Raw genomic sequence first — 57,671 nt, forward strand, 5'->3', positions numbered from 1 at the left:
GTCGGCCTGATACACATTGGGCATGATATGGAACATTTGCTGGCCCTTCTTTACATGCTGGCCCTCATCCACATATATCTGTTGTAAATAACCTTTTTCCAAAGCCCTGAGTTCGATATGCCTGACTGAATGTATCTGGCACACATAGTCTTTGGTAATCGATGTATCCATTTGAATGGGACTGGACACTAGGTATTTAGTTTCTTCCTTGTTTTCGTGTTTTTTGGATTCGCAGCTTGCATAGCACATCACTACAAGCAAGCCGATGAAGATGGAAAATCTCCTCATAGTTTTACTGGTTTAAAAAATGTTTAGAAATGGTCAAGGGAAGTCCGAATCCACATAAGGGACCTACCCTCGGTTATTGATTGTTACCCAAAGGGTTGCGGATTGTGGCAAATACTACACTTAGCGCTCTGCCGTAAAGAAAATTCTAAATTCGGAAAACCTGAAACCTAACGTGCTTCTTTATGGGAGAAGACAGTTTGGGCTGTTCCAACCCAAAATTGGAGTTAGATTCCAAAAACAGTTGCCCCCAAGAGGCGGCAAATAAACTGGCAGTGTAGATTCCGCCCTGTTCTATCGAAAAACTATGTGATGCTACTTCTTCCTCGCGTTCTTCTTGTTCTTCAACGTCTATTTCGGCACAGTGCCTTTTCTCCAATCCCAATTGGAGCGCATTGAAAGTTGCAGAGGAGTGTTGATGTTCTAAATTTTGAAAATAACAGGCATTGTCCGCAACTGTAGTTTCTTGCGAATCTGCATATAAATTAATGAATCCACCCATCAAAAGGATAACCAGTGGAAACAGATATTTTACAAATGCCTTTTTCATTTCGGGGAACAAATCTATGTTACTCAAACTTCTCCAACAAATGCTTGTTGTTAATTATGGTTAAAATCGATTTATGGGCTATTTTTCTTGATGAAAATTTTGTAAAGACAGCAAAAATTTGCTTTTACCTAAAAAGGGAAATTTGAAAATGATGGATTTTAACTTGGAAAAGCAGCATTAAATAGAAAATTGAATGGTCAAATACACCAAACTCCTTGTTTAGTTTATCTTCGTTTATCCTGAAAAACAATTACTTCGCTATGAAAATTCGTTTTTTCGTTGTTGTATTGACAATCCTTGTTCCTTTTTCTTCCTGCAAGGAAAAGAAGAAAGAAAATAATGTATTGGAACGGGAGACATTCCAAACAGTTACCATTGATGGAAATTATAAAATCGAGGTTCCAAAATTTATGACCGGTACAACTGGTTTGAACGAAGAAGCCTCATTACAGTTCCAAAGTCTCATTAAAGAAGCTTATTTATTGGTTATTGATGAACCCAAAGCTGGTTTTGAAGAAGTGTATCGCGACTTAGGTCAGTTTGATGACAATCTTTCCATTATCCAAAACTATAGGGTGGCACGGATGAAATTACTTTCACGTAGTGCCGAATTTATTAACAAACCCAAAGCGACACATACTATAATCAACGGTTTAGATGCTGAAACACTGGAATTGGATGCGCAAGTGGATGGTGTCCCTGAAGAAATCTCATATTTCTTGACCTTTGTTGAAGGTGACGATCGTGTTTACATGATCATGGCTTGGACGTTGAAAAACAAAAAGATAGCGCATAAAAAAACCTTTAAAACGATTGCCGAATCTTTTCAATTGATTAATTAGGAAACCGCTTTAAAGGTCTATATATTCTTGAGCCGGATTACTTGCTCAAGTACATCTTTCTTCTTGCGTACAAGTTGTAAAACTCATCATCTTTTAAGCTATCGATGAACAGGATACTCTCCCCTGTACTCTTCATTTCTGGTCCCAAGTTTTTATTTACGTTAGGGAACTTATTAAAAGAGAACACAGGCTGTTTGATGGCATATCCATCCAAGTGCGGCTTAAATTCAAAATCCTTGATTTTCTTTTCACCCAACATTACCTTGGTTGCATAGTTTACATAAGGTTCTTTATATGCTTTTGCAATAAATGGAACCGTACGGGACGCTCTAGGGTTGGCCTCGATGATGTAAACTATATCATCTTTAACCGCAAACTGAATATTGATCAATCCTACGGTGTTCAATGCCAATGCAATCTTTTTGGTGTGATCTTTTATCTGCTGCAACACAAACTCACCCAAGTTAAATGGTGGCAAAGTGGCGTTGGAGTCACCAGAGTGAATTCCACAAGGTTCAATATGTTCCATTATTCCAATAATGTAAACATCCTCCCCATCGCAAATAGCATCAGCCTCTGCCTCAATAGCGCCATCCAAATAATGGTCCAACAACAATTTATTGTTTGGTATCTTTCTCAACAAATCCACCACGTGGGCTTCCAGCTCCTCTTTGTTGATCACGATTTTCATTCCCTGGCCACCCAATACATAAGATGGTCTTACCAATAATGGGAACTTCAATTCCTCGGCCAAATCCAAAGCTTCGTCAGCTGTTTCGGCGACTCCAAATTTTGGGTAAGGAATATCGTTATCTTTTAGCAATGTGGAGAAACTTCCCCTATCCTCTGCCAAATCAAGTGATTGGAAACTGGTTCCTATGATATTGATTCCATATTTGTCCAATTTCTCTGCCAACTTTAATGCTGTCTGGCCTCCCAACTGAACAATTACACCTTCTGGTTTTTCATGAAGGATGATATCGTAAATATGCTCCCAGAATACAGGCTCAAAATAAAGCTTGTCCGCAGTATCAAAATCCGTGGAAACCGTTTCTGGATTACAGTTGATCATAATGGTCTCATAACCACACTCAGCAGCAGCCAATACACCGTGCACACAGCAGTAATCGAACTCAATTCCCTGCCCAATTCGGTTTGGACCGGAACCTAGAACCACTACTTTTTTCTTATCCGTTACCACACTATCGTTGGCAACGTAACGCTCACCTGTTGGTGTCTCTATTTCTTCCTCAAAAGTGGAATAGTAGTATGGAGTCACCGCTCTGAACTCGGCAGCACAGGTATCAACCAACTTATAAACACGGTTAATGTTCATATCCATACGCTTGCTGTGCACTTCGCTTTCCCAGCAATCCAACATATGGGCAATCTGTCTGTCAGCGAAACCTTTTTGTTTTGCCTCCAACAATAGTGCCTTTGGTAAGCTTTCTATGGTATATTTAGATATTTCCTGCTCCAAGTAGTGCAATTCCTCGTACTGTTTAAGGAACCACATATCTATCTTGGTGATTTCGTGGATGCGCTTTAATGGGATACCAAGCTGAATGGCATCATAGATCACAAAAACCCTGTCCCAACTTGGTACGCGCAGTTTTTCAATAATGGTTTCGTAATCTTTGTATCCCTTGCCATCGGCACCCAATCCATTTCTTTTAATCTCTAAGGATTGTGTAGCCTTGTGCAATGCTTCTTGGAAAGAGCGTCCGATACCCATCACTTCCCCTACAGACTTCATCTGAAGCCCTAAAGTTCTATCCGAACCTTCAAATTTATCAAAGTTCCAACGTGGTATTTTCACAATCACGTAGTCCAAGGTCGGCTCAAACAAAGCTGATGTGGATTTCGTAATTTGGTTATCCAACTCATCCAAGGTATACCCTATCGCTAATTTAGCAGCGATTTTCGCAATCGGATACCCTGTGGCTTTGGAAGCCAATGCAGATGATCGGGAAACCCTTGGGTTGATCTCGATTGCTATAATATCTTCTTTTTCGTCCGGGCTTACGGCAAACTGTACGTTACATCCACCTGCGAAGTCCCCTATACTGCGCATCATATGGATGGCCATATCCCTCATTCTTTGGAATGTTTTGTCGGATAATGTCATTGCAGGAGCAACCGTAATGGAATCTCCGGTGTGGATACCCATTGGGTCCATATTCTCGATGGTACAGATGATGACTACGTTATCATTTTTGTCACGTAGCAGCTCCAACTCATACTCCTTCCAGCCCATCAAGGCTTTATCGATCATTACCTCATGAATTGGCGAAACTTCCAATCCATGGCTCAACATATCGTCAAAGTGTTCTGGCTCGTAAACAATACCTGCCCCTGCTCCACCCAAGGTAAAAGAAGCACGGATTACCAATGGAAAACCGAATTCCTGTGCTATTTCCTTTCCTTTAAGGAAAGAGGTAGCGGAAGCTTGCGGTGGCATACCAACACCAATTTTAAGCATCAGTTCCCTAAACTTCTCACGATCCTCGGTGATATTGATGGCGTCTATATCCACCCCTATGATCTCTACTCCAAAATCTTCCCAAATGCCTTTTTCATCGGCCTCTATACAAAGGTTCAGTGCCGTTTGCCCGCCCATTGTTGGTAAAACCGCATCAATATTCGGGTGGTTTTCAAGTATCTCTATTATGGACTTGGTGGTCAAAGGTTTAAGATAAACATGGTCTGCCATGGCAGGGTCCGTCATAATTGTGGCGGGGTTACTGTTTATCAAAATGGTTTCGATACCGTCTTCCCGTAGGGAGCGAAGCGCTTGGGAACCGGAATAATCGAACTCACATGCCTGACCGATAATGATCGGACCAGAACCAATAATCAGAATGGAATTTAAATCTTTTCTTTTAGGCATTTTCTATAGGGGTTTCTCGGTTATCTGCTTATATGTCAAAAAAAAGGTGTTACCTAGAAAAGTAACACCTTTAATTTAAATAATAAATACTATCATTATTTTTTATGTCTTGGCTCAGAGGAAACAGTTAGTCTTTTTCTTCCTTTGGCTCTTCTTCTCGCAAGAACTTTTCTACCATTGGCAGTCGCCATGCGCTCCCTAAAACCATGCTTGTTTCTTCTCTTCCTTTTGGATGGTTGATACGTTCTTTTCATTTCCGAACTGTTTTATGGATTTTGTTGATGGGAAATTAAACTTCCCTAAAAAATTCTGGGCGCAAATATACAAAGACTTTTTACTTTGGCAAGCCCAAACTTAAAATATTTAATTAACTTTTTAGTACTTTTGCCAGCGCTTAACTTAAGGTAAAAATCACTAGACAACATGTTTAATAAAAATATCAAGCTCGTTATTGCCGTTCTTATCATTGCTTATGCCGTTTACCAATTTGTGGAAGGCAACATTGGCAACGGAATTGCATTGATCTTGCTCTCCCTTGTTTTCATCTTTCTTTATTTCAGAAATGAGTTTATCCTTTTGGCTTTCCTTAAAATGAGAAAGCAGGATTTGGAAGGAGTACAAGCTTGGCTTGATAAAATAAAGAACCCAGAATCTGCTTTGATCAAAAAACAAGTGGGTTACTACAACTACTTGCACGGTATCATCTATTCACAAAAGAACCTGACACAGGCTGAGAAGTACTTTAAAAAGGCGCTGAAATTTGGTTTAACCATGGATTACGATGTGGCCATGGCCAAATTGAGCTTGGCGGGCATAGCCATGCAAAAGCGCAGAAAGTGTGAGGCCACCCAATTGTTGAACGAAGCCAAGAAGTTGGACAAGAACAACATGCTTACCGACCAGATTAAGATGATGCAACAGCAGATGAAGAAAATCTAACTTCATCACTCGATTTTACTCCAATATTTTAAGAGATTAATCGCTTCAAATCATTATGATGATCGGTATAATGGCCCAGTCTAATAGTTGATAATACTTTTTTTTGATTTATTTTTCGGCTATGTACTACCCTCTCAATCTTAATGGTGTCAACATCCATCCTTTATTTGGTGACTATTTAAAAGGAGCACCTTACATCTTTGATTTTTCATCCAACAATCCCAAAACCCTGGAGTACACCCTGTTTGATTTTGAACAGTTCAATACCATGATTTTTGATGAGCTGGAGGCTTCTAACCGCCAATGGGGCATTGGCCGGTATTTGGAAGAACGAAAAACACTCCTACGGGCCTACCCTAACATTATTGAAGAAAAACGGTATTATCACCTTGGACTGGATATTGTTGTCCCTTACGACACCCCTATGTACTCACCTTTGGATGCCGAGGTGTATGAAACTGGCAAAGAAACCGTAGTTGGCAATTATGGAGGATACATCATCCTAAAGCATGATATTAATGGTGTCGTTTTTTATTCGCTGTACGGACACTTGAAAACGCCGCACTTGGTCAATGTTGGTGAAAAAATCAAGGCTGGCCAAAATTTCGCACACATAGGACAAGAAAGTGATAGTGGCGGTTGGTTTTGCCATGTTCACTTACAAATTTTAACCCAAGAAGCCATGGATGCTGGTTATTCCGATTGGGGATACATCTCCCCGGAATTACTGCCAAAGGTGGAAAGATATTTTCCTTCTCCCTACTTTCTATTTAAATATTAAAAGAAGAACACTCTACTTCCCAGTACTTCCCACTCGGTAATACCCTTTGTTCGGGATTTCGATAGTGTATTTTTTACGGGAGGAATTGTTCAAGTGTGCTTCGCGCAACCATGGGTTGTGGCGTTTCAACACCTTATAGTTGATTTCGTAAAGCTCGGCAAAATCGGCCCAATTGGTTACTGCCGTATCTATTTCAACTGTGAAGGTAGGCACCTTTTCGTACATATCGTCCTCATCCAACTGAAAACCATATTTGTCACGGTTGGATAGAATTTCCTTTATGGCCAGAATACGGAACACGTAGCGGCCTGTCTCCTGCCCCAACAATAGATCGTAATAATCATCCACTTGTTGAATATCCATATATTTTTGGATACCAGCAGGTCCTGCATTGTAGGCAGCAGCTGTTAATGTCCAGCTTCCAAAACGTTCTTTCCATTTATTTAAATAATCGCAGGCTACTTGGGTGGCTTTTTCCACATGGTAACGTTCGTCCACATTATCGTTCACCTCCAAACCATACTCTCTACCTGTAGCTCTCATAATCTGCCAAAAACCGGTAGCTCCGGCAGGCGACACCACATTTTGAAGACCACTTTCGGCAACGGCCAGATATTTAAAATCATCAGGAATACCGTTCTTTTTAAGAATGGGCTCAATAATCGGAAAGTATTTGTTGGCCCTTTTCATCAATAACAATGCATTGGATTGCCAATAGGTGTTTACCAAAAACTCACGGTCTACACGCTCCATGATTTCCGGGTCTTCTTGGGGTACAGCTTCACCCGCAAAATTGAGGTCCTCTGGAATTTCAATGGCGCTAATCTGATAGGTGTCGGCCACATTTTTATCGGTCGTCTCCGTTTCCTTTACGACCGGTTTTTCCTCTTCTTCATTCGACTGCACAGCAAAAATCAATGTGCTCACAACGGCTATCAATCCTATAAAAGCCAATATGTTTTTTAAGTGTTTCATGTCTTCCCTATTAATATTCCAATGTAAAGATAGTATTATATAGACGAAATTATTCCAAAATAATTGTGGGCAAGTGCTCATTAAACCATCGCGCCCGGTGAATGATCATGGTATGGGTGCCATTCTTTACAGGGATACAATCGGTTATGTTCGCTATGGGAAAAACAGCATCGCGATCGCCTTGAATATGCACCACCTCATCAGAAGGGGTGTCCTGGTCCCAATTCACGATCTGGTCTATGGACCAATCAATGTAATATTTGTCCCGTATAGACAAGTACTTTTCATACAGGTGCAACCGTTTGGTCACGGTTTCACCAAATGCATACTTGGCCAACAATTCCACATTGTTCACCAGCCCGGTGGGCAAGAGTTTATGGACTTTGGTGTACTTGGCAAAAATCATTCTTTTGGGCAATTCGTGCTTACTTTTCACCGAAGAGACCACAATAACTTTTCGGACTTGCATTAATTTGGCCATTTCCTGTACCAACATACCTCCAAACGAAACACCTAACAAAATTGGATTGGGCTCGTGGATTTTCTCGCACATCTTCTGGGCATAGTCCACCAAGCTCATCCCCTTTTCAGGTACAAACCATTCCAATGTATGAGTTACAAATTGAGTTTCCGGGAGTTTGATCTCCTCAAAAATCGAGGAGTTGGCAGCCATTCCCGGCATAAGGTACACATGTATTTTATTATCGGACATATGGCACCAAATATCGATAAGGACTAGGAAATTAGCAATATTTTGACTAATTTTGTATCCCTTTTGCAGCCAACCCCGCCTAATGAATACATTTTTTATAAATAGGGGAATTTAGAGATGCCTCTTTCATGGTATTTCTACTAGTCATTAAAAAAACAAGTACTATATGACAACAATGGAAATCACTGACAATAGTTTCTTGCGTCAATTTGAAACTAAGGTCAATGGGCATTTAGCCAAAATTGAGTACTCTTCTCAAGAGCGTAAAGTATTTTTGACCAAACTGGTTATTCCGGAAGAAATTACAAAAGAGGGGTTTAAGGAGGATTTTATTAAAGCGGTTTTAAATGAAATCCAAGAAAACAACTTAAGAGTTGTGCCGACAAGCCCACAAATTGCAGGTTTTTTGAGAAAAAACAGGCAATACAAGGAAATGTTACCAGTTGGTATCCGTATCTGATCTAACCAATAATCAGAAAAAGATTTAAAGCCTCCTTAATTAGGAGGTTTTTTTATGCCATGATTTCACTGGAAACAAATTCGAAACGCACCAGACCGTCGGTATCAATATCCTTCAATTCTACTTGGTGCAAGGTGTTCACCAAAGATGGATCCCATGGTGCTTTCACCTTTACATAGTTTTCTGTAAATCCGTGGATATAGCCCTTTTTGTTCTCCCCTTCGAATAAAACCATGCGCACGCTGCCCAATTGACTCTCGTAAAATGCCCTGCGCTTTTTGGCTGATAGTCCCCTAAGCATTTTGCTTCGTTTACTACGTACTTTTTTAGGGACTACCTGGTCCATTTCAGCTGCCAGGGTGTTATCCCTTTCAGAATACGTGAACACATGCAGATACGAAATGTCCAGCTCGTTCAAGAAATGATAGGTCTCCAAGAAATGCTCATCGGTTTCACCGGGGAATCCCACTATCACATCAACACCGATACAGGCGTGGGGCATAGCAGATTTAATACGTTTTACACGATCCACATAAAGATTGGTCAAATAACGGCGACGCATCTTTTTTAAAATCTCATCACTACCGCTTTGCAGCGGCACATGAAAATGGGGCACGAACGAATTGCTCTGTGCCACAAAATCTATGGTCTCGTTCTTTAGCAAATTGGGTTCAATGGATGAAATACGTAGTCGATGAATGCCTTCTATCGTATCCAAGGCCTTTACCAAGTCCAAAAAAGTATGTTCGTGCTTTTTATTGCCAAACTCTCCTTTTCCGTAGTCTCCTATATTGACACCCGTTAAAACAATTTCCTTAATATCCTGCGACGCAATTTCCTTGGCATTGTTTAGGACGTTGTCAAGCGTATCGCTTCGAGAAATTCCTCGTGCAAGTGGAATTGTACAATAGGTACATTTATAATCGCATCCGTCCTGAACCTTTAAAAAAGCTCGAGTACGGTCACCAATGGCATAACTACCCACGTAAAAATCCGCATCTTCGATTTCACAGGAATGGACTTCTCCTTTATCGTTTTTGGTAAGATCGTTTAGGTAATCCGTAATCTTGAATTTCTCTGTGGCGCCCAACACCAAATCCACCCCATCTACCTCGGCCAATTCCTCGGGTTTGAGCTGTGCATAGCATCCCACAGCCGCTACGAATGCTTCTGGATTTGCTTTTTGAGCTTGCTTTACAATGGTTTTAAAACGCTTATCGGCATTCTCGGTTACCGAACAGGTATTGATCACATAAACATCGGCTTCTTCAGAAAAGTCCACACGCTCAAACTCCTCCTTTTCAAAACCTCTGGCTATTGTAGAAGTTTCGGAGAAATTGAGTTTACAGCCCAGTGTGTAAAATGCGACTTTTTTGTTCATAGACCTGCCGTGCTTTTTAGGGGCGCAAAGATAGTGATTTGTTGGGAGTTATCGCAACTGACCACTGGATCATTGGAATGCCGTAAGATTGGATATTTCTTTATGGTTCGCTGAAATTAAAACCTGTGGTTATTGATACCCCTCCGACTTCTGACTTCTTTTAAGTAACTTGTTTGCCCAGACCAACTACAAACCCGTAGAATGAAAAAGTACACCCTACCTATACTGTTAGCTCTATTTTTTGGCAATTTATCCTTAGCACAAGATTATCAACCCACGCAAGAGAACCTTAAAAACCGGGAGTGGTACCAAGATGCCAAATTTGGAATGTTCATTCATTGGGGTGTTTATTCCGTTTTGGGAGTACATGAATGGGTTATGGAAACACAATCCATCGATAAGAAGACCTACGAAAAAATCCCGGCATTCTTCAACCCTACGGAGTTCAATGCAGAAGAATGGGTGCTATTGGCCAAATCCTCAGGCATGAAATACATTACCATCACCACTAAGCACCACGATGGCTTTGCCATGTTCGACAGTAAATTGACCGATTGGGATATTATGGACAGGACTGTTTACAAAAAAGATGTCATCAAACAAATGGCGGAAGCATGCAAAAAACATGGTCTAAAACTTTATCTGTATTACTCACAATTGGATTGGTACCAAAATGATTATTACCCACGCGGGAACACCGGTAAAAAAACTGGTAGACCCGACAAGGGCAATTGGGAAAATTATCTCGAGTTTATGAATGGTCAGCTTACCGAATTGCTTACAAATTACGGAGAAATCGGTGGTATTTGGTTTGATGGCTGGTGGGACAAAAAAGAGGCCGATTGGCAGCTAAGAAAAACATACGACCTCATCCATGAGCTACAACCACAGACCATGATAGGCAGCAACCATCACCAAGCACCCAACCCAGGCGAAGATTTCCAAATGTTCGAAAAAGATTTGCCCGGCGAAAACAAAGGCGGGTACAGTGGTGACGCTGAAGTGGGCAAATTACCGTTGGAGACCGCAGAGACCATGGCAAAACAATGGGGGTTCTCACTACAGGACAAAGCTTATAAACCCTCCAAAGAGCTGATCCAATATTTAGTGAAAGCAGCAGGGTACAATTCCAACTTTCTCCTTAATGTAGGTCCCATGCCCAATGGTAAAATTCAACCAGAATTTATTGAAACCCTAAAAGTTATCGGAGATTGGACCGATACCTATGGAGAAACGATCTACGGAACTCGCGGCGGTCCTATTGCACCCCAGAGTTGGGGCGTTTCCACTCATAAAAACGATAAAATTTACATTCATATTATGGATTGGAAAACCGATAATTTCTTCTTCCCAAAGGTGGAAGGTAAAATTAACACCATAACTGATTTTCAAACCAAAAAGAAGTTAAAGTACAATACCAATACCTATGGCACTTTAGTGGAACTACCAGAAAACCGAGATTACAATCAAGCTGATTTTGTGCTAGAGATCACTTTAAAATAACATAAATACAAACTAAAACTTTCTGTGAACCAAGGCAACCTTTTTAATTTTACCAGCGTCTTATCAATAAAGAACAAAACCAAATTACCTCCCCCAATTTATGAGCAAACATGCAATTACTATCTTATTTTTAGTAGTAACAACCATAATTACAGCCCAAAACAAAACTTGCAATTGCCTTGAAGAACTGGACAATATCTCGGAACTGATCAAAAATGCAGCCAGTTACAAAATTCAGGTCAAAAAACAGAACAGGGAAACAGAACTTGAAGCATGGAAATCCCAAATTGTCAAAGAAATTGAAAACGACACCTTAAAGGATTACTTCTGTGTGGGGTACCTGCAGAAGTTTGCGTCCTTTATTAAAGACCGACACAACGAAATTTATTGGAGGCCTGATGATATTCCGACGCATGTCCCCATGTACACAAAAACATTAGACACCCGTTTGGTACAAAATGATGGGGTTTCCGGTATCTACCATATGGGAAGTGATAAAATATACGTGAATAAAGAATCCGATGGAGTCTGGTACGGCATAACCTTGTCGTCCAATAATGAAAATTGGACCGAAGGCAGCATAAGACTAAAAATTCAGCAAACACCGCAAGGGAATTACGAACTATTTGAGTTCTATCAAAACGGCATCCTATTTTATCAAAACAACATCAAAATTCAAGATGGTCGAATTCACGGTACCTTCTGGAATACATCCAATCAATATTTTTTCAATAAAAACCACAAGAACAACTTCAATTACGAGTCTTTGGGACCCACTGTGGATTATATCGGCATCAAAACATTGAAAAGAACACGTAGTTTGATGAAAGAGGCTGAGCAGTTTTATGAGGAAAACCTTCCCAAACTTACCCATCAAAATTTAATTATAGACTTGCGCAACAACGGAGGTGGCGCCACCAAACAAGCAGATGACCTTTTAAAATACATCCGTAAGAACACGGATATCCAACATATTTACGTCCTCATCAATTTTAAGACCGGTAGCGCCGCAGAATTGACCGCTTTGGCCCTTAAAAAAGATCCAAGAACAAAAATTGCAGGCGAAAACTCCCGTGGTATGCTGGAATATGGTTACGGAAACAAATCTTTTTCCGGCAAAACCGATTGTGCAGGCATAAATGCAGTATTTTCTACAGAGCACGTGGACAAAAAATATAGTCCATACGAGATAAAAGGAATAACCCCCGATATTGAACTCGGCAACAATGCAGATTGGATAGAACAGCTCCTGCAAACAAATTAAGCCAAATCCATTATGTTTTTAGTATTTTAGGATAATGATAAGTCACAACCACTTATCGTTTTGCACATAAAAACTAAAAAATGACCACCAATCCAACCTTTAGCATGGGCAGTGGAAAACTGTTCCTTCTTACGCTATTGTGCATTCTCTTTAGCAGAAACGCCATAGCCCAGTCCCCTAACGAACCTGTAAAACCAAGAATCATTGTTACCGCAGATCCAGAATTGGACGACAACAATTCCTTGATACGATTTTTGCTGTACAGTACGGATATGAATATTGAAGGACTGATCTACGCCAGTAGTGGATACCATTGGAAAGGTGATGGCAAAGGCACCAAATGGTTTGTGCCCGGCAGGGAGTACGACCGATTTAAAATGGATATTTGCCCATGTGAATCATGGCGCTGGAACGATGATGAACGTTTTATCCATGATGTGGTGGAGGCATACGCCAAAGTATATGGGAATTTGACTGTTCACCACCCGGATTATCCCACACCGGACTATTTAAAATCAAAAATACGAATGGGCAATATCGAATTCGATGGTGATTTCTCCAAAGACACCCCTGGCTCAGAGCTCATAAAATCCTTGATAATGGATAACGAACCAGGCCCGCTGTTCATTACTGCCTGGGGAGGACAAAGTACCATTGCAAGGGCATTAAAATCCATTGAAGATGAATATGAGAATACCTTAGAGTGGAAAGCGGTCAAAAAAAAGATATCGGACAAAGTAGTTTTATTGCCATCGGGGGACCAAGATGATACTTATGCCAAATACATAAAACCCAATTGGCCCGATATTGAATACCGACAGTTCGAAAATGGACCACATTACGCTTACGGAGCACAAATCAATGCCAGCCCAGAAAATGCACCTTATTTAACCTCCGATTGGATGAAACGAAACGTATCGGACCAAGGTCCTTTTGGAGAATTGTACCGTGTTTGGGGCGACGGCAAACAAATGGTAGAGGGCGATAAGGTGGACTATTTCGGATTTAGCGGCTATACCAATGAAGAATTAAGGGAAATGGGCTATATGGTTTGGCTGCCTGTACAAGAAAAAGGCTCCTGGCTGGGCGAAGGGGACAACCATACGTTTATGAATATGCTCGGTAACGGGCTACGGGCTTATGAACATGGCACCTATGGTGGTTGGGGTGGACGCTCCAATGAAGAGGACAGTTCAATTTTTAATTTTTCCACTGACGGAGGAGCAGAAGAAATGGCGGAAATGTTAAGTTCTCAAAACGATAGGCAAAATGCGGAATACCCTAATTTCTTTCCTCAGGCGCAGCGAGATTTTGCCGCTCGCTTGCAATGGTCCGTCACCAAAAAATATAACAAGGCCAATCATGAACCAAAAGTAAACATTCAAGGCCCTTTGCATGTATTGGCATCGGCAGGACAAACTGTTCCATTGTTCGGTGAAGCCATAGACCCAGATGGGGATAAAGTAAGCGTTGAATGGTGGCAATTTCAAGTAGGCACCTATCCAAACAAGGTACAGATCAATAAGGCGAACACCTTAAATGCAGAAATACAAATCCCAGAAGATGCGCAAAGTGGACAAACAATACATGTGGTGCTGGAAGCTACCGATTCTGGCAGTCCTAGCTTAACTCGGTACCAGCGGGTAATAATCACCATAAAATAACATTTTCTTATGTGGTGTGGGAAATAACTTTTTAGGTTTTGCCGTAACTTTGCACGATGCTATTTTCTTATTTGAAGATTAATTAATCGACTTTGGATCAACTGTTTAAAATTTTCCGTTACACCACCGAAGATGCAAGAGCTTTGGAGGGCAAACAAATTGAGGCACATGTGCACGAGTTTGAAGAGTTGATCATTGGTTCCCAAGGTAAGATCTCCCACTTCATCGATTTTGAAGATGAGACCGTATATGCCCCTTTTGTAAGTTTTGTAACCCGTGGCAAACCCCATTTATTGCGTCCGCAGGTTCATAATGGCGCATGCGACCTATGGGTCATCCGTTTTCGAAGTGAGTTCATGTCCGAGGTCATCTTTAAAATGTACGGTTATTTCCATAATAGGGCCAATGTTACCCTGCCAACCGATAAATGTTTTGATCGCCTCATGGCCCTTTGCCAAATGATGTACGACGAAACCCAACGTCCCAACCCTGGCTTGATCGTTATTAAACAATTGTTCATGACCCTGCTCACTATCATCAACCATGAGCGGCCCACCAACATTCAATCCGATGCTGCCAATTCAGCGTCTGAAACCTACACCCATTTTTTGCATATTCTGGAAGAAAACTTTCGGCGGAACGTTAAAATTTCCTTTTATGCCGAGAAGCTTTTTATGAGCGAACGGAACCTCAACATAGTTTGTCAAGAAGTAATGCAGCAAAGCGCAGGCGAGATCATTGAGACCCGAAAACTGAATGAAGCAAAGAACCTCCTCATCAACAGTAACAAGACCATTGCCGAAATAGGATTTGAAATCGGCTACAACGAAAAAGCCTATTTTTCCAAGGTCTTTAAACGAAAAACGGGCTACACGCCCACCAGCTTTCGCAAAGAAATGAAACAGCTCATTTCTTAAAAGTACAACACTTCTTCCCAAAGATATTACCCTCTACCCTGTTATAATTCAAAACTTTGTAAACACAATCAGATCAACAATTTATGATGGTGATTGTTTTTGAACAATTTGATGAATTAAAAAAATATATATGGCTACAATTTGGAAATTAGACCCAACGCATAGTGAACTTACATTTAAGGTGAAACACTTAATGATCTCTAATGTAAAAGGTGAGTTCACCAAGTTCGATGCAACGATCGAAGGAGAAAAATTTGAAGATTCCACTATTTCGGCCACCGTGCAGACTGCATCCGTTTTTACCAATAATGAAGAGAGGGACGGTCACTTGCAAAGTGCTGACTTTTTTGAAGTGGAAAACTATCCTGAAATGAAATTCTCGAGCACTTCCATCACCAAAGAAAGTGAAGACGAATTTAAACTTACTGGTGATCTGACCATAAAGGGCACTACAAAAACCATCACTTTGGATGTAGATTTTGGAGGATACATGACGGACCCTTATGGCAATCAAAAAGCTGGTTTTTCCATTGAAGGGAAATTGAACAGAAAAGATTTCGGACTCAACTGGAACGCAGCCTTGGAAACAGGTGGTGTTTTGGTTAGTGACGAAGTAAAATTAGCGGCTGAACTTCAATTTGTAAAAGAAAAAGCCTAACAGTAGTTCCCCCGTTCTCATTATATAGGCCCAGGTCTTAAAACATCTGGGCCCTCTTAAAAGCAATGAAAAGAAAGGATTTTATAAAATCTTTGGGAATACTTCCATTAACCAGTGTTATGACAGATTTACAAACCTTAAGATCGCTCAACGAGAGCCTGCCCTTTACACAAAAAATGCCCGTGCTGTTTCTAGGGCATGGTAGTCCCATGAACGCTATTGAGGAAAATGAATTTGTTGCCAATTTTAGGAGATTGGGGAAGGAAGTCGCCAAACCTAAAGTAATCCTATGTATTTCTGCGCATTGGGAAACCAAGGGAACCAAAGTAACTGCCATGCAAAACCCACCTACCATTCATGATTTTGGTGGATTTCCGCAGGCATTGTTCGATGTGCAATACCCCGCACCGGGCAGTCCGGAACTGGCTCAGGTGACAAAGGACATCATCACAAAGACCGATGTAGAACTGGACCACCACTGGGGCTTGGACCATGGGGCTTGGAGCGTGATCAGACATATGTACCCCGATGCCAATGTACCTGTGATACAGTTGAGTTTGGACTACACCAAATCTCCCAAATACCACTACGAGCTGGCCCAGCAATTGGAAAAGCTGAGACATAAGGGAGTTTTGATCGTAGGTAGTGGAAATGTGGTACACAACCTTCGTAAGGTAAAATGGGATAAGTTGAACGATACCTATGCATGGGATTGGGCAGATGAGGCCAACGAAAAGATAAAATCCTTCATTCTGGATGGAAACCATCAAGCATTGGTGGACTATGGAAAACAAGGAAGCAGTTTTGCCCTATCCATACCGACTCCAGAACATTATTTGCCCTTAATCTATGTATTGGGGCTCAAGGAAAAAAATGAGAGCGTTGAAATGTTCAACGATAAAACTGTCGGGGGTTCCATTGGGATGCTGTCCCTTAGAATCGACTAATTAAAATGGACAAGAAGTTTAATACATATCAACTCCATCTAAAGGAAAACGCACTCAAAAACGGAATCTCTGGCAGTAAGAGTTTAGAGTTTCAATTTGAGAACCACGACAATATTATGCAGTTGGTGGAACTCGTGAAGGATAAAAACCTGTTCAAAGAACAGAGCGACAATATTGAATTTTTGGTAGGACTTAAACTATTCTCAGAAGTAATGCTGAGAAATAGAAAACATGAAATGTTCACAGAATTCGGTCCCGAATTCAGGGAGTTCATGAAGAAGTTTAAGAGTCATGTAAAAATGGCAGATACCATTTAACGAACACATACAAATTACAGACATGAAAGATAAAGTAATCATTATAACAGGAGCCGCCATGGGATTGGGGCTTGCCACAGCAGAATATTTAGCCGCCAAAGGCGCCAAATTATCCCTTGTGGATTACAATGGTGATGCCTTGGACGATGCCGTCAAAAAACTAAAGGAAATCAATTCCGAAGTTGAATTGTTGACCGTAAAAGCGGATGTTTCCAGCGAAGAAGCTGTAAAAAACTACGTGGACAAAACCGTGGAAACTTTTGGCCGAATCGATGGGTTTTACAACAACGCCGGTATCGAGGGCAAACAAGCTCCATTGACAGAATATGATCAAGAAATATTTAAAAAAGTAATCGATATCAACCTTATGGGCGTGTATTACGGATTGCGCTACGTAATCCCCGTAATGCAAAAACAGAAGTATGGTAAGATCGTAAACGTTGCCTCCGTAGGTGGTATCAGAGGTGTTGCCAATCAAACTGCCTATGTAGCCTCCAAACACGCCGTATCCGGTATGACCAAGAATGCTGCATTGGAATATGGCCGCGATGGTATTTTAACCAACGCCATTGCGCCAGGAGCCATTCTTACCCCTATGGTTGCAGAAGCCTTTAAACAAGTTAACCCCGACGACCCAAAGGCCGCCGAAACAGAATATGCACAGCGAAACCCTACCAAAAGACTTGGTTTGCCCAAGGAGGTAGCCACAGTTGTTTCATTCTTATTGAGTGAAGAAAATGGTTACGTAAGTGGCCAAACCATCGCTATAGACGGAGGAGAATCCAACATGTACGGAAACTCCTAAAAGTATTTGCCTCTTTACTTTGATTGATGATGGGGCCCCCAGTTACCAACGTACCAGTGGTGCTGGGGGTTTTTGTTTTAAATAGGCAGTGCTTCCCAATAGATAAACCATTGAAAATCGTTAAATTGACCCTTTAACTTAAACCAATCCAATGAAATTTAAATTATTTGTTGCCGGTCTGATTCTCATGGCCAGCTATTCGTGCAAAACAGAACCAACATCCTCACTTGCCGATTACCAAGGTGAAGAAAACTACTCCGTGATCATCAGTGAGACCAAAGTGGGTTATTTAAAGGCCGAAACCTCCGGTGACACCATTAAAATCGATTACGATTACAAAAACAACGGTCGTGGTCCGACCATGAAAGAGACCATTGTACTCAACGCCGAAGGCTATCCTACCCAGTGGGAAGTAAACGGAAACACTACATTCGGCAATGCCGTTAACGAACAATTCTCCCTAGAGGGAGGTGAAGCCTCTTGGACAGATGCCACAGGCTCTGGCAGTGCTTCTTTAGATGCGCCAAAATTTTATGTAAATCAATTTGGAAGCCCCTATACCGCCGTTTTGGCCGCGCGCCTGCTCATGGATGCACCAGAAAACACCTTGCCGGTATTGCCCGCAGGTAATTTGACCCTGACCAAAATGGAAGACCTTACCGTACCCAATACTTCCGGGGATGGTGAATTGGCTTTGACCACATACGCCCTTTCCGGTGCAGATATGAATCCTTCTTACTTTATCATGGACGATAGCGATCGTTTCTTCGCTTATATCTCTCCAAGGTATATTGTGGTGAGAGAAGGTTACGAAGGTGAAGAAAAAGACTTGCGCCAATTGGCAGAAAACTACTCTGCTGAGCGTTACGAGACCATCCAAAAGGAATATGCGCACAATTATGACAAAAAAGTGCGTATTGCCAATGTAAAAGTATTCGACCCCAAAACAATGTCCTTGACCGACCCTGTTTCTGTTGTGGTGGAAGATGAAAAAATTACGGCCATTGAAGCCGCTGATGCAACCGGAGATGATGAAGTGGTAATCCAAGGGAACGGAGGAACTTTGGTCCCCGGATTATACGAAATGCACGCCCACACGGGCGACAATGGCGCCCTGTTGAACATTTTGGCAGGTGTGACCTCTTTCCGTGATATGGGGAACAACACCGAAGTGCTGAGCAACCTTATCGAAAAAATCAATTCCGGTGTATTGGCCGGACCAAGGGTCACCCGACTTGGGTTTATTGAAGGGAAAAGCCCGTACAATAGCAACAACGGTATTTTAGTGGAAAGCCAAGAAGAAGCATTGGCTGCAGTAGATACCTACGATAGCCTTGGCTTTTATGGAGTAAAACTGTACAACAGTATGAACGGCGACTGGGCTCCCGCCATTGTAAAAAAGGCGCACGATCAAGGCTTGTTCGTGACAGGACACGTACCGGCATTCTCCAACGCCAATGCCATGTTGCGCGCCGGTTATGATGAGATGACACACATTAACCAGACCATGTTGGGCTGGGTTTTGGAACCAGACGAAGATACCCGTACCCTATTGCGCCTAACGGCCATGAAAAGATTCCCGGGTCTTGATCTAAATAGCGACAAAGTACAGGAAACACTCAACCTTTTTGTAGCCAATGAAACCGCAATGGACCCCACCCTTTCCATTCACGAGCGTCTAATGCTATCCCGTAACGGGGAAGTTACTCCTGGTGCTTTGGATTATGTGGACCACATGCCACCCAACGAACAACGCAGCCTTAAAGTAGCCTTGGCACAGATAGCCGATGACGAAGAGGATAAAGCCTACCGCGAAGCTTACGACAAAATTGTGGAAACCCTAAAAATGATGAAGGACAAAGGCATTTTGATCGTACCCGGAACAGATTTGGGCGGAGCCTTTAACCTGCATCGCGAACTGGAACTCTACAACCAACAATTGGGATACACTCCTGCAGAGGTTCTTAAATTGGCAAGCTACGATATGGCCCAGTATTTAGGTCACGAAAGCTTGGGCAGCATCGAAGAAGGTAAACTGGCAGATTTCTTTTTGGTGCCCGGCAACCCTGTGGAGGACATCAAAGCAATAAAAACTATTTCCATGGTATCACGCGGAGGAACGTTCTATTACCCTTCCGATGTGTACCCTGCCTTCGGTATTACACCATTTACCGAAAAACCAGAAGTGAAGGAATAGGACCTTTTCACACAATCACTTTTAAAGTCGGTAGCAAACAACTGTTACCGGCTTTTTTATGTGCGGGGTACTGCACAATTCTTTGGAATTGGGTATTTTTCAGCAATGGACCCGATAATCAACCCTTAAAATGAACACAGCACAACGATTGGGATTTGACCAGAACGCCAAACTATTGATCATCCATGCCGATGACGCCGGACTCTCCCATTCCGAAAATAGGGCCACGATACAGGCATTGGAAAAAGGGATAGTGAATTCCTATAGCATTATGGTCCCCTGCCCATGGTTTCACGAAATGGCAATGATTGCCCAGAACAACCCGCAATACGATCTGGGAATTCATCTTACCCTCACCTGTGAATGGGAAAATTACCGCTTTGGGCCCGTGTTGCCCGCTTCCGAAGTATCCAGTTTAGTGGATGAGCACGGACATTTCTTTAAAAAAAGGGAACAGCTCCTCCAAAATGCAACACCCGAAGATGTAGAAAAAGAACTACGGGCACAATTGGACAAAGCCCTGGGGTATGGCCTTTCCCCCACCCATATCGATTCGCACATGTACAGCGTAGGTTCGCACCCTGAGTTTTTTAAGATTTACCAAAAATTGGGCGAACAATACGACCTTCCTGTTTTGGTGAACGAGCAATTGATGCAAATGGTCGGTCTGGACCCCAAAGACCACTTAACAGAAGATGATTTTGTAATCGACCACACCTATGTGGGCGAGTTCCAATATTTTGAAAACGAGGGCTTGGCCACCTTTTATCAATCCGTTTTGGAGAAGATGGCTCCCGGCATTAACCTTATCTTGATCTACCCCGCCTTTGACGAACAGGAAATGCAGGGTGTTACTATCAATCACCCAAATTTTGGCTCCGAATGGCGCCAACAGGACTTTGATTTCTTCACCAGTGAAAGCACAAGGGAATTGCTCCAAAAGCATAACATACAATTGGTGACATGGGGAGAGCTAAAAACAGATTAAAACAAACCGCTGGCCAACCGAATGTATAAACCGACCATTTATACAATTTACTGCATCTAAACACATTAAAATCATATCTTTAAGGGAAACCAACCTCCAGTGTTTAAATTCTTTCGAACCATACGGCAACGACTGCTGGCAGAAAACAAATTCAGTAAATACCTCCTTTACGCCTTTGGCGAAATCATCCTTGTGGTGATTGGGATTTTGATTGCACTACGGATAAATAACTGGAACGAAAACCAAAAACTGCTACAACAGGAAAAAGCTACCATAGCCAGCCTTAAGCTGGAATTTGAAAAAAACCTGAACAACCTCAATGGGGATATTGCTGCTCTTGAAGGTATTTTAAGTTCCTGTAATAGCCTGCTGGATTACACAGGTCCCGATTACAAAAATGGTACCTTGCAAGGTGTGGACAGCTTGGTGAGCATGACCTCCCGAATGTCCGTATGGGACCCGAGCCTATACACCTTGGGCAATATTAAAAATTCCGGAAAGCTTTCCAGCCTCTCCAACGAGGAGTTGAAAATCCAGTTGATTGAATGGGAGACCTTTTATGCCAATTTATTGGACTGGGGCGATTTTTATGTGGACCGTGGCAGCACCTATTTCGATTTCCTGTTGCACAACTCCCTCAACCGAAACCTATTCGGAGGCGGACCATTTCGGCTGAACCCCTCCAAATTTAATCGTACCAACGAAGAATTATTGCGTAATCCAGAATTTGAAAACTATGTGGTGAACCGGGTGTTCATCAACGGATTTATGTTGAACTATTACCAGGAAGCTAAAGCGCGCCTAACCGCCATTATTGAACAGTGTGAGAAGTATGAGAACTAGCCTTTATTGAAAAATACCGTCCACATATAGCTTATAACCTATTCCAAAACAATAGAAATAATCCAGATATTGTTACCTTTCAAATCCAGCAAATTGAAAAAAAGCCAAAACAGTTAACTAATCGAAATGAAAAAAATAGCAATCCTTCTTTTTCATGTCTTTTTGACCTTATCAACCTTCGGACAAGAGAAAAGGGTTGTTTCAAAAATTGATTCCACAAAAACACCTGAGTTAGTTCTCATTCAAGAATTGACGGTAAAAGCGTCAATCGATGAAGTTTGGAATGCATATACAACAAAAAAAGGATGGGAAAACTGGGCTGCACCACTCGCAGAAGTTGATTTGAAAGTTGGTGGATTCATAAAAACAAATTACAACGAGAAAGGAAAAATAGGAGATAGCACCACTATTGTAACCCACATCATAAATTATGTTCCAAAAAGACTTATCACACTTCAGGCAGAAATAACTGATAATTTTCCCGAGTTTATGAAAGATGACGCAAAGGATTTTTACAACGTTATCTATTTCGATGAGTTAGAAAATGGATTTACCAATATTAAATCATTTGGAATTGGGTATAAAAACAATCCTAGGTACCTGTCCCTAATGACTTTCTTTATTTCTGCAAATGAAATCACTTTAATCAACTTGATTGATTACTTAGAGAAGGAATGAATTTAATTAAGAGGCAACTTTTAGTAACCAGAAATCACAGACCATTTAATAAAAAAAATAAAAGACACTCTTATCAATCCCAAATGGGATATGTAACTTTAGTTACACCTTATTTGCAGAATTAATGCTTATTTTGGAATATGCCGGGAATCCACAACACCACATTTGATATCCGCATCCTGTTCATCACTTTATTGGCAGGGGTATTGTTAGTGGCGCCCTGCAAAGTCCGTAATTCCTTGGAGCATTCCCTAGGTTTGGAAAAATCCGAGGTTTCCAATAAAATCAAAACCACCTTAACTTCCGGTTCCTGTACCTCTTTTGAGGCAGCACAACTGGAATCCAGTACCACCAAGGTGTTGAACATGGTCACGGTAGGGTTACCCACCGTTTCCCGTCCTATCTCTTTTAAAGCACCCTACAAAACCGCCAAGGTATTTTCCACTGAAAAGCAACGCTTGGCATCGGTAGTTCCCCTCTACATTCTCTATCGGCATTTTAAAGTGTATTTGTGATCGGTTACTTTTAATAGCAGCTAAACCCTGCCCAAACACTAGTACCATTAATTACAAATCTTAACACATGATATCTTTTAAACATTTGGGGCTTGTTGCCCTGCTGATCGGAGCACTGTCGGCTTGCAAGGACAAAACGGCCGCACAGGATAGCGAACAGACCATCACCATATTGCAAACGGCCGACATTCACGGTCAGTTGTTCCCCCACGACGAACTGTTTTGGGAGGACGAACAGATTACTTTTAGAAAATTGGGCGGTTTGGCCCATGTAAAAACCCTTTTTGAGGACGAGCGCAGTAAAAACCCCGAAGGCACCCTTATTTTGGACGGTGGCGACCTTATCCAGGGGAGCGCTTATGCAGCCCTGTCCGAAGGGAAGGCCTTCTCCCCCATTATCCAAGAAATGGGCTACGACTTTTTAATTCCCGGTAACTGGGAGGTAGTGTACGGCAAACAAGCCATGATGGACGTGCTCACCCAGTACAACACTCCGGTAATATCGGCCAATATGTACCACGAGGCCACCGGGGAATCCTTGTTTCCTCAGTATTTTGTAAAAGAGCTCAAAGGTGTAAAACTGGGCTTTATCTCCTATAACGACCCCGAAATACCAGTGCGCCAGAATCCTTCGTTTAGTGAGGGTATCCGCTTTGACCCCATAGATGCAAATTTGGAAGCCTTGATCACCGAACTCAAGGACAACCAACATGTGGATGTGCTGTTTTTGGTGACCCATATCGGTATCAGCAAACAATACGACCTGGCCAATAACCCAGCCCTGGAAAGAGTAGACTACGTTCTCGGAAACGACACCCATGAACGCATTCGCAAACCCTTACAGGCCAAATACACCAAAGTTACAGAGCCGGGAGCCTTTGCTTCATTTGTGGGCAAGCTCACCTTAACCGTAAAAGATGGTAAAGTGGTGGACGAAGCTTATGATCTTTTGGAAGTGGACCCTGCCACCTACGCTGCCGACGAAAAAGTGGCACAGATCATTGAAACGGCCACCGCCCCTTACCAAGAAGAAGCCAGTGAAGTTTTGGGCTATACCAGTGTTCCGCTCTACCGCTATTTTGTAGTGGAAAATCCCATGGACAACTTTATCACAGATGCCGCCCGTTGGAAAACAGGTGTGGATGTATCCATTTCCAACGGATTCCGTTTCAGTACGCCTATTTCTGTCGAAGAAGGAGGTAAATCCCCGATTACCAAAGCGGACTTGTGGAGCATGCTTCCCGTGAACGAAAAAGTAAAAATTGGTAAAGCCAGTGGCAAACAAATCAAGGATTGGCTGGAAAAAGAACTGCACAATGTATTCGCACAAAACCCCACCGAACGCTTTGGAGGCTGGTTGGTGCGATTCTCCGGTATGGAACTCACCTTTAATGCCAACAAGCCCAAGGGCGAGCGTGTGGTATCCATAAAAATTGGTGGCAATCCCATACAGAAAGACAAACTGTACACCATGTCCGCTTGTCGTAGGGAAGGTGAACCCTTACCTACCCTTTGCCGTATGCCCAACACTGTGGAAACCGAGGTGATGGACTATACGATTCATGATGTTATCGAGGAATACCTGAAAGAAAAAGGCACCATCGCACCCAGTTTGGACGGCAGGGCCAAAGCTTTGGATCTAGGACCCAATGTGCTTTCGCAATTGCCCGGAACCGATTATCAATTCCATTAAAACAGAACGATGCAAGATAAAACCATTGCGGTAAGTCGTAGTTCGGTAATTGTACTACGTGTTTTGGTGAGTTTGATATTTATCGTGGCCAGTCTAAACCATTTGGTCAATACGGATAAGGCCGTGGCCCGAATCGAAAATGCGAGATTCGGAGCGCTGGGCCATGTGTTGGGATCACCAGAGTTCGCTGTGATTGCCTCCGGAATTGTAATGCTTGTGTCCGGGATTGCCTTTTTGTTGGGCCTAAAGACCCGATGGGCCGCCATTGCCCTTATTTGTATGCTTATTCCCATTACCCTTACCATTCAAGTAGGGCAAATGGCCACCGTAGGCCCTTTGTTCAAGAACGTCGCCATTTTGGGCGGACTCCTCTTTTTTGTACTGAATCCAAAAATTAAAAAACAATAATATGAAACAGTTATTCACCTTGGCCGTATTGGCCATTACCCTATTGGGTGGACTTACCCAAGTCAGTGCCCAAACCACTTACAACAAAGATCAGCACAACTACATTGTGCTCACCCGTAAAATTCCTCAATTAAAAGCCATTTTGTTGGCTGCCGAAGAGTTATCCACTGCAGATGGAGAGGCATTTGGAGAGTTCCATGTAGTCATCTGCGGGGAAACCGTAAAAGGACTAACGGATATGGACCAGATACAACCCTTTTTGGACATGGCCCAAAGTGAAAAAATCAAATTGTTGGCCTGCGGCTTTTCTTTGAAAAAATTTGGGGTGGACGCCACTAAATTGCCCAAAGAGATGGGTGTGGTGGACAATGGTATCCTCTACAATTTTGAGCTACAAAAAGATGGTTTTTTGAGCATTACTTTGTAAGCTTTAAAATCAGATTAAATAAAGGACGCCAAAAAAGGCGTCCTTTATTTTTTGGAGTACCTTCGTATAAGAATTTTGGTTGGTCCATATAATGACTGCCCAACACCCACATGAAGAGCCACCTTTTAACATATAGTGATTTTACCGAAGAAGAAATTGCCCAGGTGCTTTACCATTTTGAGGAAAAACATTTTAAAAAAAAGGATCTGGTAATTAGCGCGGGGCAGATAGACCGTTACCAATATTTTATTTCCCACGGTTGTGTTAGAGGTTACATTGTGGATTACAACGGTAAGGAACACAATATTGCGTTTGGGTTTGAGGAGTTTTGGTTCGGAGACATGGAAAGCTTCACCAACAACACCAAGGCCCATTACAACTATCAAGCACTCGAAGACTTAACAGTTCTAGCCATATCCAAAACCAATTGGGACAAAATTTCCAGCGAAATTCCTGCTTTTGTGGAATATTCCCGAAACCTGTTCCGCAATGCCATGATCTTTCAACAAAACAGGATTGCCAAACACCTGATGCAGACCGCAGAGCAGCGCTACGAACAATTAATAACGGAACACCCGTATGTTTTGCAGCGAATATCCTTGAAAAACATTGCCAGCTACTTGGGCGTAACCCCTGAGTTTATAAGTATTCTTCGCAAAAAAGCGGCCCAAAAGTAATTTCTTGAACTACTTCAAGAATATTGGTTTTATATCACCTCAACTTTGTACCAGAAAATAAGTTGAACAATTAAAACCATATAAAATGAAATCAACAATTAAACTAGTATTTGCCAGTATAATAATCGCTGTAAGTATTATCGCCTGTAATAGTCAAGATGCTGAAAAAGAGGCGGAAATCGTCAATTTAAAGGCACAATTGGCCCAAATAGCAAAGACCAATGCTACCATTGCGGAAAACCTAAAAACTTTTGATGAGCTGGATTTTGAGGTGTACTCCAACCAAGATTGGAAAAGACTGCACGAAAGTCATTCAGATGACATTTTGGTTCACTATCCCGACGGACATACTTCCAAAGGTATTGAGGACCACATCAAAGAGTTGGATCCCATGTTTGTTTTTGCTCCCGACACCCGAATTGAAGAACATCCTATTAAAATAGGTTCCGGAAACATTACTGCTGTGGTTGGAGAACTTAAAGGAACATTTACAGAGCCTATGCCCATTGGGAACGGTGAGTTTATCCAGCCCACTGGAAAATCCTTTAAATTGCCCATGAGCACCATCGGACTATGGAACGAGGACGGCGTTATGTACGAGGAGTATTTATTTTATGATAATCAGGCCTTTTTAAAACAAATTGGATTGGCCAAGTAAACCCAACACTATGGATAATTACAAATTGCCAGCAAACACCAGAATAGGCCATGTGCATTTAAAGGTGGCCGACCTACAACGTTCTTTGGATTTTTACCACAAGCTACTGGGTTTTGAAATTATCACGACCATGGGAGATCAAGCTGCATTTATTTCGGCAGGTGGGTACCATCACCATATCGGATTAAACACATGGCATAGTAAAAATGGTCCGCAACCACCCAAAAATAGCACTGGATTGTACCATACGGCCATTTTATACCCAACGCGGAAAGATCTGGCCAAAATCTTAAAAAGATTAATGGATGCCGGACAACCGATGACAGGAGCGGCAGACCATGGTGTCTCCGAAGCATTGTATTTGAACGACCCAGACGGTAACGGCGTGGAGCTTTATTGGGACCGACCCAGAGAAGATTGGCCCACGGAACCAAATGGGGATATTAAAATGTACACCAAGTTTTTAAATCTTCAAGATCTCTTAAAGGAATTGGAGGATTAAAAAAAGTACAATACCACTGAAAAATCGACCTGGGCCTTAGCTTGGGTCGATTTTTTTTTATCCCTTTTGATAGGAACTGAAATTATCTGCGACAAAGGTGATATCAATCTTCAATCAAAAAACGAACACATGATACTGTTTCGCTTGACTCTGCTCATAAGCTTGGTTTTTGTATCACAAATCAACTATGGCCAGTCCAAAAAAACCATTCCTCTGGAGGCACCCTATTGGACAGCTGCCAAAGGAAGCCAAATCTCTTTTGAAACTTTTGATGGACGACAGACCATGGTCTTGGATGGCAAGGCCTTTGCAAGAGACATCAACTTTTCCAATGGAGTATTGGAAATGGACGTGTATGCCAATCACAAACGAAGCTTTGCTGGCTTTCTGTTCCGAAAACAAGACCAAAATTTTGAAGAGGTGTACATGCGTATGCACAAATCTCGTCAAGTGGATGCCGTACAATACACTCCAACCTATCATGGTGAGAGCAACTGGCAATTGTATCCGGAACATCAGGCACAAGTTGCCTTTTCATCCCTTGGTTGGAACCACCTGCGTGTAGTAGTGGAGCACCTTTCTGCAACGGTTTTTGTGAATGGCGAGCAAGTATTGCAGGTAAACAATTTAAAATCAGGAAACTTAAATGGTGAAATGGGTATTTGGGCCTTATTTGGAAATCGATTCTCCAATGTGTCCATTACCAAAACTGGTGAAGCAGTTGCCAAAGAGCCCTATCCTGTTCTAACTCTCGAAAAAGGTATCATTTCGGAATGGGACCTTACTGCAGCCCAACCATATTCCGAAGAAGCCATTGCGTTCGGCAATTTTGAAAACGCGAAGACCATTACAGTAACGACAGAACAATCGGGATTACTCCCAATTTCCAGATATTTGGCAAAGCCCACATCAGGTGATTTTGAACGCAATCAAGAAGCTTTTACGGTGGCATCCACAACAATTGCAGTGGATCAGGCACAGACCCGATTATTCTCGTTTGATTTTAGCGATAAAATTATTGTGTTCTTGAACGGAGAGGCTATTTTTTATGGCAACAATGCCTTTAGATCTAAAAACAATCAGTTTCAGGGGCATTTGGGGTTGAGTGCCAACAAACTTCCACTAAAGCTTAAAAAAGGATTCAACACCTTGCATTGTGTAGTAATCGATAAGGCCAATGGTTGGGGATTGATGGGGAAACTCGAATAGCTTTTAGTAATTACGCCACTTCTGTGTAAACTCAAATACGTGTTCTAAAATTTTGGCTTCAGTATGATCGAATTCCACATTTCTGCGTTTCATCATCGCCTCGGCCACTTCAAAGGCCTTATTGGTTCGGAATGCCGTATAACCTGCTGATGCCCCGCCCCAACTAAAACTGGGGATAAAGTTTCTAGGGAATCCGCTTCCAAAAATATTAGCGCTCACACCAATTACGGTTCCTGTATTGAACATTACATTAATACCGCATTTGCTATGATCGCCCATCATTAAACCACAAAATTGTAAGCCTGTTTTGGCAAAACCTTCGGTTTTGTAGTTCCATAGACGCACGGGTGCATAATTGTTTTTTAGGTTCGAAGTATTGGTGTCAGCTCCAATATTGCACCACTCCCCTAATACGGAGTTTCCTAAAAATCCATCGTGACCTTTATTGGAATTGGCAAAAAGAACGGCATTATTGACCTCTCCTCCCAATTTACAACCTGGGCCCGCAGTTACGGCACCATAAATTTTAGCGCCCATCTTTAAAATGGCGTTTTCACAAAGTGCCAAACCGCCACGAACCATACATCCCTCCATCATTAAGGCATTTTTACCTAAATAAATGGGACCTGTGGAAGCATTCAAAATACAAAACTCCACGGTGGCACCTTCTTCGATAAAAATGTTCTCAGGACTCTTTACTTGGTTCGTATCTGGTATGGGTTGACTCTTTCTACCTTTGGTCACTACATCAAAATCTGACTGAAGTGCCTCGGCATTCATGGAAAAAATATCCCAAGTATTTTTAATGGTTGCCGCCTCGCCTTTCCATTGAACCGTTATATAATCTTCATCTGAAAATTCCTTTTGGGGGTTATCCGTGCTATAGGCAACATAGGTATCACCATCCATTAACACCTCACCCTTTTTTAGGCCCTGAATGGTCTCGATCAGCTTTGGATTTGGAAGGTAACTCCCATTGATCACGATATTCTCATCACCGACCGTTAATGGGTATTTTTCGGAAAGGTATTCCTCGGTTTTAAAACTCATCGGAGCGTTCAGCCATTTTTCCCATTTCTCACTTATGGTCAAAATACCTACCCTGATCTCCGAAACAGGGCGTGTAAAAGTAAATGGAAATAGGTCTTCGCGGTGGTTCCCGTCAGAAAGAATATAGTTCATAGCGCAGCTTTGAATACCGTAAAAATAAAAAACGCCCTCGAATAGCATCGAGAGCGTTCATATATTTCGTTGAAAAGTTCGACCTACTCGGCCTTCTTCTCTTCTTTCTTGAATTTCTTGTACTTGTTCTTGAACTTGTCAATTCTACCAGCGGTATCAACCAATTTAGTCTTACCAGTGTAGTATGGGTGAGAAGTTCTTGAAATTTCCAGTTTTACCAAAGGATATTCAACACCATCAACCTCGATGGTCTCTTTTGCTTCAGCAGTTGACTTTGTAAGGAACACATCGTCGTTGGACATGTCTTTAAAAGCAACCAATCTATAGTTTTCTGGGTGTATATCTTTTCTCATCGTCTTAAATGCTTAATCTCAGAATTTTCAGGGTGCAAATTTAATGATTTCTTTTATTTCTCCAAGTTAAAATCACTAAAAAAATAAAGTTAAATTTATGTGTAACAAAATTAAGCATTCTATCACTAACCAACTGTAAGCAACACTAATTTTAAAATAATGGAAGAACAAAAAGTCAAAACCGGAAAATTTGCCCTTAATTATGGCCTGTTGTCAGGTCTTATTTCTGTAGTATTCGGCGTAATGCTGTACACTCAGAAAATGCATTATGAAACAAGTACTGCCGTGATCGTAATATCCATCGTAATCTTGGCCTCGATTATTTTTCTGGGCGTAAATGCCTTTAAAAAAGCCAATGGTGGATATCTAAGTATTTCGGAAGCATTAAAAATTGGTGTGGGAATTGCCTTGGTAGGCGCCATAGTTTCCCTGATCTACCAATACGTACTTACCACATTTATTGAGCCCGACTTTATGGACAAGGCCATGGAACTGGCCAAACCAAAAGCAATGGCTCAAAACCCGAACATGACAGAGGAACAATGGCAACAAGGGGTGGAAATGCAAAAAGGCTTTGCTTGGGTCCAATATCCAATTCTGTTGATCATGAATTCGATACTTGGTCTGATCATTGGTCTGATCACGGGCTTAATTTTGAAAAAGTCCAAAGCGGATTACTAAATCAAAAAATACTACTTTTGAAAGGAATTCCAGAATCGAACAATGCAGATTTCCATTGTAATTCCTTTACTTAACGAGCAAGAATCGCTTAAAGAACTACATGATTGGATTGTACAAGTAATGCAATCCAATCATTTTTCTTATGAAATCATCTTTATAGATGATGGGAGTACCGACAAATCTTGGAAAACCATTTCGGAGCTTTCCAAAATCAACGAAAATGTAAAAGGTATCCGTTTCCTTAAAAACTTTGGAAAATCACAAGCGCTACATGCCGGATTTAAGGCTACCGAAGGCGATGTGGTGATTACCATGGATGCCGACCTACAGGACAATCCTGAAGAAATACCGGAAATGTACCAAATGATCACCCAAGAGGGGCATCATGTTGTTTCTGGTTGGAAAAAGAAACGGTACGACTCGGTTATAACAAAGAATATCCCCTCCAAGCTCTTTAATTGGGCAGCACGAAAGACTTCGGGAGTAAAGCTTCATGATTTTAACTGCGGACTGAAAGCGTTTAACCGTCAGGTGGTAAAAACCATTGAGGTATCTGGTGAAATGCACAGATATATTCCGGTTTTGGCTAAAAATGCCGGATTCTCGGACATTACCGAGAAAGTGGTTCAACATCAGGCCCGTAAATATGGGTCCACAAAATTCGGTGCAGAACGCTTTATTAATGGGTTCTTGGATTTGATCACTATTTGGTTCGTCTCAAAATTTGGACGCAGACCAATGCATTTGTTCGGAGCATGGGGCGTACTCATGTTTTTTGTAGGCTTCGGATTTTCATTGTATCTAGGAATCGATAAGCTATTTTTAAATCCGACAGGTCGTTTGATCACCCAAAGGCCACAATTTTATATTGCATTAACAGCGATGGTTATAGGTACCCAGCTATTTTTGGCCGGATTTATAGGTGAAATAATGGTGAGGTCCCGTAAAAACGATACCAGATACAATATCTCCGATAAAATTAATCTTTAGGGCTATTCCCAAACCCTATAAACTTTGTATTTTTAAGCATATAATTACAACGACAAACACTATGGATTCCATTACAGCTACAGCGCAATCTTGGTTGACCGATTTTTTTGATGAAGACACGAAGAAAGAAATCAAACATTTGATTGATAACGACCCCGAAGAACTCAAAGAACGTTTTTATAAAGATTTGGAGTTCGGAACTGGTGGAATGCGCGGTGTAATGGGTGTAGGCACCAATAGAATCAACAAATACACCTTGGGCAAAAACACTCAAGGATTGAGCAATTACCTCAAAAAATCGTACACCGACGATGATTTAAAGGTGGTAATCGCTTACGATTGTAGACATAATTCCAAATCACTGGCCAAGACCGTGGCCGAAGTTTTCTCCGCCAATGGTATTCGGGTCCATTTGTTTTCGGACCTAAGAACAACCCCAGAGCTGTCCTTTGCGGTAAAATTTTTGGGTTGCCATGCAGGAATTGTCCTTACTGCTTCACACAATCCTCCAGAATACAATGGATACAAAGTATATTGGGCAGATGGCGGGCAAATTGTTCCTCCGCAAGATGGAGAAATTATAGCTGAGATCAATTCGCTTTCTTTTGAGGATATCAAATTTGATAAAGATGATAGTTTGATTCACTTGATCGATGAAGACGTCGACGAGGCCTTCTTTGAGGCATCCGTTAAAAATGGAAATTTCAATGCTTCGGGTAAAGACGATTTCAAGATTGTCTTCACGTCCTTGCACGGAACATCCATAACTGCAATTCCAGAGGTATTGAAGCGTGCAGGATACAAAAACGTTACCATAATTGAAGAACAAGCGGAGCCCAATGGTGATTTCCCAACGGTGGAATCGCCAAATCCAGAGGAGCCGGAAGCATTGTCCATAGCTATCGCAAAAGCTGAAGAAATAGGTGCGGATATGGTGGTGGGAACCGACCCCGACAGTGACCGTTTGGGCATTGCCGTTCGTAATCTGGAAGGGAAAATGGAACTCCTTAACGGAAACCAGACTATGGTTATGATGACCAAATTCCTTTTGGACCAATACAAAGAAAAAGGGTTCAAGGGCAACGAGTTTATCGCAACCACCATTGTTTCCACCCCAATGATGCAACAAATGGCCAAATCGTACGGTGTGGAATTCAAAACTGCTTTAACAGGCTTTAAATGGATCGGTAAAATGATCAAGGACTTTCCAAGCTCCCTATTTATTGGCGGGGGCGAAGAAAGTTTTGGGTACATGGTAGGTGATTTTGTCCGTGACAAAGACGCCGTAACCTCTACCCTATTGGCCTGCGAAATTGCAGCGAATGCAAAAGCTAACGGAAGCTCCTTTTATAAAGATTTGATAGATGCCTATGTGCAATTTGGCTTCTACAAGGAAAAGTTGATCTCCATCACCAAAAAAGGAATGAGCGGAGCTGAAGAAATCAAGCAAATGCTCAAAGATTTTAAGGAGAACCCGGTGGATACCGTTCAAGGATCAAAATTGCTTTACATTGAGGATTACAATACTTCTATTGTTAAAAATGTACAGACTGGAGAAGAATTTACCCTTAATTTACCTAAGTCCAATGTACTGATCTATGAGACCGAGGACGGCACCCGAATTGCAGCCCGACCCAGTGGAACGGAACCTAAAGTAAAGTTCTACATCAGTACAAATGCAAAATTGGACAAGGCAGAGGATTATAAATCCGTAAATTCGCAGTTGGAAACCAAGATAGATGGTATCCTATCCGAGCTGAATTTATAGTGAATGAACTACTTTAAAAAGATTCTCCGATTTGCGGTACCGTACCGTAAATATGGTATTCTGAATATATTCTTCAATATACTCTATGCATTGTTTAGTGCGTTGTCCTATGCTGCACTTATCCCAATGCTAAACGTTCTTTTTGATAAGACCAAACAAATCAACGAACCTCCTACCTATGAGGGCGTTGGCAAGCTGAAAGACTATTTTGAAGGGTACATGAACTATCAAGTAACCCAACATTCTGGTGAAGACCCTATGAAAGGACTCATCCTAGCAGTTGGGCTTATCTTGTTTTTATTCCTTTTCAAGAATGTCTTCAACTATTTGGCCATGTATTTCATTACTTTTTTAAGAAATGGAGTGCTCAAGGATATTCGAAACAAGATGTACGAGAAGATCATGGATTTGCCCATCTCCTACTTCTCGGAGAAAAAGAAAGGGGACGTAATCGCCCGTATTACATCGGATGTATTGGAAATACAGCATTCCTTTCTTTCCATTTTGGAACTGATCGTACGTGAACCACTTACCATTCTTTTTACGATTATTGTAATGTTCATCATCAGTGTGAAGTTGACCATTTTTGTATTCATTTTTATTCCGATAGCCGGAATGATCATCTCAAGGATCGGTAAATCTTTGAAGAAAAAATCCGATAGGGTTCAAAAAGAACAAGGCGAATTTTTATCCATTGTAGAGGAAACCTTGGGTGGGCTTCGTGTCATCAAAGCTTTTAACTCGGAATCCAGATTTTATCAAACTTTTAAAGAGTCGACTACGCGTTTTTTCAAGTTTTCCAACTCCTTGCTGAACCGTCAAAATTTATCATCGCCAACTAGTGAGTTTTTGGGAATAGTTGTATTTGGTGTGCTGTTATGGTTTGGAGGACGCATGGTATTATTGGAAGGAAGTCTTGACGCTGCTTCTTTTATTTCCTATATGGGTCTGGCTTTCAATATACTTACCCCTGCAAAGGCAATCAGCAAAGCATCTTATGGTGTTAAAAAAGGAAATGCCGCCGCCGAACGTGTTTTAGAGATCCTCGAATCTGAAAACCCAATCAAAAACATTGAAGGTGCCAAAGATAAAACGGATTTTACCTCTGGAATTGAACTCAAAGAAGTTGGGTTCAAGTATGAAGATGATTACGTGCTAAAAACCTTCAACCTAAAGGTTGATAAAGGTAAAACAGTGGCTTTGGTTGGTCAATCCGGTAGTGGAAAAAGCACCGTAGCCAATTTGGTGACCCGTTTCTACGACGTCAATAAAGGCGAAATCTCGATTGATGGAACCAACATTAAGAACATAACCAAAAAGTCATTGCGAGGACTCATGGGCTTGGTAACACAAGATTCCATTCTTTTTAACGACTCTGTAAAAAACAATATAGCCCTCGGGAAGGAAAATGCCACCATCGAAGAAATTATGGATGCTGCCAAAGTAGCCAATGCCCACGATTTTATCATGGATCTACCCAATGGCTACGACACTAATATTGGCGATAGCGGAAATAAATTGAGTGGCGGACAAAAACAACGCCTGTCCATTGCTAGGGCAGTGTTAAAAAACCCTCCCATCATGATCTTGGACGAGGCAACCTCGGCTTTGGACACCGAAAGTGAGCGATTGGTACAGGATGCTTTGGAGAAAATGATGCAGAACCGTACCTCTATTGTTATTGCACACCGACTGTCCACTATCCAAAATGCAGACACTATTGTGGTAATGAGCAAAGGAGAAATCGTGGAGCAGGGAACCCATGAAGAGTTGATGAAATCCGCGAAGAGCTATAAAAAGCTGGTGGAAATGCAATCGTTTTCCTAAGAGAATTGGATTGCCAGATAGTTGGGTAACTAGCTCCTGACTCCTGAAGAAAAATTTCTCGACTGCCCCTTCGACTGCGCTCAGGGTGACAACTCGAAATGATCACCGCACTACCCTTTTCCCTTTACCTTTCCACCATTGCCAAATAAAAATTAAACCTTTTCCCCGTACCTTAGTCAAAGCATCAAACAACAAGAACATTGATCGCTGAGGAAACCTTAGTTCAAGAATTACAACGGGAAGAAAGCCGTGCAAAAGCCTTTGAGGTGTTGGTGAACACTTACAAGGAACGACTGTATTGGCATATTCGTAGGATTGTTCTTGACCACGATGATACGGATGATGTACTCCAGAACACCTTTATCAAAGTCTACCGAAATATTGACAAGTTTAAAGGCGAGAGTAAACTCTATTCCTGGATGTACCGAATTGCCACTAACGAATCCTTGACATTTTTGAAACAAAAATCAAGAAAAATGGGCGTGAGTGATCAAGAATTGAAAGATAAGATGGTAGAAAACCTTCAGGCAGATGTATATTTTGAAGGGGATGAAATCCAGCTCAAGCTACAAAAAGCCTTGGCCACATTGCCCGATAAGCAGAAATTGGTTTTTACCATGAAGTATTTTCAAGAAATGAAGTACAAGGATATTGCAGTAGCTCTGGAAACTTCGGAAGGCGCCTTAAAGGCAAGTTACCACTTGGCAGTTAAAAAAATAGAAGCGTATCTTAAAGAGAATTAAACCTTTGGAGAGTTTGGCAGTCAAATCAATAAGATGAAAAAGGATAAAAAAAATAGTTTCAATACCCCTGAAGGCTACTTCGAAAGCTTTAATGATCGTCTTATGGACCGAATCCAAAAAGAAGATTCGAAAGAAGGCGGTTCCATAATTCCCAAAACTGATGGTTTTGAGGTTCCCGATGGCTATTTTGACGAAGTAACTCCAAGGGTGCTATCCCAAATCAACAACGACCCCAAAGTGATTACTTTGCAGTCCAACAAGCATTTTTATTACGGAATAGCTGCCGCGGCGGCAATATTGATTTTCGTGTTCAGTATTACTTGGGATTCAAACAAAGAGCCCATTACTTTTGATGATTTGGCCAATGCGGAAATTGAGGCCTATTTTGAGAATACCGATCTGGAAATGACTACCTATGAGATTGCGGAGGTGGTCTCTTTGGAAGAAATAGAGTTGAACGACATATTGCAAAATGATTTGGACGATGAAATCATTATGGAGTATTTGGATGAAAATGTAGACAATATCGAAGAATTAAATTTAGAAGACATTGATTATGAATAAGAGAGCACTCCTATTTTACACCCTATTGTTTGGTACTTTTTTAATGCATGCCCAAGGACCTGTGCGCGATCGTATCAAAACACTTAAAGTGGCCTTTATAACCGAGCAAGTTGGATTGACCAGCCAGGAGGCCCAACAATTTTGGCCCATTTACAATGAACATGAGGAAACCATGGATAATATCCGCCGAAAAGAACGTGCGGAGCTTCATGCGAACATCGCTCGGGCACAAGACCTTTCCTCCAACGAATCGGAAAAACTGTTGGATAACCTTCTTGCCCTTCAATTGGACAAGCATAGGTCGGAACAAGAATTTTTATCAAAGCTTAGGACCGTGATCCCAGCAAAAAAAGTACTGTTATTGGTCAAGGCCGAAGAAGACTTTAAACGACAAATGATACAACAATACCGTAAACGACGAGGAAGGGATTGATGAAATAGTAAAGAAAGTACATGAGAAGCCTACGGGCTTCTTTTTTTTTGATTAAACCTTTCCCAAAAACCACAGTCTTACTATCAGAAACCAATAAAATCCAATGTTATGAAACAAATGAAAATAGTTTTGGTTGTAGCCGCATTATTGGGAACCATGATCGGTACTCAAGCGCAAACAAGAACAGTGGTAAGGGTGTATCCAAAACACGGCACCATAGTAAGAACGGTTACCAACCCACGTGTAATAGTTCACAAAAGAACGAATTTTTACTATGCCGATGGCGTGTGGTATACGCTAAGAGGAAAAGATTATGTAGTTATCGGAGCTCCAAAAGGAATTAAACTAAGAACCCTGCCCAGAGGTAGTAAGGTATTTTACCGAAATGGAAGAAGGTTATACCAGTATCGTGGAGTTTGGTACAAAAGAAGAGGACGCCACTATGTGGTAGTAAACGTATAGTTTTTGATTGATTTGTTTTTAGTTAGTTTAAGAAGCGGTGACCGAATCACCGCTTTTTTTTATTTGAAATCCAATCTTGCTATTCGCTTGCTTCCTGCTGCAAAAGCTGTGGAATCATTTAAAAATCGAAGGGTAAAAAAAGGTTCCTCGCTCAACTGCTTCCAGTTTTCACCGCCATCAGAAGAATAAGAAATTCCTGTAAAACCAATAGCTGCCAAAGCTTCTCCATTGGAATTGGGAACAAATTGCACACAACTTTTGTAGCCCGGCTCCTGTCCATCGGCAACCAATTGCCAAGTTTTTCCTCCATCTACAGTTTTTATTTTATTGGCCTTATTGGAATCGGGTTTTGTGTAATCACCCCCTATGGCATACCCAATATTTTCATTAAAAAAGTCCATCGAATAAATACCTTGGGTGGGTTCATCAGCAATGATTGGTGTTTTTTGTATTTCCCACGTTACACCTTTATCACCTGAAAAATAGATTCTTCCTTCGGTAGTTCCGATCCAAACTTTATCACCACTTACGGCAATATTACTGTTACTCGCTGCAAAAGCACCTTCACCTTCCACACCTTCAGGCAGGTCGGAACAATCAACTTTGGTCCAGGTATTACCACCATCCCTAGTAATAATGATAGAAATACAACCATTTACAGTATCACCAACAGCAATTCCTTCTGTGTCATTCCAAAAAGTTAGACTATCATAAAAAACACCCTCACCTTCTTCGGTATAGACCAGTTCCATTTTTCCCTGATCTCCTGTCTTATACAGCAATGCAGGGCTTTCAATGGAAAGCATGAAAAAATCTTCAGCAGTGCCCCCAACCGCCCTAAAACTGGGTGTAATGGAGTCGTTATATTGAGTACTGGTCCTAACTTTATTAGTGCTTATATCTACCGTTCCGTAAACTCCATTGCTGCCAGCGAAGGCCAATGTCCTACCATCCAAAAAAGTAATGGCACGGATACTTACCGAATCTTCATAAACGGGAGTCACATCCACAGATGTAACGGGTTGTTTTTTAAGCTCTTGAGCACATGACACCAAAACCAAGGCGGTTAAAATGGTAAGAATAGACCTCATCGTATTTATTTTCTTCAAAAGTAAGGAGAAATCATACCTTTGCAACCTTATTTTATATGATGCGTTTACACAGAAACTTGGTATTTGCCGTAATTGATGCCCTTCACATGATTTTTAACGAAGGGGAATATGCCGATAAGGTGATAGAAAAAGTATTGCGCTACGATAAACGCTGGGGATCTAGAGACCGTGGCTTTATTGCAGAGACCACCTACGATATTGTTAGATGGAAACGCCTATACTCCGAAATTGCAGAAGTACACGAACCGTACAGTAAACCCCATCTTTTCCGATTGTTTGGTGTATGGTGCGTACTACGAGGTATCCGAATTCCAGATTGGAAACAGTTGGAAGGCACACCGGAACGTCGCATCAAAGGAAGGTTCGATGAACTTTCCAAGATTAGGAAAATAAGGGAATCCGTGCCCGATTGGATGGATGAACTTGGTGAAAAATCCTTGGGCAGTGAGCTGTGGACCACAGAGATTGCCGCACAGAACCAACAAGCAGACGTGATTCTACGCACCAATACATTAAAGGTCTCTAAACCACAATTAAAATCGTTTTTGGCCAAAGAAGAAATTGCCACAGAATTTATTGATGGTTACCCAGATGCCCTAAAATTAGTGGAAAGGCAAAATGTGTTTGTGACCCAAGCATTTAAAGATGGTCTGTTTGAAGTACAAGATGCCTCATCTCAACTGGTTGCCCCATTTTTGGAAGTGGAACCAGGACAACGTGTTATCGATGCGTGTGCCGGTGCAGGGGGCAAAACTCTTCATTTAGCATCGCAAATGCAGAACAAGGGGCAATTGATCGCTTTGGATATTTATGAAAGTAAATTAAAAAAGCTTAAGAAACGTGCCAGAAGAAATGGTGTCCACAATGTTGAGACCCGTGTTATAGACTCCAATAAAGTAATTAAAAAACTACACAATAGCGCCGATAGGTTACTGTTGGATGCACCATGTTCCGGACTCGGAGTTATAAAAAGAAATCCCGATTCCAAATGGAAACTGGAGCATGAGTTTGTAGACCGAATTATGGGGGTGCAGCAAGATATCCTCCAGAACTACAGTAAAATGGTCAAAAAAGGCGGACAAATGGTCTATGCCACTTGCTCTATTCTACCTCAAGAAAATTCGGAACAAGTGAAAAAGTTCTTGGAATCCGAAAACGGTCAAGACTTTGAGTTTGTAAGGGAACGTAATGTTTTTGCTTCGGAAACTGGATTTGATGGATTTTACATGGCTTTGTTGAAGAAGAAAGCTTAGTCGAGTATTAGCGTAAATTCGAGTCAATCGTGTCAATCCCACAATTATTAAGATGGTTGGATTGCTATACTTTTGGATTGTTTGATCCTTGGAGATTCTTCGCTTCGCTCAGAATAACAAACAAAATGCAATTCCGCACTTGATGCGGAATCTACCTAATCAATTTTAAAATCCGGAAACACCATGTTATGGATTCCTGCGTTCGCAGGAATGACATCAAACTACTTGTTCTTTTGTCATTCTTAAGAAGTGATTCGACTGAAGAATCTAATTGAAGAAATAAAGAGAACTGTCAGTTCGAGCGGAGTCGAGAACGCTTTGAACATCTCGACTGCGCTCGATGTGACAGATGACTCAATTATTGTTTCACAGTAGGATATTCCACTCCCAACTGCTCCAAATACGTATCGTACTTGGTTTCATCGTAGTAAAATTTCTCTAAAGCAGGTCGAAACATATCTTGTTTATCCTTGTTTAAAAAGGTCGGTGGCATATCATCCGCAGAAATCATGGGCTCATATTTTGTTTCCTTGGTCTGCTCATTATTGAAATAATCCCATGCTTGGGTCAACAATTCAGGTTTTAACAAGAAATCCATAATGGTCATCGCCTCGGCCTTAGCCCCTGCAGTTGCCCCTTTATGTGCAATGGGTGTAGCCATCGCAATTGCATTGGCCCAGTGGTGACCCGGCAAACCAGGAATGTTCGAAGGAAAACGCATGGTAACCGTAGGTACCTTCCAAGAAATATCACCAATATCATCAGAACCACCACTAACAGGCTCCAAAACAGGAAGTCCCAATTCGGACAACTCAGTAGGAAGCCCTTCTATTTTTCTGGATTCCACCTCAGTTTGTACGGCTTTGGCCAACTCTTGATCGGCAGCGGACCATGCTGGCAATCCTACTTGCTTGATGTTCTCATACATAGTCTCAGCAATTACCTTGTTGTAATGTCTTGGCCATGCAGTACCCAATACACGAGATGTCATTGTGGTACCCGTCATCAGGGCTGCACCTTTGGCAATATCATTTGCCTCGGCATACATTTCCATGATTCCCTCATAGGTCACATCCCTAAAATAAAACCAAATCCCAGCTTTGGAAGGCACCACGTTGGGTTGATCTCCAGAGTCGGTAAAAATCGAGTGTGAACGTTTTAAAGGATGTAAATGCTCCCTTTTGTAATTCCATCCTACATTCATTAGTTCTGCGGCATCAAGCGCACTTCGTCCTCTCCAAGGTGCTCCTGCGGAGTGAGCGGCCTCGCCTTCGAACAAATATTCCACGGAGATTAATCCGGTACCTCGGGTTGGTCCCCAAGACACACTCAAATTACTGCTCACATGGGTAAAAATACACATGTCAATATCATCGAACAGACCATCACGAACATACCAAGCTTTGGCTGCCACCAATTCCTCTGCAATTCCGGGCCAAAGTATCAAAGTACCCCCAATGCCCTCTTTCTCCATCACTTGCTTAACGGCCAATGCGGATGTAATGTTCAAAGGAATTCCTGAATTGTGTCCTTCACCATGTCCGGGGGCACCATCAACAATGGGTTTGTGGTACGCAACACCCGGATACTGCGATGCTTTTGGAATACAATCCACATCACTTCCCAAAGCAATAACAGGGCCATCGCCATTGCTCCACGTAGCAAACCATGCCGTTGGGATATTGGAAATGGAATGCTCAATGGTAAAGCCGTTTTCTTCCAAAATACCGGTAAGATATTTGGAGCTCTCTTCCTCTTGAAAACCGAGTTCAGCAAAACTGAAGATCTTGTCCACCATCACTTGTGTCTGCTTAGCATTGGCTTCCACAATGGCTTCTACCTCGGCCTTAAATTTTTTAACTTGACTTTTAGAGTACTTTTTCTGTGCTGTCGAAGTGGTAACACCAGCAAACAGCATCAACCCGAATAACAGGATTTTGGTGATTTTCATAAGGTTGGTTTTGAGTTAGCTATATTTCTCCTAAGATAGGAAAACAACTTTAATCCATTTAATATTACTTGGCTCTATCCTTGACTTTTAGTGAATTGATAAAAATGACGCCATTAATTTTTTAAAGAACCATACTATCAACAATAGTTAGTTAACAAAACACCTACACTTTAGGATGAATTACGCGGCAAAATCGTATTTTTGCACTTTCTTAAACCGTTCAACGCAAAGATTGTATGATCCATTTTTTTGGGGACAAGGCGACCAAGGTTTTTGCCGTCCAAACCACTCAGGAAATTTCTCAGGAAGACACTAACAAACTGACATGGTTGTTTGGCAACCAGCCTAAGATTGAAGCGGCGTCACTCGACGCCTTTTTTGTTGGGCCACGTGCCGCAATGGTTACTCCTTGGAGTACCAACGCCACTGAAATTACCCAAAACATGGGAATTACTGGAATTATCCGTATTGAGGAATTCCATGCGGTTTCAGAAGATTTTACTGATTTTGACCCCATGCTTTCCCAAAAGTATACCTCTTTGGGTCAAGATGTTTTTACTATCGATATTGTTCCTGAGCCCATAATGGAAATCGATGACATTGCTTCTTACAACGAAAAAGAAGGATTGGCGCTCAGCGATGAAGAAGTTCAATACTTGGAAGGTCTAGCTAAAAAGTTAGATCGAAAGTTAACGGATTCCGAGGTATTTGGATTTAGTCAAGTGAATTCCGAACACTGCAGACATAAAATTTTCAACGGAACGTTTGTGATTGATGGTGAAGAAAAACCCTCTTCTCTTTTCAAACTGATCAAGAAGACCTCCGAAGCCAACCCTAATGATATTGTTTCAGCATACAAGGACAACGTCGCTTTTATAAAAGGGCCAAAAGCAATCCAGTTTGCACCAAAAACTGCCGACCAACCTGATTTCTACGAAGAAAAGGAATTTGATTCCGTACTATCGTTAAAAGCGGAAACCCATAACTTCCCTACCACTGTGGAGCCATTCAACGGTGCCGCTACCGGTTCTGGAGGTGAAATTCGTGACCGTTTGGCAGGTGGAAAAGGCTCGTTGCCTTTGGCAGGAACTGCTGTTTACATGACCTCCTACTCACGATTGGAAGAAAATCGTCCTTGGGAAAAAGGAATGCAAGAAAGAGATTGGTTGTACCAGACCCCCATGGATATATTGATCAAAGCATCCAACGGGGCATCCGACTTTGGAAATAAATTCGGTCAACCGTTGATCGCTGGTTCCGTCCTGACTTTTGAACATCAGGAAGAGGCTCGAAAATTGGGCTTTGATAAAGTAATAATGATGGCTGGTGGTATTGGTTATGGAAAAACCGACCAAGCCTTAAAAGATACACCAAGTAAAGGAGACAGAATAGTCGTTCTAGGTGGTGACAACTATCGCATCGGTATGGGTGGAGCTGCCGTATCCAGCGCCGATACTGGAGAATTTAGCTCTGCTATTGAGTTGAATGCCGTACAGCGATCCAACCCCGAAATGCAAAAAAGAGCATCGAACGCCGTTCGTGGATTGTTCGAAAGTCACGACAACCCAATTGTTTCCATCCACGATCACGGGGCTGGTGGACACCTCAACTGTTTATCTGAATTGGTGGAAGAAACAGGAGGAACCATAGACACCGATAAATTGCCCGTTGGAGACCCTACCCTTTCCAAAAAGGAATTGATAGGCAATGAATCCCAAGAACGAATGGGATTGGTAATCGGCGAAAAAGATTTGGACTTATTGAACCGAGTTGCGGCCCGTGAGCGCTCCCCTATGTACAATGTAGGTGAAGTTACCGGCGACCATACTTTTAAATTCACTTCTGGTGAAACTGGAGAAACTCCCATGAACCTAGAGCTTTCCGATATGTTCGGAAGCTCCCCGAAAACCATCATGGAAGATAAATCCGCCCAGCAGAAATATCCAGCACTTGCGTATTCCTTGGAACACTTTCATGATTATTTGGAGCAAGTACTACAATTGGAAGCAGTGGCTTGTAAAGATTGGTTAACCAATAAAGTAGACCGCTGTGTGGGTGGTCGTGTTGCAAAACAACAATGTGCAGGACCATTACAATTACCTTTGAACAACTGTGGCGTAATGGCCCTCGATTTTAAGGGAAAAGAAGGGATTGCAACCAGTATTGGACACTCCCCTATCTCAGCATTGATAAACCCTGTAGCTGGAAGTAGAAACAGTGTTGCGGAGTCGTTGACCAATATTGTGTGGGCACCCTTAAAAGATGGATTGAAATCCGTTTCACTTTCTGCCAACTGGATGTGGCCCTGTAGAAATGAAGGTGAAGATGCTCGTTTATACTCAGCGGTGGAGTCTTTGTCGGAATTTGCCGTAGATCTGGGAATCAATGTACCCACAGGAAAGGATTCACTTTCCATGAAACAAAAATATAAGGATGGTGAAGTATTGTCCCCAGGAACAGTAATCATTTCTGCTGCTGCTAATTGCAACAACATCAACCAAGTAGTTGAGCCCGTTTTGCAGAAAAATGGTGGTGATATTTACTACATGAATCTATCCAAGGACAGTCACAAATTAGGCGGGTCTTCCTTTGCACAGATTTTGAATGGCATTGGTGACGAAGCTCCATCTGTTTTGGATGCTGAATATTTCAAGACTGCTTTCAATACCTTGCAAAAACTCATCAAAAATGGGCAAATTTTAGCAGGTCACGATGTGGCATCAGGTGGTTTGATAACTACCTTGTTAGAGCTTTGCTTTGCAGACAACGATTTGGGCGCCAATGTGGATTTATCCGGTATGGGCGAACAGGACATTATCAAACTATTGTTCTCTGAAAATATTGGTGTTGTGTTCCAAGCCAAAGATGCTTCAGTAGAAAATGAATTGACAGCAGCAAATGTCGAGTTCGACAAAATTGGTAGTCCAACATCAGAAGGCACGTTGAAAATCAAAAATAACGGCATCGAAATAGGATTGAACATTGCCTCTTTGCGAGATACTTGGTTCAAAACTTCCTATTTACTGGACAATAAACAGACCTCGAATGGTTTGGCCAAAGACCGCTACGACAATTATAAAGAACAGCCTTTACAATATAATTTCCCGACTGAATTCAGCGGTTCCCTACCAGATGTTCCTACATCGAATAGACCAAAAGCTGCCATTCTACGTGAAAAAGGAAGCAACTCCGAGCGCGAAATGGCCAATGCGATGTATTTGGCCGGTTTTGATGTAAAAGATGTACACATGACCGACCTGATCACAGGAAGGGAAACCTTGGAAGACATCCAATTTATTGGTGCGGTTGGTGGATTCTCCAACTCCGATGTTTTGGGAAGTGCCAAAGGTTGGGCAGGTGCCTTTAAGTATAACGAAAAGGCCAATAAGGCCCTTAAAGATTTCTTTACCAGACCTGATACATTATCCGTTGGGATTTGCAACGGATGTCAACTGTTCATGGAGTTGGATTTGATCAACCCTGAACACGGCACCCATGGTAGAATGACATACAACAATTCCCATAAGCACGAGAGTAACTTTACTTCCGTAAAAATTCAGGAAAATAACTCAGTGATGCTATCTAATATGGCTGGAACCACCTTGGGCGTTTGGATAAGTCATGGTGAGGGTAAATTCAGTCTCCCGAACACCGAAGACCAATACCATATTGTGGCCAAATATGGGTACGAAGGTTATCCTGCAAATCCAAACGGAAGTGATTATAACACTGCCATGCTTTGCGATAAAACAGGTAGACATCTGGTAACCATGCCGCACATAGAGCGTTCAACGTTCCCATGGAACTGGGCACACTATCCAAAGGATAGAAACGATGCCGTTTCCCCATGGTTACAAGCATTTATAAACGCTAGGGTGTGGTTGGAAAACTTGGAAGATTAACAAATCGACCTAGTATTACCGTAGGTTTATTGGGAATTTTGCAATAAAATCATAAGTTAATTGTTAAATCAGTTTCTTTGTTAAGGTCTGTTTTGCTAATTTGCAACCGCTTAACATAAAACTGACTATGCAAACTGTTTCCCGATTATTTGATTTCCCCTATTACCAGCTTGAAAAATACCCCTTAGAAAAATCATTGGTCACTAAAAGTGACGGTAAATGGATCGCTACATCCACACAAGAATATGTTGATAAAGCCAATGCGATAAGCAGAGCTTTATTGCGAATGGGCGTTAAGCCAAACGATAAGATCGCCATAATTTCCATGACAAACCGAACGGAGTGGAATGTAATGGATATCGGGGTTCTTCAGATCGGCGCACAGACCGTACCCATATACCCAACCATTTCCGAAGAAGATTATGAGTACATCCTTAACCACTCCGAAGCAAAGTATTGTTTTGTATCCTGCGAAGAAGTGCTGGAAAAAGTATTGGCCATAAGCTCAAAAATCAAAAAGCTTGATGATGTTTATTCCTTCGACCAACTGGATAACTGTAAAAATTGGAAGGAATTGCTGGAATCGGGTGCCGATAATTCCAACCAAAATGAAGTGGAAGAACTAAAAGCCAACGTTAAGGCAGAGGATTTGGCAACTTTGATATATACTTCAGGTACTACCGGAAAACCAAAGGGAGTCATGCTTTCACATGATAACATCGTATCCAATGTTATATCCAGTCAGTCACGGGTACCTTTTGAATCTGGCGGTGTAGCGCTCAGCTTTTTGCCGGTATGCCACATTTTTGAAAGGATGATCTTGTACCTCTACCAATATTGCGGTGTGGAAATTCATTTTGCGGAAGGTCTCGACAAAATCAGTGACAACATCAAGGTTGTAAAACCTAATGTAATGACCGTAGTTCCTCGATTATTGGAAAAAGTATATGACTCCATTATAGCCAAAGGCGCTGCTTTAACGGGAATCAAGAAAAAATTATTCTTCTGGGCGGTTGATGTAGGGCTAAAATTTAAACCTTATGGTGCCAACGGATGGTGGTATGAAAAAAAATTAGGCCTTGCACGTAAATTGATTTTCAGCAAATGGAAAGAAGGACTTGGCGGTAATCTATCCGTAATGGTTTCCGGTAGCGCTGCACTCCAACCCAGATTGGCACGTATTTTTGGAGCCGCTGACATGCCCGTAATGGAAGGATATGGCCTTACCGAAACATCTCCGGTTATTGCCGTAAACGATCAACGCAACAAAGGTTGGAAAATAGGCACCGTTGGAAGAGTAATTGACAGGGTCGAGGTGAAAATCGCCGAGGATGGCGAAATTCTCTGTAAAGGGCCCAATGTTATGATGGGTTATTACAAAGACCCCGAGAGAACTTCTCAAGTCATGACAGGAGAATATTTTCATACCGGTGATATAGGCGAAATCGATGCAGAAGGATTTTTACGAATAACCGATCGTAAAAAAGAAATGTTCAAAACCTCCGGAGGTAAATATGTAGCTCCCCAATTATTGGAAAACCGTTTTAAACAATCCCGTTTTATTGAACAGATCATGGTAGTGGGCGAAGGTGAAAAAATGCCTGCCGCACTTATTCAGCCGAATTTTGATTTTGTAAAGGAATGGGCCAAACGACACGATATCAACCTTGGCACAAATGAGGAGATTGTAAAGAACGAAAAAGTTATCCAACGACTACAGGAAGAAGTGGATTTGGCCAATGAAGAATTTGCGAAATGGGAAAAAGTAAAACAGTTTAGGCTAACATCTGATGTATGGAGTGTTGAGGGAGGACATGTAACACCCACCCTAAAACTCAAACGAAAAATCATAAAAGAGAAATACCTAAGTCTCTACAATGATATTTATGGACATTGATTTATACCATTCATAAAATAATTAAGCCTGCAAGTTGCAGGCTTTTTTTTGCCGCTATTTATCCTAAATTTATTATGCATGCATAATAAATTTTTATATATTTGAGAACACCAAACTAGTTCTATGAAAGATTTGACCATTGATCATGCCCTTAGGGCCACCTGGCAGGCTGTTAGCAAAATGTACAATGAAGAAGCGAAAAACTATGGGCTTACAATGGCCATTGGATTTACCTTATTGAGTATTGACCCAAAAGGAGGAACACCTAGTACAACACTGGGACCCAAGATGGGAATGGAAGCAACAAGTTTGTCGAGAATATTAAAAAATATTGAGCAAAGAGGATACATTGAACGAAAACGCAATCCTAAAGACGGACGTGGAGTCTTAATTTATCTAACACCGCTTGGTTTGGAGAAGCGTGAAGAATCCAAGGAAGTAGTATTGCGTTTTAATCAAGTAGTAAAAGAAAACACTACCCAAGAAGATTTGGTAGGGTTCTTTAGAATTGTTGATACGATCAACAAACTTATTACAGATAAAAAAATCTATTTAAAAACAACTAATAATTAATTTACAAACTCGCACATGAAAAGGCATATAAACAAAGTTGCCGTAATCGGTTCCGGAATAATGGGAAGTGGCATTGCTTGTCATTTTGCAAACATTGGGGTCGAAGTGTTATTGTTGGACATAGTTCCTAGAGAACTGAACGACAAAGAAAAAGCACAAGGACTGACCCTAGAGGACAAAGCGGTTCGAAATCGTTTGGTGAACGATTCTCTGACCACGGCCCTCAAATCCAAGCCCTCCCCTATTTATCATCAGAAATTTGCTGACCGAATCACGACAGGTAATATGGAGGATGATATTTCCAAAGTAGCCGACGTGGATTGGATCATAGAAGTGGTGGTAGAGCGTTTGGACATCAAAAAACAAGTGTTCGAAAAGTTGGACAAACATCGTACACCTGGCACCTTGATCACTTCCAATACTTCGGGAATCCCTATCAAATTTATGAGCGAAGGAAGAAGTGATGATTTCCAAAAACACTTCTGTGGAACACACTTCTTTAACCCCGCAAGATATTTAAAGCTTTTTGAAATTATCCCTGGTCCAAAAACCTCCAGCGATGTGCTGGAATTCCTGAACGGATACGGTGAGCAATTCTTAGGCAAGACTTCGGTTGTGGCCAAAGACACTCCTGCCTTTATAGGAAATAGAATAGGGATTTTCAGCATTCAAAGTTTATTTCATGCAGTGAAAGACCTTGGAATGACCGTTGAAGAAGTAGATAAATTAACAGGACCTGTGATTGGACGCCCAAAGTCCGCCACCTTCCGCACAGTAGATGTGGTAGGATTGGATACCTTGGTGCATGTAGCCAACGGAATCAGTGAGAATTGCAAGGACGATGAACGTCACGAACTCTTCCAATTACCTGATTTTATCCAGACCATGATGGACAATAAATGGTTGGGAAGTAAGTCTGGACAAGGTTTCTATAAAAAAGTAAAAGGTGATGACGGCAAAAGTGAAATCCTCACTTTGGACCTGGACAGTATGGACTACCGCTCCAAAAAAAGTGCAAAATTCGCCACATTGGAGCTCACCAAGACCATTGATAAGGTTATCGATCGCTTCCCCGTTTTAGTTGGAGGAAAGGACAAGGCCGGGGAATTTTACCGAAAAAGTTTTGGTGCCCTTTTCGCTTACGTTACTCACCGTATTCCAGAAATCACGGATGAATTATACAAAATAGATGATGCCATGAAGGCCGGCTTTGGCTGGGAACACGGACCTTTCCAGATTTGGGATGCCATTGGGCTCGATAAAGGTTTGGAATTCATCAAGGCAGAAGGTCTGGAAGCTGCTTCTTGGGTATCCGAAATGAAAGAAGCAGGAATCGATTCCTTCTACACCGTAAAAGAAGGTAATACCTATTTCTACGATATCCCTAAAAAGGCCATGGAAAAAGTTCCAGGTCAGGATGCTTTTATTATTCTGGACAACATCAGAAAGACCAAGGAGGTCTTCAAAAACAGTGGTGTAGTCATAGAAGATTTGGGCGATGGAATCCTTAATTGTGAATTCCAATCCAAAATGAACACCATTGGTGGTGATGTACTAGCCGGCCTAAACAAAGCGGTAGATCTTGCTGAAAAGGATTTTGCCGGATTGGTCATTGGTAACCAAGCTGCAAATTTTTCAGTGGGAGCCAATATCGGTATGATCTTTATGATGGCTGTGGAACAAGAATATGATGAGCTAAATATGGCCATTAAAATGTTCCAGGATACTATGATGCGTATGCGTTATTCATCCATTCCAACTGTGGCAGCACCACATGGTATGGCCTTGGGAGGTGGTTGTGAACTATCCCTCCATGCCGATAAAGTAGTTGCTGCGGCCGAAACCTACATTGGGTTAGTGGAATTTGGAGTTGGAGTTATACCTGGTGGAGGTGGTTCTAAGGAAATGGCATTGCGCGCCTCCGATACCTTTAGAAAAAATGATGTAGAGCTCAATGTGCTTCAAGAATACTTCCTGACCATTGGAATGGCAAAGGTCTCAACATCAGCTTACGAGGCATTTGATCTGGGCATCCTTCAAAAAGGAAAAGATGTAGTGGTCGTTAACAAAGACCGACAAATTGCTACAGCAAAAGCATATGCCAAATTAATGGCGGACGCAGGCTACACAAAACCAGTGAAGCGCAAGGATGTAAAAGTACTTGGAAAACAAGCTTTAGGAATGTTCTTGGTAGGAACGGATTCCATGGAAGCTGGACATTATATTTCGGAGCACGACAAAAAGATTGCCGATAAATTGGCCTATGTAATGGCTGGTGGGGACCTGTCAGAAGCCACCATGGTAACCGAGCAATATCTTTTGGATTTGGAACGAGAGGCTTTCTTGTCTCTTTGTACGGAGAGAAAAACTCTGGAACGCATACAACACATGTTGAAAACAGGAAAACCACTTAGAAATTAGATTGATTGATCATTGGACCGTTCGATTGATCGAAGCGGAATCCAATCATACATGAATCCAAAAATCAAAGAATCCAAAGAAAAATGAAAACAGCATATATAGTAAAAGGATATAGAACAGCGGTGGGAAAAGCTCCCAAAGGTCTGTTCAGGTTTAAGCGCCCGGACGAACTGGCAGCAGAAACCATTGAATACATGATGAAAGAACTTCCCCAGTTAGATAAAAAACGTATTGATGATGTTATCGTGGGGAATGCCATGCCAGAAGCCGAACAAGGCCTCAACATGGGTAGGTTGATCTCTTTAATGGGGTTGAACATTGAGGATGTACCCGGTGTGACCGTTAACCGCTACTGTGCCTCAGGTCTTGAAACCATTGGAATAGCAACTGCAAAAATTCAATCTGGAATGGCCGATTGTATTATTGCAGGAGGAGCCGAAAGCATGAGCTACATCCCAATGGGAGGTTACAAACCAACCCCTGATTATGCCACCGCCAAAGAAGGACACGAAGATTATTACTGGGGAATGGGACTTACAGCAGAAGCAGTTGCCCAGCAATTTAAAGTATCCCGTGAAGATCAGGATGAGTTCGCCTACAATTCTCACATGAAAGCATTGAAAGCCCAGGAGGAAGGTCGTTTCCAGGATCAAATCGTTCCCATCGAGGTCGAGCATACGTTTGTGAACCAAGCGGGCAAAAAGGAAACAAAGAATTATACGGTAAACAAGGATGAGGGTCCAAGAAAAGGAACCAACATCCCAACTTTAAATAAGTTAAGACCTGTTTTTGCTGCAGGTGGAAGCGTTACCGCAGGGAATTCCTCACAAATGAGCGATGGAGCAGCTTTTGTAATGGTAATGAGCGAAGAAATGGTAAAAGAACTAAATCTTGAGCCAGTTGCCCGTTTAGTCAACTATGCAGCTGCCGGTGTTGAACCCCGAATTATGGGAATAGGACCTGTAAAAGCAATTCCGAAAGCCTTAAAACAAGCAGGATTAAAGCAAGACCAAATAGACCTTATCGAATTAAACGAAGCCTTTGCCTCACAATCATTGGCTGTTATTCGAGAACTTGGCCTAAACCAAGATATCGTTAATGTAAACGGTGGAGCCATTGCACTTGGCCATCCATTGGGTTGTACCGGAGCCAAATTGTCTGTCCAACTTTTCGATGAAATGAGAAAACGTGACATGAAAGGCAAATACGGTATGGTTACCATGTGTGTAGGTACCGGACAAGGTGCTGCCGGTATATTCGAATTCCTAAACTAAAAATTACTAAACAAAAAATATCATGAGCGATACAACAGAAAAAGACATACTGAGAGGAGGTCAATTTTTGGTCAAAGAGACCAAATGTGAGGATGTGTTCACCCTTGAAGACCTTAACGAAGAACAAAAAATGATGCGTGAAAGCACCAAAGAATTTGTTGATCGAGAACTTTGGGCACATTGGGAACGTTTCGAGAAAAAAGACTATGCCTATACAGAGGAATGTATGAGAAAGGCTGGTGAACTTGGTCTATTGAGCATTGCCGTACCCGAAGCTTATGGAGGTATGGGAATGGGATTTGTTTCCACCATGTTGGTATGTGACTACATTTCAGGTGCCACAGGTTCATTTAGTACAGCTTTCGGGGCACATACCGGTATCGGTACTATGCCAATTACCCTATATGGAACGGAAGAACAAAAACAGAAATACGTACCTAAGCTGGCGACTGGAGAATGGTTTGGAGCCTATTGCTTAACAGAACCAGGCGCCGGTTCCGATGCAAACTCAGGTAAAACAAAGGCTGTACTTTCCGAAGATGGAAAATACTATAGCATCACCGGTCAGAAAATGTGGATTTCCAATGCAGGTTTCTGTAACATGTTTATCGTATTTGCAAGAATAGAAGATGACAAGAATATTACCGGATTCATTGTAGAGAACGATTCAGAAAATGGAATTTCTTTCGGAGAAGAAGAAAAGAAGTTGGGTATCCACTCCTCCTCTACGCGCCAAGTATTCTTCAACGATACCAAAGTTCCTGTAGAGAACATGCTTTCGGAGAGAGGAAATGGTTTTAAAATTGCGATGAACGCCCTTAATGTTGGTCGTATCAAATTGGCGGCAGCCTGTTTGGAAGCACAACGTCGTGTAGTAAATGAGGCCACGAAATATGCGAACGAACGTATCCAATTCAAGACGCCAATCATGAATTTTGGTGCCATTAAAGCAAAAATTGCCGATATGGCCACCAACGCTTATGTTGATGAATCTGCCTGTTACCGCGCAGCAAAAAATATCGAGGATAGAATTGCCATTCGCGAAGCAAGTGGAAACTCCCACCAAGAAGCTGAGCTTAAAGGTGTTGAAGAATATGCCATTGAGTGCTCTATTTTGAAAGTAGCCGTTTCCGAGCATGTTCAGCATACCACTGATGAAGGAATTCAGGTTTTCGGAGGAATGGGCTTTAGTGCCGACACCCCGATGGAATCTGCTTGGAGAGATGCCCGTATTTCAAGGATTTACGAAGGTACCAACGAAATCAACCGTATGCTCTCTGTAGGCATGTTGGTTAAAAAAGCCATGAAAGGACATGTAGACCTTTTGGGCCCAGCAACTGCAGTAGGCGAGGAATTAATGGGTATACCATCTTTTGAGACACCGGATTTCTCCGAACTATTAGCTGAAGAAAAGGATTTGATCGCAAGATTGAAAAAAGTATTCCTGATGGTTGCCGGTAGTGCTGTGCAAAAATTTGGTCCAGATTTGGAAAAACATCAAATGCTATTGATGGCCGCTTCCGACATCTTGATTCAAATCTACATGGCAGAATCCACCATACTAAGAACTGAGAAAAATGCGAAGCGCTTTGGTGAAGAGGCTCAAGCAACCCAAATTGCCATGTCCAAATTATATTTGTACAGAGCCGTGGATATCATCCAACAAAAAGCCAAGGAAGGAATTGTTTCCTTTGCCGAGGGTGATGAACAACGCATGATGCTAATGGGGCTTAAACGCTTCACCAAGTATACAAACCAACCCAATGTAGTGGAACTTAGGACGCAAATTGCGGACAAAGTGGCTGCAGATAATGGGTATACCTTTGACTAATTCAAATATTTGCTGGGATAAAAACCACTTAAATTTGAAAACGCCCCAATTGGGGCGTTTTTTATTTGATGTAATTATTATCAGTGTCAGGTCGAGACCAAACAAAAATTTCATTTTCTTCAAGACATTTCAACTTCGCTCAAGGTGATATTTATTTTTTTATGCAAAGTTTACTTGATGGATTCCAGAATTTGCTCATCCTTTTGTTTTGAAGAAAAGTTGATGGCACACTCAATCAATGCCAAGTGGGAATAAGCTTGAGGGAAATTACCCAACAAGCGCTTGGTTTTAAAATCAATGTCTTCACTGAACAGACCCAAATGGTTGCTATAGCTCAACAAGCGTTCAAATTGCTCCAAAGCCTTCTGTTCCTCCCCTATTTTGTACAACGCATTGATAAACCAAAATGTACAAATAGTGAAGGATGACGAAGGAAGTCCAAAATCATCCTCGTTCTTGTAACGATACAGTAGTCCGTCGTTGCTCAAACCATCCTCGATGGCCTTAACCGTACTTACATATTTTGGATCACGGGCATGGATAAACCCATAAGGTTCCATCAACAATACGGAAGCATCTAAATGACGTGAACCATAACTTTGCACAAATGCATTAATGTCGCTGTTCCATGCATTCTTGTGGATATCCTCCTTGATCTCTTGCTCAAGAGCTGTCCAGCGTTCCAGTTTACGTGTTTTACCGAACATTTTAGCCACTTTTATGGCCCTGTCCAATGCAACCCAACATAATACTTTTGAGAAAGTAAAGTGTCTGTCATCCCCTCTAAACTCCCAAATACCTTTATCCGGTTCTTCCCAGTGCTTACCAACAATCCAAACAATACCTTTGGTAATATTCCAGAGTTCCTCAACATTTTCGATATCGTTACTAAAGTTGCGCAATTGCTCATAGATTACATCCATGAGAATCCCATAGATATCGTTCTGTTTTTGCATGTAAGCGGCATTACCGACACGTACGGGCTTAGACCCTTTATAACCATCTAAATGATCTAATGCCTTTTCGGTCAGCTTTTTCTCCTTATTAATGCCATACATAATTTGGAGTTTTTCATCCTTGTCCGGCATCAAATCAATAATAAACTGAAGATAGCGCTTGGCCGAGTTTTTATGACCGAGTTCAGAAACCACTTTGATCACCATAGAAGCATCTCGAATCCAGCAAAAACGATAATCCCAATTCCTAACCTCACCAATTGTCTCCGGCAAGGAAGTGGTTGCCGCCGCCAAAACAGCCCCGGTTTTGTCGTAAGTCAACATTTTTAGCGTGATGGCACTACGAATAATTTCATCCTTAAACTTTTGGTAATGAGGCGTTTTTGCAGCCCAATCCAACCAATACACCTTGGTGCGCTCAAGCTCCAGTCCCATGGAATCGGTAGTGGGTTTTAAAATCTTTTCATTGTAACATATGAGAAAATATCCATCTTCCTCCAAGCTGATCACATCCCCCGCTAAAATCCTCTCTTTATCAAAAGAAGTATATAAAAACAGCGTATCATATTTGATTTTTTGGGTAAGGCTGGCTATAAAATCCTCTTTAACATAATGCTTGGTCTTACCCATAGCATATTCCAGTTTTGGATCGTACTTTACAGCAAATTTTGGCTTTCCGGAAATGTATTTTACGTACCTAATAATCTCTGGTTGTGCTTTATATTTCCCGTTCATCTTGTGGTGTCGGGGCATAAAATCGTGCACTTCGAAAACATTGTCACCTTCAGAGAATCTGGTGATCAAGATTGCAGTGTACCTAAAATATTCTTGCTCAATGGTGTAGTTCCCTTGAGGAATAACTTCAAAACTACCCCCTTTCTGTTCGTCCAACAGTTTTGCAAACACAGATGTAGAGTCAAACTGTGGCAAACAGCACCAGTCTATGGAGCCTTCTTTGGAAATTAATGCCGCACTCCTGCAATTTCCTATAATTCCGTAATTCAAATTGTCCATAGCTCAAAAATTCTCAAAAGGGTTATAATGAATTGGTTTTGCGCTCGAATTTCCCGATTTTTAAAGAAACAAAAAATTAAAATACGTCAAAAATCATCCTTTTATGGGCAAAACTATCATAATCTCAAATCGACTACCTGTTCAATTACAAATTAGCAATGGAACTATCAATGCGATACCGAGTGTTGGAGGATTGGCCACAGGGATGAAATCTGTACACAGTGGCGGAGAAAGTTTATGGATAGGCTGGTCCGGACTTACAGAAGAAGATACTCCCGATGAATTGGAAGGAGATATTGACAAGGCTTTAAAAGAACATGGCTGTGCAAAGGTAAAACTGAACGCGGAGGAAATTGATGGGTTTTATTTTGGATTCAGTAATAGGACCATTTGGCCCCTTTTCCATTATTTTTTGAAGTATTCCGAGTTTGAACTTAATTATTGGGAGACCTACAAATCCGTAAACCAAAAATTTGCGGACGCTATTATCGAAAATTCAGATGAAGATGATACCATCTGGGTACACGACTATCAATTAATGCTCGTTCCACAAATGGTTCGTGAAAAACGCCCGGACACTACCATTGGTTTCTTCCTTCATATCCCCTTTCCATCTTTCGAAATATTCAGAACCTTACCATGGCGTGAAGAAATATTGGAAGGTTTATTGGGCTCGGACCTAATTGGGTTCCACACCTATGACTACGAAAGGCATTTTTTAAGTTCGGTACGTAGATTGCTTGGCTTGGATGTAAGCTTCAACGAAATATATCTGGACAACAGGGTAATCAAAGTGGATTCCTTTCCCATGGGAATCGATTACAAGAAATTTCGTGAGGCCGCAGTGCTCCACGATTCCAAAAGCAAAGACGAACGCAGCGACCTGCAAGTTCGTTTAGACAACCACAAGGCATCAACACCAGATGCAAAGCTCATTCTTTCCATAGACCGTTTGGATTATAGTAAGGGAATTGCAAAACGTATCAATGCCTTTGAATATTTTCTTCAAAAATACCCAGAATACAAGGAAAAGGTACGTTTGATCATTCTCGCCGTACCATCACGCTCCAATGTTCCTCAATATCAATTACTTAAAAGAGAGGTAGATGAATTGGTAGGTAGAATTAACGGAGAATTATCCACAGTAAACTGGACCCCTATTTGGTATTTCTACCGATCACTTCCCTTCGAAAGCCTGATCGACCTGTACACCTCCAGCGACATCGCATGGCTAACACCTCTTAGAGATGGGATGAACTTGGTCGCCAAAGAATATATTGCTACCAGAACGGACAAGTCCGGGGTGCTTATCTTGAGTGAAATGGCAGGATCCGCATACGAAATGAACGAGGCCCTTTTGATTAATCCCAATAATTTTGAACAGCAGGCCGACACCCTTAAAAGGGCATTTAACATGCCCTTGGAAGAGCAAGTTTCCCGAAACAATTTTTTACAAAAAAGATTGGAACGTTACAATGTGGAAGTCTGGGCCAACGATTTTATGAACGCCCTACAAGAAAAGAAAGACCTTGGTAAGGCTTTTATTTCGGAGAAAATGTCCCCCGAAATATTGCTTAACATTGAACAGGAGTACGGCAAATCCAAAAATAGATTATTGTTTCTGGATTATGATGGGACTTTGGCCGGTTTTCACAAAGATCCGCAAAAGGCATCTCCAGATGATGAATTATATGAACTTTTGGACGAGTTGCACCAACAGGAAAACACAACCGTATTTTTGATCAGTGGTCGGGATAAGCAAACATTTACACGTTGGTTCTTGCACAAAAAATACAATA

52 protein-coding genes (2 of these 52 only partly in view) are annotated in these 57,671 nt (G+C 41.7%); 40 read left to right on the forward strand and 12 right to left on the reverse strand.

Annotated features, from left to right (window positions below; translation table 11 throughout):
* Nucleotides 1-288, reverse strand: partial view of an efflux RND transporter periplasmic adaptor subunit gene (locus tag PY091_RS02515; RefSeq protein WP_275648179.1) — the 5' end (the start) only. Its footprint begins 795 nt before the window's first position; the window shows 288 of its 1,083 coding nt (coding positions 1-288); its start codon is at nucleotides 286-288; its stop codon lies beyond the left edge, outside the window.
* A 145-nt stretch (nucleotides 289-433) separates the two neighbouring features.
* Nucleotides 434-835: a hypothetical protein gene (locus PY091_RS02520; RefSeq protein WP_275648180.1), complete on the reverse strand. Its 402-nt coding sequence runs from the start codon at nucleotides 833-835 to the stop codon at nucleotides 434-436.
* A 260-nt stretch (nucleotides 836-1,095) separates the two neighbouring features.
* On the opposite strand from PY091_RS02520, the gene PY091_RS02525 reads away from it, so the two are divergent.
* Nucleotides 1,096-1,677, forward strand: coding sequence for a hypothetical protein (locus PY091_RS02525; RefSeq protein WP_275648181.1), 582 nt, complete (start codon nucleotides 1,096-1,098; stop codon nucleotides 1,675-1,677).
* Nucleotides 1,678-1,714: 37 nt separating this feature from the next.
* Here PY091_RS02525 and carB read toward each other — a convergent pair whose 3' ends face one another.
* Both carB and rpmH read right to left on the reverse strand, forming a co-directional pair.
* Nucleotides 1,715-4,567, reverse strand: coding sequence for a carbamoyl-phosphate synthase large subunit (gene carB, locus PY091_RS02530; RefSeq protein WP_275648182.1), 2,853 nt, complete (start codon nucleotides 4,565-4,567; stop codon nucleotides 1,715-1,717).
* A gap of 95 nt (nucleotides 4,568-4,662) precedes the next feature.
* Complete coding sequence (gene rpmH / locus PY091_RS02535) at nucleotides 4,663-4,821, reverse strand: 50S ribosomal protein L34 (protein WP_072882462.1); 159 nt, start codon at nucleotides 4,819-4,821, stop codon at nucleotides 4,663-4,665.
* Nucleotides 4,822-4,990: 169 nt separating this feature from the next.
* On the opposite strand from rpmH, the gene PY091_RS02540 reads away from it, so the two are divergent.
* Together PY091_RS02540 and PY091_RS02545 are read left to right on the forward strand one after the other, a co-directional pair.
* Complete coding sequence (locus PY091_RS02540) at nucleotides 4,991-5,506, forward strand: DUF2892 domain-containing protein (protein WP_275648183.1); 516 nt, start codon at nucleotides 4,991-4,993, stop codon at nucleotides 5,504-5,506.
* Between the two features lie 121 nt (nucleotides 5,507-5,627).
* Nucleotides 5,628-6,287, forward strand: coding sequence for a peptidoglycan DD-metalloendopeptidase family protein (locus tag PY091_RS02545; RefSeq protein ID WP_275648184.1), 660 nt, complete (start codon nucleotides 5,628-5,630; stop codon nucleotides 6,285-6,287).
* A 12-nt stretch (nucleotides 6,288-6,299) separates the two neighbouring features.
* On the opposite strand, the gene PY091_RS02550 is transcribed toward PY091_RS02545, so the two are convergent.
* Both PY091_RS02550 and PY091_RS02555 read right to left on the reverse strand, forming a co-directional pair.
* Entirely contained in the window at nucleotides 6,300-7,262 is a 963-nt protein-coding gene (locus PY091_RS02550) for a lytic transglycosylase domain-containing protein (RefSeq protein WP_275648185.1), read from the reverse strand.
* A 49-nt stretch (nucleotides 7,263-7,311) separates the two neighbouring features.
* Nucleotides 7,312-7,974, reverse strand: a complete 663-nt coding sequence (locus PY091_RS02555) for an alpha/beta fold hydrolase (protein ID WP_275648186.1) — start codon at nucleotides 7,972-7,974, stop codon at nucleotides 7,312-7,314.
* 166 nt (nucleotides 7,975-8,140) lie between these two features.
* Here PY091_RS02555 and PY091_RS02560 point away from each other — a divergent pair, with 166 nt between their 5' ends.
* Nucleotides 8,141-8,434 carry a GNAT family N-acetyltransferase gene (locus PY091_RS02560; RefSeq protein WP_207027008.1) on the forward strand — a complete coding sequence of 98 codons (294 nt, stop codon included), beginning with the start codon at nucleotides 8,141-8,143 and terminating at the stop codon, nucleotides 8,432-8,434.
* A gap of 52 nt (nucleotides 8,435-8,486) precedes the next feature.
* On the opposite strand, the gene mtaB is transcribed toward PY091_RS02560, so the two are convergent.
* On the reverse strand, nucleotides 8,487-9,815 hold the full coding sequence (gene mtaB, locus PY091_RS02565) for a tRNA (N(6)-L-threonylcarbamoyladenosine(37)-C(2))-methylthiotransferase MtaB (protein WP_275648187.1): 1,329 nt from the start codon (nucleotides 9,813-9,815) through the stop codon (nucleotides 8,487-8,489).
* A gap of 201 nt (nucleotides 9,816-10,016) precedes the next feature.
* On the opposite strand from mtaB, the gene PY091_RS02570 reads away from it, so the two are divergent.
* The 20 genes from PY091_RS02570 (at nucleotide 10,017) to PY091_RS02665 (ending at nucleotide 28,685) form a co-directional block, all read left to right on the forward strand.
* Nucleotides 10,017-11,318: an alpha-L-fucosidase gene (locus PY091_RS02570; RefSeq protein ID WP_275648188.1), complete on the forward strand. Its 1,302-nt coding sequence runs from the start codon at nucleotides 10,017-10,019 to the stop codon at nucleotides 11,316-11,318.
* A 100-nt stretch (nucleotides 11,319-11,418) separates the two neighbouring features.
* A complete protein-coding gene (locus PY091_RS02575) occupies nucleotides 11,419-12,582 on the forward strand; it encodes a S41 family peptidase (RefSeq protein WP_275648189.1) in 1,164 nt (387 codons plus the stop codon).
* Between the two features lie 80 nt (nucleotides 12,583-12,662).
* Nucleotides 12,663-14,246 (forward strand): DUF1593 domain-containing protein, encoded by a 1,584-nt coding sequence (locus PY091_RS02580; RefSeq protein ID WP_275648190.1) that lies wholly within the window; start codon nucleotides 12,663-12,665, stop codon nucleotides 14,244-14,246.
* 92 nt (nucleotides 14,247-14,338) lie between these two features.
* Nucleotides 14,339-15,163, forward strand: coding sequence for a helix-turn-helix domain-containing protein (locus tag PY091_RS02585; RefSeq protein ID WP_275648192.1), 825 nt, complete (start codon nucleotides 14,339-14,341; stop codon nucleotides 15,161-15,163).
* Nucleotides 15,164-15,293: 130 nt separating this feature from the next.
* Nucleotides 15,294-15,821, forward strand: coding sequence for a YceI family protein (locus tag PY091_RS02590; RefSeq protein WP_275648193.1), 528 nt, complete (start codon nucleotides 15,294-15,296; stop codon nucleotides 15,819-15,821).
* 65 nt (nucleotides 15,822-15,886) lie between these two features.
* A complete protein-coding gene (gene ygiD / locus PY091_RS02595) occupies nucleotides 15,887-16,768 on the forward strand; it encodes a 4,5-DOPA-extradiol-dioxygenase (RefSeq protein WP_275648194.1) in 882 nt (293 codons plus the stop codon).
* Between the two features lie 5 nt (nucleotides 16,769-16,773).
* The gene (locus PY091_RS02600) at nucleotides 16,774-17,085 is read left to right on the forward strand and encodes a DUF3861 domain-containing protein (RefSeq protein ID WP_275648195.1); all 312 of its coding nucleotides are present in this window, start codon (nucleotides 16,774-16,776) and stop codon (nucleotides 17,083-17,085) included.
* A 22-nt stretch (nucleotides 17,086-17,107) separates the two neighbouring features.
* Nucleotides 17,108-17,890 carry a glucose 1-dehydrogenase gene (locus PY091_RS02605; RefSeq protein WP_275648196.1) on the forward strand — a complete coding sequence of 261 codons (783 nt, stop codon included), beginning with the start codon at nucleotides 17,108-17,110 and terminating at the stop codon, nucleotides 17,888-17,890.
* A gap of 151 nt (nucleotides 17,891-18,041) precedes the next feature.
* A complete protein-coding gene (locus PY091_RS02610; RefSeq protein WP_275648197.1) occupies nucleotides 18,042-20,087 on the forward strand; it encodes an amidohydrolase family protein in 2,046 nt (681 codons plus the stop codon).
* A 130-nt stretch (nucleotides 20,088-20,217) separates the two neighbouring features.
* Nucleotides 20,218-21,075 carry a polysaccharide deacetylase family protein gene (locus tag PY091_RS02615; protein WP_275648198.1) on the forward strand — a complete coding sequence of 286 codons (858 nt, stop codon included), beginning with the start codon at nucleotides 20,218-20,220 and terminating at the stop codon, nucleotides 21,073-21,075.
* Nucleotides 21,076-21,174: 99 nt separating this feature from the next.
* Nucleotides 21,175-21,918: a DUF6090 family protein gene (locus tag PY091_RS02620; protein ID WP_275648199.1), complete on the forward strand. Its 744-nt coding sequence runs from the start codon at nucleotides 21,175-21,177 to the stop codon at nucleotides 21,916-21,918.
* Nucleotides 21,919-22,044: 126 nt separating this feature from the next.
* On the forward strand, nucleotides 22,045-22,596 hold the full coding sequence (locus PY091_RS02625; protein WP_275648200.1) for an SRPBCC family protein: 552 nt from the start codon (nucleotides 22,045-22,047) through the stop codon (nucleotides 22,594-22,596).
* 140 nt (nucleotides 22,597-22,736) lie between these two features.
* Complete coding sequence (locus PY091_RS02630; RefSeq protein ID WP_275648201.1) at nucleotides 22,737-23,111, forward strand: hypothetical protein; 375 nt, start codon at nucleotides 22,737-22,739, stop codon at nucleotides 23,109-23,111.
* Between the two features lie 67 nt (nucleotides 23,112-23,178).
* Nucleotides 23,179-24,804, forward strand: a complete 1,626-nt coding sequence (locus PY091_RS02635; RefSeq protein ID WP_275648202.1) for a bifunctional metallophosphatase/5'-nucleotidase — start codon at nucleotides 23,179-23,181, stop codon at nucleotides 24,802-24,804.
* A 9-nt stretch (nucleotides 24,805-24,813) separates the two neighbouring features.
* Entirely contained in the window at nucleotides 24,814-25,212 is a 399-nt protein-coding gene (locus tag PY091_RS02640; RefSeq protein ID WP_275648203.1) for a DoxX family protein, read from the forward strand.
* 1 nt (nucleotide 25,213) lies between these two features.
* Nucleotides 25,214-25,639: a sulfur reduction protein DsrE gene (locus PY091_RS02645; RefSeq protein ID WP_275648204.1), complete on the forward strand. Its 426-nt coding sequence runs from the start codon at nucleotides 25,214-25,216 to the stop codon at nucleotides 25,637-25,639.
* Nucleotides 25,640-25,749: 110 nt separating this feature from the next.
* Nucleotides 25,750-26,316, forward strand: a complete 567-nt coding sequence (locus PY091_RS02650) for a Crp/Fnr family transcriptional regulator (protein ID WP_275648205.1) — start codon at nucleotides 25,750-25,752, stop codon at nucleotides 26,314-26,316.
* Nucleotides 26,317-26,401: 85 nt separating this feature from the next.
* Nucleotides 26,402-26,974 (forward strand): ester cyclase, encoded by a 573-nt coding sequence (locus PY091_RS02655; protein WP_275648206.1) that lies wholly within the window; start codon nucleotides 26,402-26,404, stop codon nucleotides 26,972-26,974.
* 10 nt (nucleotides 26,975-26,984) lie between these two features.
* On the forward strand, nucleotides 26,985-27,476 hold the full coding sequence (locus PY091_RS02660; protein WP_275648207.1) for a VOC family protein: 492 nt from the start codon (nucleotides 26,985-26,987) through the stop codon (nucleotides 27,474-27,476).
* 129 nt (nucleotides 27,477-27,605) lie between these two features.
* Nucleotides 27,606-28,685 (forward strand): 3-keto-alpha-glucoside-1,2-lyase-like domain-containing protein, encoded by a 1,080-nt coding sequence (locus PY091_RS02665; RefSeq protein ID WP_275648208.1) that lies wholly within the window; start codon nucleotides 27,606-27,608, stop codon nucleotides 28,683-28,685.
* Nucleotides 28,686-28,688: 3 nt separating this feature from the next.
* Here PY091_RS02665 and PY091_RS02670 read toward each other — a convergent pair whose 3' ends face one another.
* Both PY091_RS02670 and PY091_RS02675 read right to left on the reverse strand, forming a co-directional pair.
* On the reverse strand, nucleotides 28,689-29,867 hold the full coding sequence (locus PY091_RS02670; protein ID WP_275648209.1) for a GlmU family protein: 1,179 nt from the start codon (nucleotides 29,865-29,867) through the stop codon (nucleotides 28,689-28,691).
* Between the two features lie 83 nt (nucleotides 29,868-29,950).
* The gene (locus PY091_RS02675) at nucleotides 29,951-30,220 is read right to left on the reverse strand and encodes a type B 50S ribosomal protein L31 (RefSeq protein ID WP_275648210.1); all 270 of its coding nucleotides are present in this window, start codon (nucleotides 30,218-30,220) and stop codon (nucleotides 29,951-29,953) included.
* Nucleotides 30,221-30,379: 159 nt separating this feature from the next.
* Between PY091_RS02675 and PY091_RS02680 the strand changes: the two genes are divergently transcribed.
* From PY091_RS02680 to PY091_RS02715, 8 genes are all read left to right on the forward strand, one after another.
* Nucleotides 30,380-30,901 (forward strand): DUF4199 domain-containing protein, encoded by a 522-nt coding sequence (locus PY091_RS02680; protein WP_275648211.1) that lies wholly within the window; start codon nucleotides 30,380-30,382, stop codon nucleotides 30,899-30,901.
* A gap of 42 nt (nucleotides 30,902-30,943) precedes the next feature.
* Nucleotides 30,944-31,891, forward strand: coding sequence for a glycosyltransferase family 2 protein (locus PY091_RS02685; protein ID WP_275648212.1), 948 nt, complete (start codon nucleotides 30,944-30,946; stop codon nucleotides 31,889-31,891).
* Nucleotides 31,892-31,952: 61 nt separating this feature from the next.
* The gene (locus tag PY091_RS02690) at nucleotides 31,953-33,659 is read left to right on the forward strand and encodes a phospho-sugar mutase (protein ID WP_275648213.1); all 1,707 of its coding nucleotides are present in this window, start codon (nucleotides 31,953-31,955) and stop codon (nucleotides 33,657-33,659) included.
* Between the two features lie 3 nt (nucleotides 33,660-33,662).
* The gene (locus PY091_RS02695) at nucleotides 33,663-35,486 is read left to right on the forward strand and encodes an ABC transporter ATP-binding protein (protein ID WP_275648214.1); all 1,824 of its coding nucleotides are present in this window, start codon (nucleotides 33,663-33,665) and stop codon (nucleotides 35,484-35,486) included.
* Between the two features lie 200 nt (nucleotides 35,487-35,686).
* Entirely contained in the window at nucleotides 35,687-36,229 is a 543-nt protein-coding gene (locus PY091_RS02700; RefSeq protein WP_275648215.1) for an RNA polymerase sigma factor, read from the forward strand.
* Nucleotides 36,230-36,262: 33 nt separating this feature from the next.
* Nucleotides 36,263-36,793 carry a hypothetical protein gene (locus PY091_RS02705; RefSeq protein WP_275648216.1) on the forward strand — a complete coding sequence of 177 codons (531 nt, stop codon included), beginning with the start codon at nucleotides 36,263-36,265 and terminating at the stop codon, nucleotides 36,791-36,793.
* Nucleotides 36,786-37,226, forward strand: a complete 441-nt coding sequence (locus tag PY091_RS02710; protein WP_275648217.1) for a hypothetical protein — start codon at nucleotides 36,786-36,788, stop codon at nucleotides 37,224-37,226. The genes PY091_RS02705 and PY091_RS02710 overlap by 8 nt, the downstream gene beginning before the upstream one ends.
* A 108-nt stretch (nucleotides 37,227-37,334) precedes the next feature.
* The gene (locus tag PY091_RS02715; protein ID WP_275648218.1) at nucleotides 37,335-37,688 is read left to right on the forward strand and encodes a DUF6515 family protein; all 354 of its coding nucleotides are present in this window, start codon (nucleotides 37,335-37,337) and stop codon (nucleotides 37,686-37,688) included.
* A gap of 59 nt (nucleotides 37,689-37,747) precedes the next feature.
* On the opposite strand, the gene PY091_RS02720 is transcribed toward PY091_RS02715, so the two are convergent.
* Nucleotides 37,748-38,779, reverse strand: a complete 1,032-nt coding sequence (locus PY091_RS02720; RefSeq protein WP_275648219.1) for a WD40/YVTN/BNR-like repeat-containing protein — start codon at nucleotides 38,777-38,779, stop codon at nucleotides 37,748-37,750.
* Between the two features lie 59 nt (nucleotides 38,780-38,838).
* Between PY091_RS02720 and PY091_RS02725 the strand changes: the two genes are divergently transcribed.
* Nucleotides 38,839-40,053, forward strand: a complete 1,215-nt coding sequence (locus tag PY091_RS02725) for an RsmB/NOP family class I SAM-dependent RNA methyltransferase (RefSeq protein WP_275648763.1) — start codon at nucleotides 38,839-38,841, stop codon at nucleotides 40,051-40,053.
* A 358-nt stretch (nucleotides 40,054-40,411) separates the two neighbouring features.
* On the opposite strand, the gene PY091_RS02730 is transcribed toward PY091_RS02725, so the two are convergent.
* Entirely contained in the window at nucleotides 40,412-42,004 is a 1,593-nt protein-coding gene (locus tag PY091_RS02730; protein ID WP_275648220.1) for a zinc-binding metallopeptidase family protein, read from the reverse strand.
* Nucleotides 42,005-42,240: 236 nt separating this feature from the next.
* Here PY091_RS02730 and purL point away from each other — a divergent pair, with 236 nt between their 5' ends.
* From purL to PY091_RS02760, 6 genes are all read left to right on the forward strand, one after another.
* A complete protein-coding gene (purL, locus tag PY091_RS02735) occupies nucleotides 42,241-45,906 on the forward strand; it encodes a phosphoribosylformylglycinamidine synthase (protein WP_275648221.1) in 3,666 nt (1,221 codons plus the stop codon).
* A 127-nt stretch (nucleotides 45,907-46,033) separates the two neighbouring features.
* Entirely contained in the window at nucleotides 46,034-47,803 is a 1,770-nt protein-coding gene (locus tag PY091_RS02740) for an AMP-dependent synthetase/ligase (protein WP_275648222.1), read from the forward strand.
* 123 nt (nucleotides 47,804-47,926) lie between these two features.
* Nucleotides 47,927-48,376: a MarR family winged helix-turn-helix transcriptional regulator gene (locus PY091_RS02745; protein WP_275648223.1), complete on the forward strand. Its 450-nt coding sequence runs from the start codon at nucleotides 47,927-47,929 to the stop codon at nucleotides 48,374-48,376.
* Between the two features lie 15 nt (nucleotides 48,377-48,391).
* Nucleotides 48,392-50,797 (forward strand): 3-hydroxyacyl-CoA dehydrogenase/enoyl-CoA hydratase family protein, encoded by a 2,406-nt coding sequence (locus PY091_RS02750; RefSeq protein WP_275648224.1) that lies wholly within the window; start codon nucleotides 48,392-48,394, stop codon nucleotides 50,795-50,797.
* Between the two features lie 83 nt (nucleotides 50,798-50,880).
* Complete coding sequence (locus PY091_RS02755) at nucleotides 50,881-52,071, forward strand: acetyl-CoA C-acyltransferase (RefSeq protein WP_275648225.1); 1,191 nt, start codon at nucleotides 50,881-50,883, stop codon at nucleotides 52,069-52,071.
* Between the two features lie 22 nt (nucleotides 52,072-52,093).
* Nucleotides 52,094-53,902 (forward strand): acyl-CoA dehydrogenase family protein, encoded by a 1,809-nt coding sequence (locus tag PY091_RS02760; protein WP_275648226.1) that lies wholly within the window; start codon nucleotides 52,094-52,096, stop codon nucleotides 53,900-53,902.
* Between the two features lie 170 nt (nucleotides 53,903-54,072).
* Here PY091_RS02760 and PY091_RS02765 read toward each other — a convergent pair whose 3' ends face one another.
* Nucleotides 54,073-55,872, reverse strand: a complete 1,800-nt coding sequence (locus PY091_RS02765) for a glycoside hydrolase family 15 protein (protein WP_275648227.1) — start codon at nucleotides 55,870-55,872, stop codon at nucleotides 54,073-54,075.
* A gap of 103 nt (nucleotides 55,873-55,975) precedes the next feature.
* Between PY091_RS02765 and PY091_RS02770 the strand changes: the two genes are divergently transcribed.
* Nucleotides 55,976-57,671 carry the 5' portion of a bifunctional alpha,alpha-trehalose-phosphate synthase (UDP-forming)/trehalose-phosphatase gene (locus tag PY091_RS02770; RefSeq protein ID WP_275648228.1) on the forward strand. The gene runs 515 nt beyond the window's last position, so the window shows 1,696 of its 2,211 coding nt (coding positions 1-1,696); it begins with the start codon at nucleotides 55,976-55,978; its stop codon lies off the right edge, out of view.

The sequence above is a fragment of the Flagellimonas okinawensis genome (assembly GCF_029194005.1).
GTDB lineage: Bacteria > Bacteroidota > Bacteroidia > Flavobacteriales > Flavobacteriaceae > Flagellimonas > Flagellimonas okinawensis.

What these genes read in the sequence shown, in the direction of transcription:
- purL (WP_275648221.1), top strand. Translation starts at nt 42,241, where the DNA reads ATGATCCATTTTTTTGGGGACAAGGCGACCAAGGTTTTTGCCGTCCAA.
- PY091_RS02670 (WP_275648209.1), bottom strand. Translation starts at nt 29,867, where the DNA reads ATGAACTATATTCTTTCTGACGGGAACCACCGCGAAGACCTATTTCCA.
- PY091_RS02715 (WP_275648218.1), top strand. Translation starts at nt 37,335, where the DNA reads ATGAAACAAATGAAAATAGTTTTGGTTGTAGCCGCATTATTGGGAACC.
- PY091_RS02615 (WP_275648198.1), top strand. Translation starts at nt 20,218, where the DNA reads ATGAACACAGCACAACGATTGGGATTTGACCAGAACGCCAAACTATTG.
- PY091_RS02650 (WP_275648205.1), top strand. Translation starts at nt 25,750, where the DNA reads ATGAAGAGCCACCTTTTAACATATAGTGATTTTACCGAAGAAGAAATT.
- PY091_RS02545 (WP_275648184.1), top strand. Translation starts at nt 5,628, where the DNA reads ATGTACTACCCTCTCAATCTTAATGGTGTCAACATCCATCCTTTATTT.
- PY091_RS02750 (WP_275648224.1), top strand. Translation starts at nt 48,392, where the DNA reads ATGAAAAGGCATATAAACAAAGTTGCCGTAATCGGTTCCGGAATAATG.
- PY091_RS02540 (WP_275648183.1), top strand. Translation starts at nt 4,991, where the DNA reads ATGTTTAATAAAAATATCAAGCTCGTTATTGCCGTTCTTATCATTGCT.
- PY091_RS02525 (WP_275648181.1), top strand. Translation starts at nt 1,096, where the DNA reads ATGAAAATTCGTTTTTTCGTTGTTGTATTGACAATCCTTGTTCCTTTT.
- PY091_RS02730 (WP_275648220.1), bottom strand. Translation starts at nt 42,004, where the DNA reads ATGAAAATCACCAAAATCCTGTTATTCGGGTTGATGCTGTTTGCTGGT.
- PY091_RS02550 (WP_275648185.1), bottom strand. Translation starts at nt 7,262, where the DNA reads ATGAAACACTTAAAAAACATATTGGCTTTTATAGGATTGATAGCCGTT.
- PY091_RS02605 (WP_275648196.1), top strand. Translation starts at nt 17,108, where the DNA reads ATGAAAGATAAAGTAATCATTATAACAGGAGCCGCCATGGGATTGGGG.
- PY091_RS02695 (WP_275648214.1), top strand. Translation starts at nt 33,663, where the DNA reads ATGAACTACTTTAAAAAGATTCTCCGATTTGCGGTACCGTACCGTAAA.
- PY091_RS02710 (WP_275648217.1), top strand. Translation starts at nt 36,786, where the DNA reads ATGAATAAGAGAGCACTCCTATTTTACACCCTATTGTTTGGTACTTTT.
- mtaB (WP_275648187.1), bottom strand. Translation starts at nt 9,815, where the DNA reads ATGAACAAAAAAGTCGCATTTTACACACTGGGCTGTAAACTCAATTTC.
- PY091_RS02740 (WP_275648222.1), top strand. Translation starts at nt 46,034, where the DNA reads ATGCAAACTGTTTCCCGATTATTTGATTTCCCCTATTACCAGCTTGAA.
- PY091_RS02575 (WP_275648189.1), top strand. Translation starts at nt 11,419, where the DNA reads ATGAGCAAACATGCAATTACTATCTTATTTTTAGTAGTAACAACCATA.
- PY091_RS02765 (WP_275648227.1), bottom strand. Translation starts at nt 55,872, where the DNA reads ATGGACAATTTGAATTACGGAATTATAGGAAATTGCAGGAGTGCGGCA.
- PY091_RS02760 (WP_275648226.1), top strand. Translation starts at nt 52,094, where the DNA reads ATGAGCGATACAACAGAAAAAGACATACTGAGAGGAGGTCAATTTTTG.
- rpmH (WP_072882462.1), bottom strand. Translation starts at nt 4,821, where the DNA reads ATGAAAAGAACGTATCAACCATCCAAAAGGAAGAGAAGAAACAAGCAT.
- PY091_RS02660 (WP_275648207.1), top strand. Translation starts at nt 26,985, where the DNA reads ATGGATAATTACAAATTGCCAGCAAACACCAGAATAGGCCATGTGCAT.
- PY091_RS02675 (WP_275648210.1), bottom strand. Translation starts at nt 30,220, where the DNA reads ATGAGAAAAGATATACACCCAGAAAACTATAGATTGGTTGCTTTTAAA.
- PY091_RS02680 (WP_275648211.1), top strand. Translation starts at nt 30,380, where the DNA reads ATGGAAGAACAAAAAGTCAAAACCGGAAAATTTGCCCTTAATTATGGC.
- PY091_RS02600 (WP_275648195.1), top strand. Translation starts at nt 16,774, where the DNA reads ATGGACAAGAAGTTTAATACATATCAACTCCATCTAAAGGAAAACGCA.
- PY091_RS02705 (WP_275648216.1), top strand. Translation starts at nt 36,263, where the DNA reads ATGAAAAAGGATAAAAAAAATAGTTTCAATACCCCTGAAGGCTACTTC.
- PY091_RS02645 (WP_275648204.1), top strand. Translation starts at nt 25,214, where the DNA reads ATGAAACAGTTATTCACCTTGGCCGTATTGGCCATTACCCTATTGGGT.
- PY091_RS02655 (WP_275648206.1), top strand. Translation starts at nt 26,402, where the DNA reads ATGAAATCAACAATTAAACTAGTATTTGCCAGTATAATAATCGCTGTA.
- PY091_RS02555 (WP_275648186.1), bottom strand. Translation starts at nt 7,974, where the DNA reads ATGTCCGATAATAAAATACATGTGTACCTTATGCCGGGAATGGCTGCC.
- PY091_RS02720 (WP_275648219.1), bottom strand. Translation starts at nt 38,779, where the DNA reads ATGAGGTCTATTCTTACCATTTTAACCGCCTTGGTTTTGGTGTCATGT.
- PY091_RS02745 (WP_275648223.1), top strand. Translation starts at nt 47,927, where the DNA reads ATGAAAGATTTGACCATTGATCATGCCCTTAGGGCCACCTGGCAGGCT.
- carB (WP_275648182.1), bottom strand. Translation starts at nt 4,567, where the DNA reads ATGCCTAAAAGAAAAGATTTAAATTCCATTCTGATTATTGGTTCTGGT.
- PY091_RS02635 (WP_275648202.1), top strand. Translation starts at nt 23,179, where the DNA reads ATGATATCTTTTAAACATTTGGGGCTTGTTGCCCTGCTGATCGGAGCA.
- PY091_RS02690 (WP_275648213.1), top strand. Translation starts at nt 31,953, where the DNA reads ATGGATTCCATTACAGCTACAGCGCAATCTTGGTTGACCGATTTTTTT.
- PY091_RS02725 (WP_275648763.1), top strand. Translation starts at nt 38,839, where the DNA reads ATGCGTTTACACAGAAACTTGGTATTTGCCGTAATTGATGCCCTTCAC.
- PY091_RS02580 (WP_275648190.1), top strand. Translation starts at nt 12,663, where the DNA reads ATGACCACCAATCCAACCTTTAGCATGGGCAGTGGAAAACTGTTCCTT.
- PY091_RS02570 (WP_275648188.1), top strand. Translation starts at nt 10,017, where the DNA reads ATGAAAAAGTACACCCTACCTATACTGTTAGCTCTATTTTTTGGCAAT.
- ygiD (WP_275648194.1), top strand. Translation starts at nt 15,887, where the DNA reads ATGAAAAGAAAGGATTTTATAAAATCTTTGGGAATACTTCCATTAACC.
- PY091_RS02665 (WP_275648208.1), top strand. Translation starts at nt 27,606, where the DNA reads ATGATACTGTTTCGCTTGACTCTGCTCATAAGCTTGGTTTTTGTATCA.
- PY091_RS02755 (WP_275648225.1), top strand. Translation starts at nt 50,881, where the DNA reads ATGAAAACAGCATATATAGTAAAAGGATATAGAACAGCGGTGGGAAAA.
- PY091_RS02610 (WP_275648197.1), top strand. Translation starts at nt 18,042, where the DNA reads ATGAAATTTAAATTATTTGTTGCCGGTCTGATTCTCATGGCCAGCTAT.
- PY091_RS02640 (WP_275648203.1), top strand. Translation starts at nt 24,814, where the DNA reads ATGCAAGATAAAACCATTGCGGTAAGTCGTAGTTCGGTAATTGTACTA.
- PY091_RS02560 (WP_207027008.1), top strand. Translation starts at nt 8,141, where the DNA reads ATGACAACAATGGAAATCACTGACAATAGTTTCTTGCGTCAATTTGAA.
- PY091_RS02625 (WP_275648200.1), top strand. Translation starts at nt 22,045, where the DNA reads ATGAAAAAAATAGCAATCCTTCTTTTTCATGTCTTTTTGACCTTATCA.
- PY091_RS02520 (WP_275648180.1), bottom strand. Translation starts at nt 835, where the DNA reads ATGAAAAAGGCATTTGTAAAATATCTGTTTCCACTGGTTATCCTTTTG.
- PY091_RS02685 (WP_275648212.1), top strand. Translation starts at nt 30,944, where the DNA reads ATGCAGATTTCCATTGTAATTCCTTTACTTAACGAGCAAGAATCGCTT.
- PY091_RS02590 (WP_275648193.1), top strand. Translation starts at nt 15,294, where the DNA reads ATGGCTACAATTTGGAAATTAGACCCAACGCATAGTGAACTTACATTT.
- PY091_RS02630 (WP_275648201.1), top strand. Translation starts at nt 22,737, where the DNA reads ATGCCGGGAATCCACAACACCACATTTGATATCCGCATCCTGTTCATC.